Source organism: Gracilimonas sp., assembly GCF_040218225.1.
Taxonomy (GTDB): Bacteria; Bacteroidota; Rhodothermia; order Balneolales; family Balneolaceae; genus Gracilimonas.
On sequence record NZ_JAVJQO010000006.1, the window covers coordinates 1 to 57,671 of the forward strand.

Sequence of the window (57,671 nt, forward strand, 5' to 3'; positions counted from 1 at the left end):
GTTCATGATTTGAGGTCCTTCGTGTTACCTATCCCCGCCCTTCGCTATCTACCACGCACTCAGGATGACAACTTTAGAATTATTTAAAAATTGAAGGTATAAAATCATAGTTGCAAGACTTAGCTAAGGACTGGTATTCATAAAGCCATTCCACCCAGTGTCATCCTGAGTGAAGAGATTTTACAAGAGTATCGTTGGGTATCGCGAAGGATCTCATCGTCAGACAGAGCAGCCAGTTCATGATTTGAGGTCCTTCGTGTTAACTGTCCCCGCCCTTCGCTAATCCCCACACACTCAGGATGACAATTTTCGGGTGTTTTAAAAAAGCCTGTAAGGAATTCACCTGTAATTGCTCTAACAATCATGGGTAAATCATACTATGTATACATATTGAGCAACAATTCCAGAATGCTTTACACCGGAATGACTAATGATCTCCAGCAAAGAGTTTATCAACATAAACAAAAGCAGGTTAGCGGCTTCACCAAGAAATATAACCTTTATAAATTGGTGTATTATGCCGAAACAGACGATGTTGGATATGCTATCCGAAGAGAAAAGGAAATAAAAGGTTGGAGCCGAAAAAAGAAGAAGGAATTGATTGAAAGTATCAACCCTGAATGGAGAGACTTAGCTAAGGACTGGTATTCATAAAGCCATTCCACCCATTGTCTTCCTGTGCGAAGAGATTTCATGCAGGCATCGTTGGTTGTCGCGAAGGATCTCAATGTCTGACAGGGCAGCCGGTTCATGATTTGAGGTCCTTCGTGTTACCTATCCCCGCCCTTCGTTATCTACCACGCACTCAGGATGACAACTTTAGAATTATTTAAAAATTGAAGGTATAAAATCATAGTTGCAAGACTTAGCTAAGGACTGGTATTCATAAAGCCATTCCACCCATTGTCATCCTGAGCGAAGAGATTTTACAAGGGTATCGTTGGGTATCGCGAAGGATCTCATCGTCAGACAGGGCAGTCGGTTCATGATTTGAGGTCCTTCGTGTTACCTATCCCCGCCATTCGCTATCTACCACGCACTCAGGATGACAATATGTGGTAGCTTAAATTGTAGTTCACCTAATTCATCATCAGACATCAATCAAATCTTTAAAAAGACAGCATAACACTTTCTTAACATTACGGAATGAATTTAGCTCTAACTTTCTTTTAGAAAGTTCGTGTAAGTACCTCACTCAAATTCAGACTATTCAAACTTCATGTACCGCAAACTCTTACTGGTTCTCTTCATAACATTCGGGGGCATTTCATGGGTGGCAGCTCAACAATCAGCTTCACTCAATGGATACATCACTGATTCTCAAACCGGGGAAACACTCATCAGTGCCAATATTGGTTTCCAGGAAATCAATAAAGGAACGGCCTCCAACACGCTGGGCTACTATTCTCTGCCAAACCTGCAGCCGGGTACCTACACCCTTTTTTGCAGCTATGTTGGGTACAAACCATTCCGGCGGGAGATCACGCTTGAGCCTGGTCAGAATATGCGACTGGATGTAGAACTGGTACCCGAAAGTGTGGAATTGGAGGAAATTATAGTACGCTCCAGCCGTGAGGAAGAAGAACAGAAGAATATCGGAACCGTACAGGTTGATGCGAAGATGATTCAGGAATTGCCGTCTGTTTTTGAGGCCGATGTATTTCGGTCCATACAGTTACTGCCGGGTGTGAAAGCTGCTTCGGATTTCTCAAGCGGGTTGTATATCCGCGGGGGAAGCCCCGACCAAACCCTGATCCTGCTCGACCGGACTACCGTGTATAATCCCAGTCACTTTTTTGGATTTTTCTCCACCTTTAACCCCGATGCCATCAAAGATGTGAGGCTATATAAAGGTGGTTACCCGGCTGAATATGGCGGACGGCTGGGTTCGGTACTCACCATTTATAACAAAGACGGAAACCGGAATGAGATGGACGGTACGGCTACCATCGGGATGCTGGCTTCCCGGGCTTCTGTCGAAGGTCCGTACAGCAAAGGCTCCTGGATGTTTTCAGCGCGGCGCTCTACCCTTGAACCGCTGCTGGCAGGATTACGCCAAACCACCGATAACGTGCCGAGTCAGTTTTATTTCTACGATTTTAACGGCAAGGTAAACTACGATGCTACCCAGAACGATAAACTGTCCCTCGCTTTCTATGCCGGGCAGGATCGGGTTACTTTTCCTTTTGCTGATGACGCCGAATTTGCCCTGAATTATGGAAACCAAACCCTGAGCGGTAACTGGACACATATTTTTTCTGAAAAACTGTTTTCCAACTTTGTACTCACCGGCTCCCGTTATTTCAACTTTCCGGGCTTTGATTTCGGCGGAACCAAGTTCACCCGTTCCAACAATATTTATGATTTCTCGCTTAAAGCGGATCTCGAATATCTGCCGGGCAATAATCACACCATTGAAACCGGAATCTGGTCGGGAATCTTCACCTTTAAGCTGCAGGATACCTTTGACGGTCAGGACACGTTCGCCAGCCGCATCCAAAATCAATACGCTTCTTTTTATGTGCAGGATGAATGGCGACCCAACGATCAGTGGATTTTCACTCCCGGAGTTCGCATGAACTATTTCTCGGACGGAGATTTTGTACGGATTGAACCGCGTTTTTCTATGGAGTACCGACCCACCGACCGGATTCGCCTTCAGGCTGCCTATGGCCGGTATAACCAATTCCTGACTCTCGTCACCAACGAAGCCTTTTCCGGCTTTGATGTATGGCTGACCTCAGCCGAAGGCGTCTCTCCTGCTTACGGTGATCAGTTTGTGATTGGAGCCAAAACGATTCCTTTCGAAGACTATGGACTCGACATCGAGATTTATTACCGAACCATGGAAGATCTATTCGAACTGGATCCGTTCATTCCGGATGTGGCCGGACTGTTGTATGAGGATTTATTCCGTGTAGGTGATGGCAGTGCCTATGGAGTAGAAGTATTCTTTGAAAAAAGAGCAGGTGATTTTACCGGGTTCATCGGCTATACGCTGGGCTATACCTGGCGACGATTCCCCGGCTACAATGCCGAGATCACCGATCAGGGACAAACAGCCCGTTTTTATCCACCTAAATACGATCGCCGGCATGATATCAACCTGGTGGGAAATTACCAGTTCAACGACCGCTGGAAAATGACGGCCTCTTTTAATTTTGCAACGGGACAGTCGTATACACAGGTGCTGGGCCGTTACATTCAGCTTGACCTGCCCTGGACCAACGACGACCGAAATACCTTTACCGTTGGAAGGGTGAATGCATCCCGCTTGCCAAGTTACCACCGGATGGATCTTTCGTTCGCACGCTCAGGTAAATTCTTTAACCTGGGTGACTCAGAACTTCAGCTTCAGATTATCAACGTGTACTCCCGACGGAATGTCTGGTTCTACAGCTTCGACTTTGACGAAAACCCTGTGGAACGCAATCCGGTTAACCTGTTGCCCATTTTGCCATCAATTTCATATACCGTCAATTTTTAAGAACATGAAGAAACTAACCTTATTCGCTTTATCCATTACCGCATTCATTGCTTCCTGTGATGTATATCCTCAGGATGATTATGAAGAATATTATGTGGTGGAATCGTACCTGGTTGCCAACCGCCAGCTTCCGCAGGTACGCCTTTCAACTACCGTTCCGGCTAATGAGTTTTATGATTTTGAAGACGCCGCTATCAACGATGCCATTGTTGAAGTCCGCTTGCTCCAAACCGGCCCGGAAAGCAGTGTTGAGCAATCCTTTACGTATTCCATTTCAGAACCTGGCATTTACCAGGCTGACCAGAATCATGCCGTTCTGCCGGAGAGAACTTATCAGCTGCATATTTCTTTCCCCGGCTCCGATGATATTTTAACAGCACATACCATCATCCCCGGTAGCTTTGAAATCCTTGATGGGGTTTCAGAATCGGTGGTCTACCAGTCATCTCAGCAGCTTGAGATCACCCTGAGTGAGAGTTCCTACCCCGGCAGGCAGAATATCTTTGTATTCAACGCCATCAGTTTTGATCCAAATGCGGAAGACCTCACTCCTCTTTATGCTGATTTATTAACAGATAGTGACAACCCGGAAGAAGATTTAATGCTGCTTTCTAATAACAGCTCCGGCATTATCAACTCGGCTAACTTTGAAAATAACCCTGATGGATCGGTGACCATTAAGTATCCGTGGATTGGAATCGCCTTTTATGGCACAAATGATATTGTGGCGAATACTTTAGACGATAATGTCTATGACTTTGTACGGTCTCAACAAGTTCAATTGGGAGGCTCTACCCTATCACCCGGTGAAATTCAAAACGTGATTTATCATGTACAGGGTGGAATAGGCATATTCGGGTCTATTGCTTCTGATACGGTAAGAACAAACGTGGAGCGAAATCCTAATTTGTAACGTTTAAAGGATAACCCGATTTACTTCATCCCGAAACTTGCAGGGCAAAGAACAAAACTGTGATTAAGACCTTCAATGTGCTATATTTTATTCACTCTGCCGCGCTGCAATGTCTAATTTGTGATTAAACAGTTTATGCGATCGACTATCATTTACATTTTACTACCCCTTCTGGCCTTTACAGGCAGCCCATTGGTACTAGCACAAACTTCCGGTGAATTTGAAATTGCCCGTGCAAAATATCGTGGGGGCGGTGACTGGTATAATGACCCATCGGCTCTGGAAAACCTGATTTCCTTCACAAAGAGTAATGTACCTATCCAAATTGCAAATTCTTACACCGATGTATCTTTGGGAAGCGCAGATCTCCATTCCTATCCATTTGTATTCTTAACCGGACATGGAAATATTGCACTGACATCCACTGAGGCCCGAAACGTTCGTGAGTATCTGCAAAATGGTGGTTTCTTGTACATTGATGACGACTACGGACTGGATGAATATATCCGTCCGGCCATGAAAGAAGTGTTTCCTGACGAAGAGTTTATCGAGATACCCTTTAATCATCCCATCTACGATCAGGTATATACCTTTGAAAATGGATTACCTAAAATCCATGAACACGATGGCAAACCCCCAAAAGGATTTGGGATTTTTCATGAAGGACGGCTCGTTGTCTTTTTCAGTGTTGAATCAAATCTCGGGGATGGATGGACGGATGCTGAAGTTCACAATACCCCGCAATCGCTCCGACAGAAGGCTTTGCAAATGGGCGCAAATATTTTAGTATATGCATTGACCTCTAACTAATACTTTCAATCATGAAAACGATTGTTCCATATCTATTTTTTCGGGGAAACTGCGAAGAAGCCATGAACTACTACAAAGATTGTCTGGGTGGTGAAATTACCGTACTCCAGCGCTTTGGAGATACCGAGATGCCCGTCGACGACGATCACAAAGAAAAGATCATGCACGGAGAACTAAAAGCAGACGGAATTCATATGATGTTTTCAGACGGAGCTCCGCATAAAGACATTGCTGTGGGCGACAATGTACAGCTGAACATCAATGTGCAAACAGAGGAAGAGCAGGACCGGCTTTTCGAGCTTCTTTCTGAGGGCGGCGAAGTTACCATGCCTCTGGAGAAAACCTTTTGGGGAGCACGCTACGGAATGCTGAAAGACAAATTTGGTATCCGCTGGATGCTCAATTGTGAACTTGAGGGATGATTTATTGAGTTGTCATCTCGCGGTGAATGCCCGAGATCCGGATGTATGAAAGGATAACCGGATTCCTGCCTGCGCAGGAATGACCTGACCTTATCACCTCACCAACCCTCACTTCTCCCCCTTCATCTTATACTGGAATACCTTGTCGTTTACCTGGTTATCCACATTCGAGTCCGGGTCGGGATACAGATCGTCAGGGTCGGTGGTTTCCCGGCGGGTAAGTTTTGATTTGATGTCCTTTTGCCGCTCCATCAGTTCCAGCTTTTCATCGCCTTTAGCTGATGCAATTTTATCAGCGAGCTCATTTTGTTTATGGCGATAAAAGTTAATCTGAGCAGCCCGGATCGAACTTTTTGCAGTTTTATAGGGATTTTTATCTTTCTCGTACTTTAATCCTACTTTTTCTTCATGGCGGTCGCTGGCGGTATGCTGTTCCAATAACACATCTCCCACCAATCGTGGAAATGGATCATCCAGTCCTGAATAAGCGTTCACCGAAATCTCTTTTTCTTCTTTATACCGCTCGATAATATGCTCATAGAACATTTGAAGCTCATCGTCTTCAAAAAGCCTGGAATTCGTAAAAGAACAAATATATTCCACCATGCTTCGGCCATAGATAATCATCAGCCTGATCAATTCTTTTTCGAAATGAGGCTTCTTCCTTGAGGCAGATGCCGCAGCAGTCCGAGTTCCGGGATGAGGCGGTTCTTCATTACCAGAAGACGGCAACTCACCCTCGTTCTGCTGTTGAACACGCTGCCGGGCTTCTTCTCGCCGTTGCGATCTTTTCTCTTCCCAGCGTTTGTCGTTCATTACCCGTTCCAGCTGTTCGTATAAATCGCTTTCCTTCACCTTCTGGAACTTCTGCATCTTCTGGTGCAGATACTGCACATATACCTGTCGCTGAATAGAATCTTTGATGTTGGCAATTGACTCCAGAATCTCTGTAATAACTTTAGGTGTTTCGGTAGGTTTTTCCAGCCGGCCTTCTTCTCCAGCCTTCAGCAGCAGAAAATCTACAAAATCCCCCGCTTCCTCTTTCTTAAGCTCTTCAAACGATTCTTTCCCAAACTGTTTCACAAACGAATCCGGGTCCTGATTCTCGGGAAGCTCAAGCAGTTGCACTTCCATTCCCTCAGCCAGCGCAATATTGATCCCGCGCTTCATCGCTGTTTGTCCAGCCGCGTCGGAGTCATAAATCATAACAATACGCTCGCCATAACGATGCAATATCTTCATTTGTCCGGAAGTGAGCGAGGTTCCGCTGCTGGCCACCACATTTTTAATACCGTGCTCATTAAGAGTAATCACATCCGTATACCCTTCCACCAAAATAACTTCCTTGTGCTTACGGATTTCATTCTTGGCAAAATTCACCCCATATACCACTTCACTTTTGTTATACACTTTGGTTTGAGATGAATTGATGTATTTGGCCGTTTTCTCATTCCCAAGTACCCTTCCTGCAAAAGCAATCACTTTTCCGGTCGGATTAAAAATGGGAAACATCAGCCTTCCCCGAAAAGTATCATAAAAGCCACTCCCGCGATTACTTGGTTTGATGAGATCTGCTTCAACCAAATATTTTTCGTCTATTCCGGCGTTTTGAGCTGCTTTCCATAGTTCTTCTCCTCCTGATGGAGAAAACCCAAGCCCGAACTTTTTATACACCTGGCGATTATATCCCCGGTTCTCCAGGTATTTGACCGCTTTTTCGGCTTCCGGGTTCTCGATCAGGTTTCGATAATAAAATACACCGGCAAACTTAAGCGCATGATAGATCCCTTCCCGAAGTTGCATGTTTTCGCTGGGTTCATCATTGTCTTCTTCAGGAATGAAGACTCCGTACCGTTCTCCAAGCTGACGGACCGCTTCATTAAAGCCCACTCCCTCCTGATCCATCACAAATTTGAATACATCACCAGACTCCCCGCAACCAAAGCATTTAAAAATTTCCAGGCGCGGGGTAACATTAAAGGAAGGAGTCTTTTCATCATGATAAGGACAAAGGCCAACGAAACCACTGCCCGACCGCTTCAGCTTCACATAGTCTGAAACGACCTCCACGATATCTGCGGCAGCACGTACTTCTTCTTTTTTTTCGTCACTTATCATAGCCAATGATGAGCATTTTCACGCTGTAAATAAAGTGAAAATGTGTATTCCTTTGAGAAAGTTTAATCGGTTGGAATTTAACTGTAGTAAAACTTATTTGATACTTAATAATACCGGCCCAATTCCTTTTTCTTTCCATGTAAGTGGATAAAATAAAGCGTTGGCGTAGTCTGTTACTATCACGTACATTTAGAGCGTATTAAGGTTAAATATCATCTACTACAAATTTTTTTATGAAAAGCAGGTTCTCTATAGCTTTTTTTGTCTTAATTGGATTTTTGCTGCTGAATACTACAGTGACTTCTGCCCAAAGTTTATCCGAATTTCTATTTGGACAAACAGTTAAAAATTTTCCCGAAAAAAAACTCGATAAAAGTTCGAAGGAGTATCTAGACTCACTGATTGTTAACACCTCCCTTGAAGAGAAAATCGGACAACTGTTTTTTATTCCGGCAGAAGGTGAGTTCACAAACCGGGACGACCGTAGCTTCAAACAGCTCGAAGAAATGGTTCAGAAGCACCATGTAGGTGGAATCATTTTCATGCATGGTGATATTTACGGGCAGGCTATCATGACCAACAAACTGCAGCGTATGGCTAAGTTCCCCCTCTGGATTTCACAGGATATGGAATATGGTGCGGCTATGCGGGTGTCTGGTACTACACGATTTACACCGGCTATGGGAGTTGCTGCGAGTGGTGACAAACGCAACGCTTTCATGATAGGTAAAATCACGGCTATTGAAGCAAAAGCGTTAGGAGTTCACCAGATTTACGCGCCCGTTTTAGATGTAAACAACAATCCAGACAACCCGGTCATCAATGTGCGATCTTTTTCCGGCGACCCTCAGATTGTATCTGATTTTGGCACGGCCTTTATGCAGGGTGTACAAAGCGAAGGAATGGTGGCTACTGCCAAGCACTTTCCCGGACATGGGGATACCGATGTAGATTCTCACAGTGACCTCCCCGTGGTAGATTATGACTACAACCGCCTGGATTCTCTCGAGCTCATTCCATTTCGCGCAGCTATAGACGGAGGCATTCAGAGTGTGATGAGTGCCCATATTGCCTTTCCGAATCTGAATACCAACGAGTTCCTGCCCGGCACTCTCGATTCCGTTATACTGGGAAGCATCCTTACTGATTCCCTGAAATTTGACGGTATGGTTGTTACCGATGGGCTTGAAATGAAAGGCATCACCTCCAAATACTCTCCGGGCCGGGCTGCTGTACGGGCTCTGAATGCGGGTGCAGACATCATGCTCATTAGTCCGGATGTTTTCACAGCTATCAATGAAGTACAGAAAGCGGTTGAGAAAGGCGAAATCACCGAAGAACGCATTAATAAATCCTTTGCCAAACTCATGCTTTGGAAACAACAGTATGGGCTTTTTGATGGTGAAAACCAGGTGGAAATCGATGAACTTGACACAAAAATAAATACGGCTTTTCATGAAGCTGAAGCACGCCGTATTGCCCGGGAATCAGTAACACTGCTCAAAAATGAAAAGAACCTCCTGCCTCTGCTGCCCTCAAAATACCCGGAAATTATGGTGGTTTCTGTAGCTGACGACCGCTCAGGCCGCACCGGTTCAGACTTTGTGAGAGAACTAAGAGATTATCATCCTGATGTTTCTTTTCATATCTATGATGAAAGAACAAGCGAGGTCGATAAAAGAAGGATACTGAATAAAGCAGATGACGTTGACCTGATTATCATCGGTTCTTTTTTGCATCTGAAAAATGGCCAGACCGTTCACTTGAATTCAGAGCAACAATACTTTTTAGATAACCTGATCAAAAGCAGAAAACCAACGCTGCTGGTCTCATTCGGAAATCCTTATGTGCTTTCAGATTTAAGTAATACGGACGCTCACGTACTGGGCTGGCATAATTCTTCTCATCAGGTGCACGGAGTAGTCCCCGCCCTTTTCGGCGCCAGCAAGATTAGCGCAAAACTCCCTATCGAAATTCCCGGACTTTACTCATTGGGAACAGGTTTGGAAATGGATCATTCTACGCTTCGATTTGGGGAACCGGAAGAGGTGAATTTAGACCATGAAAAGCTATTTGAAGTCGACAGGATTATTAATAATGCCATCAAAGACTCCGTATTTCCGGGAGCAGTAGTTGGGATCGTTAAAGATGGCGTTCTGGCTTATAACCGCGGATATGGGTATCAGGACTATGCTAAAACGGAGGCGGTAAGAGATACAGATGTATACGACCTGGCATCCATCACAAAAGTAATGGCAACCACTACAGCTGCCATGAAATTAGTGGACCGCGGAGAACTGAAACTGGATGACCCGGTAGCTAAATACATCAAAGAATTTAAAACCCCTGAAAAGAAAGAAATAACCATTCGGGATCTGCTGCTTCACCAAAGCGGGCTCCCAGCCTTCCGCGTTTATGTTGATTCGCTCAAATCAAGAGGTCAGATTGTAGAGGCCATAAAGAACGAACCCCTGATTTATGAAACCGGAACTCAATATATCTACAGTGATCTTGGAATGATTCTTTTAGGTGAAATTATTCATGAAATAAGTGGCCTCCGGCTTGACCGCTTTATGAGAAATGAATTCTATTTCCCGCTGAATATGTACAGTACTTTTTTCAATCCTCATAGAAACAGCAGCTGGCTGGTTTCCAGGATTGCTCCAACCGAAATCGATACCGTCTTTGACCGTGGTGTTGTAAAAGCCCGGGCTCATGACGAACGTGCCTACTTTATGGACGGGGTAGCAGGACACGCAGGCTTATTCTCCTCTGCAATCGATATGGCTAAATTTAGTACCATGCTGCTAAACGGGGGCGTCTACTCAGGCAAGCAGTACTTAAAACCCGAAACAATTCAACTTTTCACCAGTAAGCAATCCGAATTAAATGAACGAGGGCTTGGCTTCGACAGGAAAAGTCCCTCCGGTTTCTCTACTGCAGGGCAATTAGCCAGTGAAAATGCCTTTGGACATACCGGGTTTACAGGTACCAGTATTTGGATTGACCCTGACAAGAATATGGCCGTTATTCTATTAACCAACCGTACTTATCCATATCGATCGTATGGAAAAAGAATCAGTGAAATAAGGGCCAAAGTTGCAGATGCAGCTTATTCCGCAATAACTAATTGATATGAGCTGGAAGCTACTTTACGAATATGTATACGTGCCGTATTCACAGAATAAAAGTGCGTGCGTTGTAGAAAGCAAAACAGGCAGATTTTATGCCGGAGTCAGAATTGAGAATATTTCCTACCCTCTTACTATTCCGGCCGTTCAGGCAGCTTGTGCAATCTGTTTGAGTGAAGGTGAAGTTCCCGCTAAAATTTATGTAGATGATTCAGATTCAGAGCAACTGGATTATTGGGCTAAAGAATTTGAGCTGGAAATCATAGAAACGGAGAATCCCCCGCTCGATAAGCTGGAAGATCTGTTTCATAACTCTGATATAGAATCAGATCCATTGCCAAAATTGAAAGCATTGCTGGATAAGGCAGTCATCCCCAACTCTGATTTCCCGGTATCCGCGCTACTATTTACAAAAGATGGATATTTTGAGGGCGTGAACGTGGAGGTTAGCGAATGGACACACGGCATCTGTGCCGAGCGCGTTGCCCTTGCCAAAGCCTTTGCAGCTGGTAAAACCGAATTCACCCGTATGGAAATACATACCAAAAAAGGTGAGATAAGCAGTCCGTGTGGCGCATGCAGGCAAGTTATATCTGAGTTGTTGCCATATCATGAACTAAAACTCCACCATGCTGATGGAACCCTTTCAGAGCATCTTTCCATAGATTTGCTGCCCTTTAGTTTTAAATCTTCTGCTCTGAAAAAATAAGCGGTGATTTTAAATGGAATTCATGTGAAATTGGTTCGTCATCAATAACCAGAAAGACTAATTTTAAGTCCACTAAAAATCTATACCACTTATGCCGATTAACTTTATTGCGGTACTTGATCACCAACATTTGGAAAACTCCATTTTTCTCACCGCTTTTGCAAAGTCATTAGCCCGGCTTGGTGATCGCAAAGGACTCGTAATTCATGGTGACAGCCCCTACACCGACCGGCTCATACAAACAGGCATGATGAGAGAGGACGCTCGCCTCAGGGCTATTAAAGACCTGAATAAACGACTTGTAGGATTATTTGCCGATCAGGGTATACCCACCATCGGTATTCATGGGTTCCAAAAAGGATTAATCAAAATGGAGGGTGACACATTCAGCCTGGAAAAAGAAGCGTTAGACGCGCATCATGCTTCCCCCAACCTATTGATTTCGAACCTTGTGGAGCATAATGGTGACCCAAAACACATTCCCTTGCCCGAATTTACCCGTTCTATCTCCCTTGAACTGGAGCACGCTGAGATTCTTTTATTCTCTAAAAATGAAAAAGATGAAATCCTGATTTCAGAAACCGAAAAAAAGCTATCCTGGGATAATTTACCTACTGAATTCGCTGAGAGCACACTTCCTGAAGAATTTCAAAATTTTAATCACCCGGTGAAATTGGCTACGGCTACCGATTTTGCCAACTGGCCTTCACTTAAAAAAGTGACAAAAATTGAGTGATTTCGAAAAAAAGTTTAAAATTTATACTAAAAAAGCACTTTTTAATTTGACTCAATATAACCGAATGAATAGCTTCAACGCACTTTCTGAAAACAGAAAATTTTTAACTAAATAATAATTTAACGGAGCTACATAATGAGTAGAGTTGAAGAAATCAAAAACCTCGTAGAAGAAACCACTGTAGAAATGGAAAAATTCTACGACAAGGGCAACAAAGCAGCGGGTACACGTGCACGTAAAGGCCTTCAAGAATTAAAAAAATTAGCTCAGGAGATCCGTCTTGAGATTCAGGACATCAAAAACAAAGACTGATTTTTACAGCTCTAAGTTTTTAAAAAAGCCGCTTAAATAAGCGGCTTTTTTTATATCTATACATTAAGTATCTAGCAAATCACTTTTAAACGAACACAATACCATGAGATTTCTACCTGCAATTCTTCTTTTTGCTTTCCTGCTTTCCTGCTCCTCTCCTCATAATCCCGAAACCCTGAATGAACTGGAAACGCTTATCAATTCCAGGTTATCTGAGCTGGAGGGAACCTTTGGTGTTTCGTTTAAGAGTCTGCAAAACCCTGAACTTTCCATCGCTATTAATGAGGATGAGCGATTTCATGCGGCCAGCACCATGAAAACCCCGGTAATTATCGAGCTTTATAATCAGGCTGAACAAGGAGAGTTTTCCGTGCAAGACTCCATAGTAGTTCAGAACGAATTTGTGAGTATTGTAGACAGTTCTACCTTTACCATGGAAGTATCAGAAGATAGTGAGCAGGACCTGTATGCGCTATTAGGTAAGAAAACTACGCTTTACCATCTTGCTTATGAGATGATTACAAGAAGCAGCAACCTTGCCACAAACATTCTGATTGATTTCCTGGATGCAAAAAAAGTAACTGCTACCATGCGTGAAATGGGTGCTGACAGTATTGAAGTGCTTCGGGGAGTGGAAGACATTAAAGCTTATGAAGCCGGACTCAGTAACACAACCACTCCTGAAGATCTCAGAATTATCTTTGAACAGCTTGCCGGGGGTGATCTGCTATCTTCAGAATCAAAAGATGAGATTTTAAAAATTCTGAAAGACCAGAAATACAACGATATGATTCCGGTTAACCTTCCGGAAGGTACTGTGGTAGCCCATAAAACAGGCTGGATTACCGGCGTCCATCACGACTCTGGTATTGTCTACATGCCCGATGGAAGTTCTTTTGTCCTTGTCTTTCTTTCAAAAAACGCCCCTGACCGTGAATCAGTGCTGGCAGCTTCAGCTGATATCGCTGAATACTGCTATAACTTTATGAACGCGCAATAGCCCGAAACCTTCTCTTCGAAACATTCACAGGGTTAGGCTTGTTATAAAAGTGAACATAAATAAAAGACGTACTTATGTATCGCGATTTAGCCGACGCTGTAGAATCACTGAAAGAAAAAGGCTTTGATCACACCTACGAACTGGGAGATGACTGCATTACCTGTAAAGAAATGGAAGTGGAATACTCTACGGAAGATCTTTCCATCATTGAGACGCACAAATTTGACCAGGGAACAGACCCCGGAAGTGAGTCCACCGTTTACGCCATCGAATCTGATAACGGAGTAAAGGGCACGCTTATCATATCATATGGCAAATATGTGGACCCTCAGAAAGCCGAACTTATAGACCGGCTCTTAGAGTCTCATGAAGCCTGAATTACATTCCGCTATATTTATCAGGGATGGGATTGAACTCTGATTCATGTGCCCAGTATATGGTAACCACCCACCAGCGATCTCCATCATCAAAAAGCTGAATGCTGTTTATTCCTTTGTTGAAAGGCTCGGCATCCGATTCACTCCGCTTTGAGCCATATGTGCTGAACAGATGTACTACTCGCCCATAGTGGTGCTCCTCGCGGTGGATTTCATATTCATAAAATCCATTTTCCACAAAATATGAATCCGTATTCTCGATGAACTCTTCTGGTGTCATCACCTGGTAGACGTTCTTACCTTCCTGATTTCTTCCCGTTGGAATGAGTCTGGCTTCCGGAATTACAAGATTTCGAAAACGCTCCCAATCTCTGGGTTCTCCTTTCTCGCCGGAAATAGAAGCATATAATGCTTCTATCAGGTTGTCAATGCTTTCTACATCTTTAGCACGCTGTTCTTCACTCACTTGCGCATTTATGGTAGCGCCAGCAAATACGATAAGAATAAATAATATGATCGTTCTCTTCATTTGTATCTCTTTTTAAGATTCAACACAATTGGACTGACGATTTGTATCGACTATGAAAAATATTTTCCAGTCTCCGTCTTTCTTCACAAGCTGAAATGAATTCACCCCACAGTGCGAAAAGGTATCTCCCCTGTAAAATTCAAAAGGAGTCCATACCGTAGCGAGATTACCATCAATATTAATGTCATAGCTTCCAATGCGTTCGTCCCAGACTTCATTTTTGGGAGAACCGATAGCATTTAAAAATGCAGCAAGATTACCGGTATTAACCATTACTTCGCCATTCTGGTTGGTTGCCACCCTCTTCATAATTGCATCTTTAGTGAAAGCATCGGCCACCATGGCGCTATCGCTTGCTCTCATTCCATCAAAGAGCTGTTCTATGGTAGCTTGTACATCTTTGGCATCCTGAGTTTGAGCATTCACTGATTCAGGAACGGTAAACAAAAGGACTGCAACTGTTAAAAGTAAAAAGTGCTTCATCGTAAATCGGTTTGGTTAAGGGTTGAACCGAATTACGGAATAATTTTTGACAAGTTTGTATAAAAATGTAATCCCGGCAATATCTTATCTATTATTTTAAATGCAATATTAACATAAATATGCTATATGTATCTTAACTTTAGCTTTTTATCCTAAAACCACACCCTCAATAATTGATCAATCGTTTTATGAGTCCATTCCAAAAAAATTTGCTGAAATTTGTCTTCCTTTTTTCTTTTCTGCTAATCTCTTCACAACTATTCGCGCAAACAGATCCTTCCCCAAAGCACTCACTCAAGAAAAGTTCGAAAGCACTTCAATTTCAGATCAATAACAATTTTAGTTTGTCCTCTTTTTCCGGTTCAATGCTCTCCTACAAAAAGCAAGTTACAAATAGCCGGGCACATAGATTAGGACTTAGCCTGGGTTCGAGGTTTAGAAGTTCAGACATCGAAGATGACCCTAATGAAAGGAATAATACTAACTCCAATAACAATCTTTCTTTTAGTTACACATGGATGAATTATGTGAATCCCGATGCTCAAATTAAATTCTATTATGGCTTTGGTCCTGGGGTTGATGCTGGTTTTCAGAAATCAGAAATGGATGAGATCAACAGTAAACGAACCACCAAAGAGTATACAATTGGGTTATCTGCATTGGGCTATACAGGAGTTGAATGGTTTTTTCATCCATCAATAAGCCTCCACGTTGAATATCAAATTTCCGCAACCGCAAGCTACACACAGAATCAAAGTATCAATAAAAATAAACCAGCTGATAATACGGTTAAACAGATAATAAATGAGAGAGAGTTCGCCTTTGGCGGAAATGGAGTCCGCTTCGGATTATCAGTTTACTTCTAAAAAAATAGCCCTGACCAAATGATCAGGGCTATTGAATGAATTGGTTACTGGCTTAAATTTAAAGCAGCATGGAAAGCGGATTTTCCAACAGGTTCTTAACCGTGTTCAGGAATTCTGCTGCCTTGGCTCCGTCCACAATTCGGTGATCGCTTGAGAGCGTCACTTTCATTCGTTTGCCGGGAACTACTTCTCCGTTCTCAACAACAGGGACGTCACGAATGGCACCTACCGCTAAAATACAGGCGTTTGGTGGATTAATAATAGCTGTGAATTCTTCAATGCCAAACATTCCCAGATTACTGATGGTGAACGTACTTCCTTCCATCTGTTCCGGCTGAAGTTTACGGTCGCGGGCCAGTCCGGCAAGCTCCCTTGTTTCAGATGAAATCTGGGCAAGTCCCTTCTGATCGGCGTGGTTGATCACCGGAGTCATCAATCCTTCCTCAATGGCCACAGCTACAGCCACATGAACATCCGCGTGCTGCTTGATGGTATCTCCCAGCCAGGAACTGTTAACGTATGGGTGGCGAGTGAGAGCAATTGCACAAGCCTTCACCACAATATCATTAAAACTGATTTTCACATCATTGGCTTCGTTCATGGAAGCTCTGGCCTGAACCGCAGCTTTCATGTCAATGTCAATAGTCTCATAGAAATGCGGATTGCTGAACTTACTCTCCGACAAGCGCCGGGCAATGGTCTTCCGCATCTGGGAAACTTTAATCTCTTTGCTTTCCAGGCTCTTAAACGACTGGGAAGGAGCTGATGCCGCAGCGGGTTGTGCTGCTTCTTTGTAATTCTCGATATCAGCCTTGATAATTCTTCCGCCAGGACCGGAACCATCTACCCGCGATAGATCAATACCTCTGTCATCAGCCATGCTTCGTGCCAATGGAGAAGCTTTAATTCTTCCGTTATCTGAAGGTGATGATGTTGAGGGTTCTGACTTTGGAGATGTCAATCCAGAAGAGCTTTTAGATTTTGCTTCTTCTTTATTTTCAGATTTAGATTCTTTGGCTCCTTCTTTCTGAGCGGAAGCATCACTTCCGGCTCCATCTAAAATATCAGAGATATCTTCGCCTTCCTCACCAAGAACAGCCATTAAACCACCCAGTGGAACAGCATCTCCTTCCCCAACCAAAATCTTGAGAACGGTACCTTCATCAAAGGCTTCCACTTCCATGGTGGCTTTATCAGTTTCTACTTCAGCAATAATATCGCCGGCTTCTACCTTATCTCCTTCGCTTACATTCCACGACGCGATTACCCCTTCTTCCATGGTATCGCTGAGCTTCGGCATTTCAATCTTAATCGCCATAATAATCTATTCTGTTGAGTGAGTTATTAATTTCTGAACTTCTGCTAATTTAACGTGTGTTTGAGTGAAAAGGCAAAACTGAAAGGTGAAAAGTGGTTTATGAGCACTTTTCACCTTTGCCTTTTCCCTAGTTCCTGTATGTAACCTGATTAACTGCGTCAATTACATTTTTGGCACTTGGCAACCATGCATCAAACAGTGGTTTGGAAAATGGTGCATTTACATCAGGTAATGTAACACGCTGAACCGGTGCATCTAAGTAATCAAAAGCTTCGCGTTGAATCAAGAAGCCAATCTCAGCTGCAAATCCTGCAAATGGATGCGCTTCATCTACAACTACACATCGGTTGGTTTTCTTAATTGATTCTATGATCAAAGGCAGGTCAAGTGGCTTTACCGTACGCGGATCAATAATCTCTACTTCCACTCCGTCTTTTTCAAGCTGTGCAGCAGCTTGTTTGGCCACATGATACATTTTCCCGTGTGCAACAACAGTCACATCACTTCCTTCACGCTTGATCTTTCCTTTCCCAATCGGGATAATGTAATCTTCTTCGTCAGATACTTCCCCTTTCATTCCATACATCTGCTCCGATTCCATGAACAACACGGGGTTGTCATCACGGATCGCAGATTTCAATAATCCCTTGGCATCATCCGGCTCTGATGTGTAAATCACTTTCAGTCCCGGGAAGTGAGCATACATCGAATCGTAAGCTACCGAGTGTGTTGCTCCTAACTGACCTGCAGATGCATTTGGTCCACGGAATACAATAGGCATGCTGATTTGTCCGCCGGTCATATATCCTGCTTTGGAAGCATGATTTATGATCTGGTCGGCTGCCAGCACGGCAAAGTTAAACGTCATGAATTCTACAATAGGACGAAGACCGTTCATTGCGGCTCCAACTCCGATCCCGGCAAAGCCAAGTTCAGAAATAGGAGTATCGATTACTCTTTTATAACCGTATTTGTCTAAAAGTCCTTCGGTGGCTTTATAAGCTCCGTTGTATTCGGCAACTTCCTCACCCATAATGAAGACTTTCTCTTCACGGGCCATTTCCTCGTCAATTGCCTCTTTTATCGCTTCTCTAAATTGTAATTCAGCCATTACTTTATGTAGTCAGTTTTTTAAAATTATTTATGGAAATAAGGATCGTCTTCAGCAAACATATCATCATAGAGAGCTGATTCTTCTGGGAAATCCGCATTGTCAGCAAAGTCAACTGCTTCAAGTACTTCATCCTCAACTTTGTCCTCTATTTCCTGAATTTCGCTGTCTTTCAGAATTTTTTCATCTTTCAGATACGTTTTCAATCGCTCGATAGGATCTACTTTTTGATATTCTTCCAGCTCCTCTTTAGTACGGTATTTCTGAGGATCTGACATCGAATGACCGCGGTAACGATACGTGCGGATTTCAAGGAAATACGGTTCTGAGTTCTTGCGCACATCTTCAGCTACTTCTTTCATAGCTTCATACACAGAAAAAACATCCATTCCGTTTACCACTTTTCCTTTCATGCCATAAGCTTTGGCACGGTCCACAATTTCAGTAACCGTATGGCGACGGGCAGCGGTTCCCATCGAGTAACCGTTGTTCTCTACCGCAAAAATAGCCGGCAGTTTCCAGAGGTTAGCGATGTTAAAAGTCTCGTGAAGTGCTCCCTGATCTACAGCACCATCCCCAAAAAACGTGGCCGAAATTCTGCCGTTCTGATTGTATTTGTTAGCAAAAGCAAGTCCGCCCCCAATGGGGATATGGCCACCTACAATTCCGTAACCGCCCCAGAAGTGATTTTCTGTCTTGGCAAAGTGCATGGAACCACCTTTACCTTTGGAGCATCCCGGTGCTTTACCAAATAATTCAGCCATCCCTTCTTTCGGGGTAATTCCTCGGCAAAGTCCCCAGCCGTGATCACGATAAGCTGTAATGATATCGTCGTCATCATTCAGAGCATATACGGTTCCGGTTGAAATGGCTTCCTGACCAATATAAAGGTGAAGAAATCCACCAAATTTACCCTTCTGATACTGCTGCATGGCACGCTCTTCAAAACGTCGCTGAAGATACATCTGCTCATACATTGCCTTGAGATCATCTTCACTCAAGCCAAGGGATTTGTGTTTCTTTTTGGTTGGGGATGGAAGATCCACGCCTTTTTGAACGGCGCCGTCTTTTTCGTCTCCAATACCCCGCGGGGCAAAATTTACTTCGTCTGTTTTCTTCTTAGCCATAATTATGTTTTCAAGTCATTCTTGCATCAAATTCAAAAGGGACGCAAATATATCCAATTTTTATGAAGATTTTGTGATTTGATCTATTGAATTGATTCGGTGATTATTTCATTCACTTTATCGAGGGCTTCACCCAGTTTTTCAGGCTGGCGTCCTCCGGCTGTAGCCAGGTTAGGCTGACCGCCTCCACCTCCGCCAACAAGCCTTCCAAGCTGACCGACAATCGCACCGGCTTTTAATCCCTTTTCCTTAATCAGGTCTTCTGAAAGGGCCACCATCAGGTACACCTTTTTTTCTTCCTCATCTTTGGATCCAAGAACTATCGCCGTGTTTTCCTTTGTTTTTTGAAGGCCATCGTAGCCAAGCTGCTTAAGAACATCCATATCAGCGCCGGCAATTTCACCTTTAACGAGTCTGATACCCGAGGTCAAAGAACTTGCGCTTTGTATCAGCTCATCCAGCTTGGCTCCGGTGTTTTGAAGCTGCATTTGTTCGAGTTCTTTTTCCAGCGATTTTTTCTCCTCTATAAGTTTCATTACATCAGCAACAAGATCCTGGGTTTGCCCGATGGCTCCTTTTACTTGCTGAAGCAATCGTTTTTCATCCCGGAGAAGTTTATCAGCCCTGGTTCCACAAACAGCTTCGATTCTTCGAATACCAGCCGCTACAGAGGTTTCCTGAGTAAATCGAAAGTATCCGATTTCGCCGGTTGCCCCTACATGAGTTCCCCCACAAAGTTCGACAGAATAATCTTCATCGAAAGTAATCACCCGAACGCTCTCACCATATTTCTCACCAAAGAGCATCATCGCACCGCGGTCTTTGGCTTCATCAATAGGTACGTTTCGTTCTTCTTGCAGTGGGATGTTTTCCTGAATTTTCTCATTCACCAACTGCTCAACCTCATCCAGCTGCTCATCGGTCATGGCTTCAAAGTGAGAGAAATCAAACCTCAGATGGTTTTCATCCACCAGCGATCCTTTCTGCGCTACATGATCTCCCAGAATTCCACGAAGTGCAGCATGAACCAAATGGGTTGCAGAATGATGCTTCTGAATTTCAATTCTTCTATCCAAATCGATACTTGCTGTCCAGGTTCCGCTCAGATCTTCCGGAAGCTTATCCACATAATGAATAAACTGCCCGTTCGACTTCTTCACATCCAATACTTTGATGTATTCATCACCATTGGTAATAAGCCCGGTATCAGCAACCTGTCCACCACTTTCGGCATAAAACGGGGTTTTGTTCAACTGCAGGGCAAATCGATCTCCTTCTTTGCGATAAGCGATGATGTTAACTTCTGCTTTAGCATCGTCATACCCTACAAACTCAAACTCATCTGTATCTTCAATTACATTCCAGGATTTTGAATCAGACTGATCAACCGAAAACTTACCGGCAGCACGAGCACGTTCTTTCTGCTCTTTCATGTTTTTGTTGAAGCCTTCCACATCTACTTCAACTCCTTGTTCCCGAGCCATTAGCTCGGTCAGGTCAATCGGAAAACCGTAGGTATCGTGCAGTTTAAAAGCATCCTCACCTGAGAGCTTATCCTTGCCTTCCACCATTTCATTGAACAGTTCAATACCCTGCCCCAATGTCTTTAGGAAGCTCTTTTCTTCGGACCGAATAACGTTTACGATATATTCTTTCTGAGCTGCAATCTCCGGGAATACCTCTTCAAACTGATCCGCAAGTACGTCTACTAACTTGAAGAAAAATGGCTCTTTGAAATCCAGCACATCCCAACCATATCGAATAGCACGGCGCAGAATTCGTCGGATTACATATCCACGACCATCATTTCCGGGAGAAGCCCCATCGGCTATCGAAAAGGTAACCGCACGGATATGATCTGCAATCACCCGCATGGCGATGTCTTTTTCTTCATTCTTGCCGTAAGTCTCACCGGCCATCTCCGCAATCTTGTTAATTACTGGAGTGAATACATCCGTGTCATAATTGGATGTTTTATTCTGAAGGACCGCACAAATACGCTCAAAGCCCATTCCGGTATCAACGTGCTGTGCAGGCAGTTTTTCAAGACTTCCGTCTGGTTTCCGGTTGAACTGAATAAATACCAGGTTCCAGATTTCCATCACCCGCGGGTCATCCATGTTCACCAATTCAGCGCCGGGTTTTTTCTTACGATCTTCATCCGAACGTAAATCAATATGCACTTCAGAGCACGGACCACATGGACCGGTTTCCCCCATCTCCCAAAAATTATCCTTCTTCCCGCATTTCAGGATATGGCCATGATCAATACCTGTCTCGCTCTTCCAAAGTTCAATGGCTTCATCATCAACAGGGAGGCCGTCTTCTTCATCTCCTCCAAAAACGGTAGCATAAAGCCGATCGGGTTCGAGTCCCCATTCATCCACCAACAATTCCCAGGCCCACCCAATAGCCTCTTTTTTGAAGTAGTCGCCAAACGACCAGTTCCCCAGCATCTCGAACAGCGTATGATGATAGGTATCGTGGCCTACTTCTTCCAAATCGTTGTGCTTACCGCTTACGCGAATACATTTCTGAGTATCAGCGGCCCGATTCCAGTTTTTTCCTTCGTGCTTAAGCGTGTCTTCCTCTCCAAGAAAAATGGCTTTAAACTGGTTCATTCCCGCATTGGTAAATAAAAGTGTAGGATCATTTTTAGGAACGACAGGGGCACTATCTACAATAGCATGATCTTTTTCAGCAAAGAAATCAAAGAATTCCTGACGAATCTGAGCAGAAGTCTTGTGAGACATTAATTTTGATGTGTGAGTGTTGGATTTTACAGAGCCTTGAAGATAGGAAAAATCTGGTTTGAACTCATGTGCGGTTTGAGATTCGTTAATCGTCAAACTCAGGTAGGTTTATTACTTTTTAATAGGGGCAGATGATTAGTTGAGATCGAAGTTATTACCAAAGAAGAGACGTGAGTTTTCAAAAAATACTCAAAAGGTATCGTCCTATTTCAAGCCAAAGTCCAGAATTTGAGATATAATATCGTCCTAATACTGAGAGTGTTAAAACAACGGCGCCAAGCAAATAAAGGAAGTGTACTCTTTTCTTGAACATAACATCCAATGCAGCACCGGCTAATAATGGAATAAGCCATATGATAAAAGTAGGAATTTGCGCCAATCCTATACGAGCAATTCCCGGGAATATCAGCATTAGAGAAGCAATCAAAATCAGTCTCTTGTGAATTTCGCTCTTTTTTCTGTAATACAGAGCCGGAATAAAAAATGCGATGAAGACAATTAGGTCGCCCAGCGGATGAATCAGAAAAGAAGCTCCTCGGTCTAAAGTCCATTCTCCACTTTCAATTCTTTCCAATGGCAACATAAAAGCAGCTGCCAAGCCAAAAATGATCATCAGAGTTACATAGAACCCTCCGGCAACTCCCAGTTTTCGGTGAACTTTTGTATTCCCTGAAGCAACGAGTGAAGTTTGAACGAATAAGAGAAGCAACCATCCTATAAAAATAAGGGCATGTGCGTGCATGCTCCAGTGCCTGACAGGAAGTTCGCTAAAGACATGACTAAAATAGGTTGGCCAAAAACCGACAATCACTAAAACCGACATGTAAGCCACAGATGAGATGTAGAAGTAATGAGTGATCTTTCTGTTCCTGAGCTTCAGGTTACGGGAAAGCACTCTTTCCGTCGATTTTTGCACCCCCAATTCTTCCATAGCATTGTTTTGAATCTATGTTTAGATCAGCAAATAGTACTTTTTTCCGCACATAAATAAAAATCGGTTAATTAATCCGGACACACATTTTTGAAGATTTACCGTTAGATTCAGGTAAAGCTAAATCATCTGCCGATTATGAAAACGATTCTGAATTACTTTTTTCGTGGAATGCTGGTCATTTTACCCGTCAGCGCTACCGTCTATTTAGTTTATGTGACCCTGGTCTGGATCAACAACCTCTTTAACAATCTATTCTATAGCTGGTTTGACCTTGAGGTTCCGGGATTAGGGATTGTTACCGGCTTTATTGCCATAACCCTAATTGGGTTTGTCCTAACCCAGACTTTTGTGAAGCCCATCCTACACCTCTTTGAAAAACTACTCACAAAAACTCCTTTCGTAAATATTGTATATAACTCTCTGAAAGATCTTACAGAAGCTTTTGTGGGAGATAAAAAGAAATTCACCCAGCCGGTGAGTGTAGAGTTCAGTGAACCTGTTGGCATGAAACGATTTGGGTTCATTACCGAAGAATCACTGTCTCACTTTGGCCTGGAAGATGAGGTTGCCGTGTACTGCCCTCATTCCTATAACTTTTCCGGCAACTTATATATCGTTCCCAAAGATAAAGTTACACCTATCAAAACCGACCCGACAAATTTTATGCGTTTTATCGTATCAGGCGGGGTGACCAAAATTCATTCTTAAACTTGCGGCTCATGTCAGATTCTGAATCAATTTCAGAATGACTACGAATGAAAGCACAGAAGTATTAATAAACCTCTTCAAAGGTGCGGTCACTCGGCTTTACATTACGCTTCATATCTTCCCAGTCCCAATCGGCTGGGTCCATTTCGGCGTAGTCATCTTTAATCACCAGGTATTCGTTAAGGCCTTTCTTGGCGAGCGTTTTATAAATTCCTGCTTCCATACCTTTGATACCACAGATATAAATCAGTGTATTTTCCTGGCTTAGAATTGGATCCAGAATTTCTGACTCATCTTCGATGGCAGTTTGAACGTAATACTTCGAGCCATCTGGCCGGCGATCTTCCCGGGATATCTTGGCGATATAATGAAAATTATCATTGTTCTTTTCTGCTTCCATGAGGTAATCGGGATAAATCAAATCGGTTCGGTACGCTGCACCAAAAACCAGTGCAATTTGACTCTCCATTCCTGCTTCCAGCATTTCCATAATCATTCCCCTGAAAGGAGCGATTCCAGTACCGGTGGCAAAAAAGACATAATTAAACTTTTCGGGATTCTCGGGTAACAAGAACCTTTTTCCAGAAGGACCGGTTGCCTTTACTTTATCACCGGGTTTTAAGTCAGCCAGGTAATTAGAACAAATACCAGTGTATAATTTACCATCCAACTCTTCAATCGTTCGTTTCACAGTAGTTGATATCAGGTTGGACTTACCACCTTCTCCTTTAGTAGGTGATGAGACTGAATATAATCTAAGCTTATAGGGTCGCCCTTTTTCATTTTCGCCGGGAGGCAAGATCCCTATTGACTGACCGATACGAACACGTCCTTCCAATTTGGTTCCGGATACATCAAAAGTAACATGCCTTACAAAGTTAGGGCTACTTTCCTTTGTACATACATAATTTTCAACTACGGTAATTTCAGTTGGATCTTTGGGTGAGTAAATATTTAATTCAACTTCAGGTAGTACAATTTCCGGCATATTTCTGAATTTGAGTGAGAGTGAGTGATGTTTATTGAGTGATTAAAACAAAAAAAATCCCGCACTGGTTAAGCACGGGATTCTTAAAATAGGATAGTTTTTGTTAGAAATAAAATGTGAGTCCGGCTGAAATTACATTGCCGCTAAATTCCTTATCTGACAGATCATCACTTCCATCTAAAAATAAATAGCGATAGTCTATATTTAAGGCAGCAGATTCCGAAAGGGCCACATCAGCACCAAAACCTAAGTGATAACCAATATTCACCTCAGCATCATCTCCTGGATTTGTAAAGCCACCATCATAGTCATAAAAGGTATAATAGGCACCCAATCCAGCTAAACCATAAGGGGCAAGGTTTTCAGCCAACGGAGCAAAAACCAATAAAGACCCTGTAACAGGAACTTGTCGAACGGTTAGCTCACTTCCACCCGTTGTTGTATAGCTTTGCTCTCCTCTGTATTCCAGCGAAAATTCAGCTCCAACATATTTACCTTTTGTCCGGGATTGGAGACCAATAAACATGGTTCCATCTTCGGCGTCAGGGGCTTTATAGAAACCAATTTTTGGACCTATTCCGGAAGAATTCTCAATCAGGTATTCCTGCGCTGTTGCCTGCGTCAGTAGTGTTGAAATTATTATTAAAGAAAAAAGTGATAGTAATCTTTTCATTGCAAATTGTTTAGTTATTTCTATTCACTATTTGTAAAGATATTTAAGAAGAAAATGTTCCGAAGAAACTCTCTTAGCTATTGATTACTAATACGATAGCGGATCAGATCGTCTACCGAGGGACGTGCTCCACGTTCTTCCGTGAGGTTTTCAGCCAGGGTATGAGTTACCCCGATATTTCTCATTCTGATTAGGTTATCTTTGGTCAGTTCTTCCATTGTATAACCTAAATCCATCATATTGCTGGTGAAGAATGCCGTTACATCGGCCCGACGCAGGTCGATTAAATCCTGTATGGTCAGGTCGTATCCGAGTTCACTCATCATTCGGGTAAAAGTCGAACTCACATCCGAGTTTTGAAGTTCAACGAGCTGTTCCAAAGTTACATCAGGATAGCCTGCATCCCGTATTTGTGACGTATATGTAGCCGTTACACCTTCTGCTCTCAAAGCGATAAGCTCTTCATGAGTAAGGACTCCATAGCCCATTTCTTCCATCCATTCCCCCATGCTATTTAATAAGTCTTCATTGGGCTGATTAAATTCCTGTACAATATTATCCAGCGGGTTTAGGTCAATACCAGAAGAATTAAATTGTGAGCCGGCATAAAAGGTAAGCGTGGCAATGAAAGCGAAAAGCAGTATATAATTGGCAATTTTTGAACTTGACTTACTTCCTGAAACTGAAGAACCCTCATCAATATCAAATTGCCCGTCTTGTTCCAGATCCTCTAAATCGTTGCGTAGATTTTTGAATTTTGTACTCATAGTATTTGCCCATAATTATTTCGGACTAACCTACGATAAAATCACTGAAAAGATGCACAAAAAGTTATCAGGGAACCAACTCTAATGAGCGGGTCAATTCTCCAATCGTGAAAGGCTTTGAGATTAAATCCACACATTCTGTGGCTTTGGCTCGTTCGTAATTTACCTTATCAGAATTTCCGGTGAGATAAATTACTTCTGTCTTGATGTGTTCTTTAATCTGAGTCACAGCTTCGATCCCATCCATCTCTCCCTTAAGCCGGATATCCATTAACACAATATCTGGCTGATGCTCTTTAGCTAACTCAATAGCTTCATCTCCTGAGGCGGCTTTACCCACTAACGTATGGCCAAGCTTCTTGATCATATTTTCAACGACAAGTGATATAATCATGTCGTCTTCTACAATAAGTATTTTCTTATTTGCCGATTCTGTCAATGTTACGTCCTTTATGCTTTATGTAAAATCATCGCTCACAAAACAAGAGTAATGATCCTAACGTATGTTACTAATCTTAATATTCTGGTGTTGTAAAGAAATTTAATATTCTTTTTCACCTGTTTCCTGAGCTAACGAGCTCTCATATCTACCAGGAAACCTTCCTCTATATCCACATAAGCCATCCAGCCTTCAAAGCCTGAACTTTGGTTATATGAAATTGGGATGGCCCAGCAAGTACGAATCTCCAACTTTTGTTCGCTCTCATTTTCTATTGGCAAGTATACCCTCTCCGGCTTCCCGCCAATATCTTCATTTTGTATCGTATAAATCGTTTCCTCTCCGGTATAAGGTCGCATATCGATCTCCCAACCTATCATACCAGATTGTACTTCTTCGTAACCGAAGTTTACAAAATCGGGGACTTCAAAATCCTGGTACCAATTCCCCCATATTCTGCTCACTCCCTCCGCATCTATAACAACGGTGATATCGGTTCCAACTACTTTATTCGAATCTTTCTCTTGCTCTGCAAAAGTAATTTTCAACTCTATCGGTACATTGTTAAGACCCGGTCCTTCACAGATTGTACATCCTCTTATCGGCAGTATTTCTGTAATAATAAGTTTTGATGAATCATTTACCCCGGTATAGATACTATTCTTAACCAAAGCTGATTTAGTCGCAGTTATGAGTGTATCTGTTTCCTCAATTTCTGTTCTCACAACCTCACGATCAGCACATGGGCTTTCTCCATTCACAAAAAAGATTTCGCTGTATCCGGTAAAGCCATATTTATTGAGAGTAGAACAAATATGTCCGTTATTTGCTGCCTGATATTCCTGGTTCATCTTATCAAGTTCTGAAAACTCAATAGCCGGGAAAGTGGAAGGATAATCAGAGGCTTCTCCATCTACGGTGAGCAAATTGCAGGACATTATGCTCAAAAAAAGAACAATAGTTAAAATAAATGGTATTATTTTTTGCACGTAAAAAGCCTGTCTGTTGATAAGTAAAATTACCAAAATTAGTCACTTGAAACAACACGCATAGACCTTTGAACATTAATTTATTCCAACTTTTAAGCCTGTTTTTTTGATATGAAGAGAGACAAAAATGTTTGCATCATCGGTTGTGGTATAAGCGGATTAAGTGTTGCGCATCTTTTGCAACAGCATAATTGGGATGTCACCATCTTTACAGAAAAAGATCCAAGAACAGCAAAACCTGATCCAACTTTTAGCAGCCTCTTCCCGGCAGCATCTGTAATTCCACGTTCTGTATACTCAGAAAATGTGTACTCTATTTTTACAAAGAGTCAGGCCTATTTTGAAACACTCTACAAGAACAAATTCCCCGGATTAAAGCTTCACGAGCATTTCGAACTTTTTACTATGGCTCAGAGCTTACCTGACTATACCCACCTGATGAAAGGTTTTACTCCCCTGACAAACTTCAAAAACTCTTTTCATCCAAAACATCCTGAACATGAAGTGAAAGATGGATGGAAGTTTTCCTGCTATTTTGCTGATTGGTCGCTCTATTATCCCTCTTTAATGGAGACTGTACTAAAAAATGGAGTAGCACTCGAAATCAAATCGATTCAAAAAGAAGAATTGAAAAATCTGCCTTATGACATAATCATCAATTGCTCGGAGCTGGGATCCATTCGGCTTTTTGATGACCCTAATGATCTTATTTATAGAGGACATATTCTGCAGATTAATGATATTCCCCGCTTATTGAATTCTGAAGGGAATGTTGTTTCGTATAATTTTTCTCCCGGAGCCGATGTTTATAAAACCGAATCCGGAAACTCACAAGACATCTATTGCTACCCCAGAAAGGATGGATTGATTCTGGGGGGAAGTCGACAAATTGGCAAACTGGATGACCAGGAAAATTGGATTGGAGAAGAAACTGTCCAGCCAATCATGAACATAAATGGAATAGAGATTCCAGCTCAAATTTATAATCTGCACAAAAGTATTATTCAGGAAACATTTGGCGTTGACATCAGCGAGTTTAAAAACCGGAAAGTAAAAATTGGATACCGATACGTTCGGAAGAAGGAGAATGGGTTAAGGCTGGAGACTGAAGAACTACACGACAAACTCTTCATTCATAATTATGGACACGGTGGTGCCGGCGTAACTTTAAGCTGGGGATGTGCACTTGAGGTTTTGCAGCTACTGGAAGAAAATATTAGCTAATATTTTTTGATCTATAATTAAGCCAGTGTCCCCTGATTAATAAGCCACTTCCAATCAACGTCACCCCCGCTTCGCCATACTCTCCAAGCTGATGATTAAAAAACCAGGCCACAAAAATAATGGCAAGCCCAACGAATAAATAGCCTGAGATAGATTTGAGATTCTTTCTTTTTTTGATGGATAAAACAACCGCAGGAGCAATGGCTAGAATGAATACCAGGTGTGTGTATTCGTGAAAATCATCCAGTGCCGGCCATAGCGGTATCAGAGAAACAAAAACAGGTACCAACAGGCAATGTATTGCACATAAACCGGAAAGCCCGATTCCCAGCCGATCCCAAAATCCTTTGGATGATTCAGTATTTCTATTTTGCATATTTATTTCTGTCCAGCTTTAGGTACTAGGCACAATCGGCACAAATACCGGATATCATCCCGTTGAAGTTCTTTGCGATATAGTTTTCGGGTAATTTGATGTCAATTTCCCTTGTCAAACACTCGACCTTTCCGCACTTATTGCACCGAAAGTGAAAATGATCATGATTATGATCGTGCTTTTCACAGTCTTCACAGAGAGCGAAATATTGTTTCCCATTTTCTCCAACCACCCGGTGTACCAACCCATCTTCACTAAACCGGTTCAATACCCGATATATGGTAGCCCGGTCAACTTCAATATCAAGGGCATCTTCTATCATTTGGTGGCTCATAGCTGATTCTGCAGCTTTAAGCACAGATAGAATTTCGGTGGTCGATTGTGTTTTTCGTCTTGGCATAATTATTTATTGCGACTGTGTTGCAATAATAAAAATAATTTCTTCCTGCCGCAATCTTTTTCTTCAGATACATTCGCTATCCGGACAAATATTGAGCAGAAAAAACCTGCCTTTACCATGGTCTTTACTCTCTTTTTTTGCTGATGCAGTCCTGATTAGCTTAAAACTACATAACATCATATACCCCCAATGTTAGTACTGATTAGGGCTCACAAACCTTTTGACCTCTTCTTTCCTTTTCTTACGATGTTTGGTATCTCTGCCTGAAACCCTCTTTCTCCACATTTTAAAGCTGGAACGTTTCATTTCGGAGCGCATCAGTTCGATGGTTTCATCTTCTGTCAGACCAAATTGAAATTCAATGGCATCAAAAGGAGTCCGGTCTTCCCAGGCCATTTCGATGATTCTGCTTTTGTCGGATTTAGATAAGCTGCTAAAATTGCTCATAGTCTGTCTTTTCTTTGCAATACAATTAATACAGCGGTTTCAATCCTGATGAAAATAACGTAGTTCATCCATAAAGTTTGATATGGGGTTATCATTATCAGTTCCGATTTTATACTTTTGCGTTGGAAGTTTCGAAATCATAAACGGAAATATTTTTTAATCATATCGGATGATAAGACCATACATTTTAGCTGAAAACAATTGGAAAGACCTTAAGAATGCTGACTTTGAACTGGCTGTTCTACCCTGGGGTGCTACTGAAGCTCATAATTATCATTTACCCTATTCTACCGATGTCATTGAAGCTGACCATATAGCAGCGGAATCGGCGAGGCTGGCCTGGGACGAAGGTGCCAAAGTCATTGTTCTTCCAACGATCCCTTTTGGTGTAAATACCGGGCAACCTGATATCTATCTTGATATAAACCTGAACCCGAGTACTCAGTACGCAATTCTCAAAGATGTGATAACTGTTTTAAACCGGCAGGGCATCCATAAGCTTGTGATTTTCAATAGCCATGGTGGTAATAATTTCAAACCTCTCGTCAGAGAATTAGGGCTTGAATTCCCCGACATGTTTCTTTGTGTAACCGATTGGTTCAAGTCGCTCGACAAGAAATTATTCTTTGATGAAGATGGAGACCATGCAGACGAACTTGAAACCAGTCTGATACTTCACCTCAAACCGGAGCTGGTGTTACCGCTGGATGAAGCAGGCCCAGGAGATGAAAGAAAGAGTAAAATAAAAGCACTTACGGAAGATTGGGCATGGGCAGAACGCCCATGGTCTCAGGTAACTGACGACACAGGAATTGGGAATCCGAAAAAAGCATCTGCAGAAAAAGGGCAAAAGTACTTCAAGGCTGTAACCAAAAAATTTGCCCGGTTTTTTATTGAATTATCTCAGGCTAACAAAGATAATTTGTATGAATGACGTTACCTGCGATTTCCAAAAATCCGAAGCAAGAAGATAAACATGTTGATGAAGTCGAGGTAAAGAGCAAGTGCACCCATAATAGCCCCTTTACTCCCCTCTTCTGAATCAACATCTACTTCCAGGCTCATTTTTTTCATCTTCTGCGTATCGTACGCTGTCAATCCGACAAACACTATTACACCAATGTAGGTGATGCCCCAATACAGCATTTCACTATGGACAAAAATATTCACAATGGTAGCTATGATAATACCAATCAGCCCCATAAATGCAATATTTCCAATGCTGGAAAGATCTTTTTTAGTGAAATATCCATAGGCACTGGTCACTCCAAAGGTACCTGCTGTAATAAAAAAGGTGGAAGCAATAGAAGCTGATGTATAAACCAGAAACAAAATGGAGAAGGTTAAACCATTTAAAGCGGAGTAGAGCAGAAACAGCCCAATGGCCATACTGGCGTTCATGCTGTTGATTCGGCCCGACAGCCAAACTACTAAACCCAACTCAGCCAGAATCACTCCAAAAAATAAAATCTGGTTTTGGGCAATAGTTTCCACAAAACCGGAATCAACCACCCGCAATGCTACAAATCCGGTTATGGCAAGTGCCAGAGCCATCCAGCCGTATACTTTATTAATAAAACTGGCCTGAATTGATTTTACCTGTTCTGCTGTAAGATGCTGTGTATTCATTTCTGTTTTTAATAAATATTTAGTTCAGTTACTATTCACCTGTAGTTACAAGTTCACAAAACCTTCAAAATTAAGTTTTATTGTGAGAGTGAAAATACTAAAACTTCTAGCCGTTTGTGTACTCTGTATACTAATTATTACAGCTTTGGTATTTCTAATTGAATGGATTATCTAACTAAATAAATGAGGTTATTATGAAAAAAAATATGGGTTCTGCTGATAAAATTATACGGTTTATTTTAGCTATCATTTTTGTAGCTCTTTATTTTACAGGAACCGTAACTGGAACACTTGGCATTGTTTTGTTGGTACTTGCAGGTGTTTTTGTACTAACCAGCCTTGTTAGCTTCTGTCCCCTTTATGCTCCTTTTGGACTGACCTGCAAGACATCGGTGGAATAAAAAAGCCCCACACTTGTGCTGTGGAGCATTGTTGTAGTTGCGATAGTAAGGGCGTGTTAGCGCCCTTACTATTGATGAACGTTATATCAGGTTATATCAAGTGCCGAACCAATAGCTTAGTTTAACAAGGAATACATTGGTTGGTTTAGAACTGAACAGGCCATCCAGATCTCTTCCCAGGTCAAAGTTACCCATACCTACAAAATCATCCCGCTGCTGCTGCCACACAAGAAACAGGGTTGACCCCGGCGTGTATTCCCATCGAAATACAGCATTACCTTGCACCGATCTGAAATTAAAGTCAGGGTCTTGAAAACTAAAGGCAGGTGAACTACCGTTGCCATCCGGATCAATGGAGTAATCGTCATCAACTTTGGTTATGGTTCCTTTGTCTTCACCATATCTGTCAAAATTATATGTGCGAGGCTCCGCAAATTCCTTAAAGTGTGAATACTCTCCGCTGGATATAAACGGGCGGACATAAGTTTGAAGGCTTATCGTTGGTGAGAATGTCCAGTTAAGACGAATACTGGTTACAAAAGTACGCTGTTTGATATCAGCAAAAACATAGCGGCTTCCATAAGTTTCTGTTGCATTCACATCTTCGACCCGTGTTACGTATTGGTCTGTATCTCTTTGGTAAATAAATTCTGGTGAAATGGATACCTGAATAAATGTTGTAGGCAGAAAAGTGACTCCCATCCAAATATCATTATCAAATTCACCTGAAACATCCTGCCGCTGGTAAGTACCAAAGTTGAATGAGATGTCTTTGTTCTGATTGGTATTAATATTCATGTTAAAATTCCAATCCTTGGGACGTTCCATCAAGGGTCCTCCCCGGGTTGTTCGATCCATAAATTGATTACCTGCTAAATTAGCATTGTAATTGAAGGTCCAAAGGTTATCAAACCGAACGAATCCACCTGTTCCATACCAATTATTGATCAGGTCTCCGTCATAATTCCACGCATTTCCTTTGAATAACCAGGTTTCAAGATACTGTACCAGTTTAGGATCCGTTTCCCGATAGATAACACCTCCATTTAGAGAACGATAGTCAGCACGGTTCTGAAAACCGATATCATTCGTCTCATATCCCGGAGTTACATCAGAATAAGTAAGTGAAGTGAGCCAGTTGTCGTCTCCCCCTCTTTTTTGAATGCTTATCTCCGTTGCAAAGCCGGATAGACTTGTTTTATTTGGATCTACTGAGAGTTCGTCCGAATCTACCCGGTCATAATGCCTGACTGGTGAAGTCTGGGCTCGTCGAATGGCTTCTTTTGAACCGTTTATAACGCTGTAAGAGAAAGCACCACTGGTGATCCAGTTTCGATTGCCAAAGTTGTGTTCAAAATCAACACCGCCCAGGTAAGCAGATGAACGGAGAAAATCTTCAAAGTAAGTGCCATCAATGCTCCGGTTTACCGCACTTGCAAATCCGCCAAAATAAGTATTGCCTGAATTTAGATCTTTTTTGGTTCTGCCAACCATATAGTTCGTAGCTGGTTCAACAGCAAAAGAGCTTTCATTTCCTGAAGGATTTGTGAATTGAGCTGATTCCTCTAACGTATAAGCATCCAGGAAACCTATAGACCATCCATTCTGGGTTTTACCACTTACCTTGGCCGCAGCTGCAATTGTTGTGAAATCTGGCCTGTCTACATATTCGGCGTTTACGCCAGCCCTGTTGGCATTACCCTGTGGTGCCCGGCCAATCCTTCTGGAATAAAACGTCACAGGGTTTCCAAACCGACTAAATGTTTTAGTATTCCCAAATTGAAATATATCATTTCCTTCCAGGAAGAACGGACGTCGCTCGGAAAAGAAATTCTCATTCGCCGTAAGATTTATGACGGCCGGATCAGCTTCAACCTGTCCAAAATCCGGGTTAATTGTAGCAGTTAATGTTAAGTCAGTTGTGAGCCCATATTTGATATCTCCTCCGACTCCACCGCCTAATTCATTTCTGCTGAAATATGGATTATTAGTATTTGAAGATGGAACCCGTGTTAAATCAGCAGACAGGTAAGGAATAATCTCCAGTCTACGCGGTTCTTTCAGGTTTTGAATTCCATTAAGCCGGCCAAACTTGGAGACGATACCTGTTTCATTCTGAGATGTGGGCGACCAGAAAGATATCTCTCCGTTTCGTGCTATCCTTCGCTGAAAATTAACCCCCCACGATTGCTCTTCATTATTAGAGCTGAAGCGCAACTGTGAAAGGGGAATTTTCATCTCTGCTGACCAGCCATTATTTAAAATCTTTGTTTCTGCCTGCCACACAGCATCCCAAAGCTGATCTTCATCGGTATCATCATAAAGCAGGATATCTTTTTGTACACCCCGAGGATTTATACCGAAAGTAAAAGCCGTACGCTTGTCGTTGTAGCTATCAAAAAGTACATATACCCAGTCGCTGGCTTCATCACCATCGCGCCGGAAAAGCGGTGCTTTTATAGAATCCGGTGCTGAATCGTAGGCCATAATTCCTACATACAAATAGTCATCGGTATATATTAATTGAATCTCTGTTTTCTCTGAGGCAGCGCTGCCATCATCAGGTGCCCGCTGCGTAAACTGAGTAGCAATGGGAACATTTCTCCAAATGGATTCGCTCAAAAGTCCGTCTAAAACAATTTCATTTTCACCATCAATTCTGACAGCGTGCATGGCTGGGTTTTCAGCCGTTCCTCTTCTTACATCATCTGTTTTTATGGCTACAGTATCACCTTTCTTTTGATAGGAAGTCTGTGCAAATACGTTCGCACAAAGACATACCAATACCACAGTAGTATATATGCTTTTCATAGGTTATAGATTTTAAAGAAAGGAGTCCTATCCCTGCAAGCCTCTTAGCTTAAATGACTTACAGCTCCTGGTTTTGATTTGTACTTTAGACGAGTTGAATCTAAAAAGGTTGCTGAAAAAAATTACTTTTTACGAATTGAAATATCTCCGTGCAAGGTTTTGAAAAGAAATTCAGGCCCTCCACCATTCACTTTTCCAAAAATCCATTTATTTACGGCTACACGATATTCTCCGTCTTTGGTATTCACTTCAGGTTTAGAAGCAGAGCGGTCTATCTCCATATCGAAGTTAGTGTATACATCACCCCACTCTGTTTTCATTTTTGCAGTGAATTTGGCGCTTGCCGGAAAAGAAACTTCGATATCTCCATTCACTCCGGTGAAAGACATCGGTGAATTTGCTGTTATCTCTTTGAAATCGATCTCCATATCTCCATTCACGCTATTGACAAGAACAGTTCCTGAAATATCTGATAATTCGATATCCCCATTTACCGCACTTATTTCCAATTCGCCTCGTAAACCAACAACTTTCACATCTCCTTGTACCGTATTCAGCTTAAGCGAAAAATTACGGGGCACATAAATAATCATTTCAAAATCATCATTCGGCATTGGACCAGTATTGACGCGCACTTCATTATTATCTTCTGTCACTTCAATACCTATTCCTCCACCTGAAATTCGGCGCATTCCGTTTCTCATAGCATCACGATCATCGTCACTATCTTCGCCGTCATAATTCACAATAACGTTATTCTTATCATGACCTCTGATTTCAACTTCATCAGAAAAGTTAGCAGCCACAATCAATCTGCCAGGTTCGCCAGGGTTTGAAAGTGGAATTTCAAGATTATTCTGAGCCAGGGCCGGGATGGAAATAAGGCCAGCTACTACTACAAAAAGCGCATGTTTTATTGATCTACACATAATTATTTTTCTTTATGATTTTCTTTGTTTGATATAAGCGTTTCCATTCAAAAGCTGGAACCGCAGTTCGGGGCCGCCTTCGCCAATTTGAATTGGAGCAGCTTGCTCAATACTGTATCGGGTTGTCCCATCCTGGCTTTTATTTACCCGCTTAGGCAAATATTCAATATTGTTGAAGTCGGTATATAGTTCACCGTGTAAACTTTTAAAGGTTACAACAGCAGATAAATTTTTAGGGGCATAAACTTCAATGGTCCCATTTACCGTATGAAATTCCGAATCTCTTTCAGGCGTTTTCGCAAATTCTACCCGGATATTTCCATTCACTGTATGTGCATCCACTTTTCCGGATACTTCATTCACAAATACGCTGCCATTTACATTATTAGCTTCCACACCGTTACTCATTCCTTCAACTACAACTTCTCCGCCATTGATAGTTGAAATCTCTGACATCAGATAGTGGGGAATTTTGAGCTGAAGGTTGAATTCAAAATTCAGACGATCATCATCTCCATATTTATTCTTATGTCGTCTTTTGTAATTGTAATAAAGGTCATCTCCATTAATTTTTACTTCTACACCAGGCTGCCGAACAAATATGAAAATACTATTATCTCCATTCAGCCGATCCAGATAAATTTCGTCCGGGTTAAAATCTCCGATCAATCTTGGCTTGGTCGTTATAACTTTAGTTCCTGTGATGATGATTTCATCTCCTTCATATCCTTCCGCATTCAGATCGCCATTTATATTTTTTATGTGAAAAAACGTCTCGGCATTGAACTCAGAAGCGGGAATTCTTATCTCAATACTTTCCTGTGTTCGCTGGGATGTGACAGAAGTTTGGGCAGCGGATTGTAGTGCTAACAAACAGTTGAGAAGTGCTCCTAAAATCAAAAATATCGATAATAGAGATTGCTTCGTCGTAAATATTCCTTGGCTAATACTATACAGTGATTCTCTTCGCAATGACTTTTTCATATCTCTCACATTAATGCAGCAATGCTGCTTTCCAGTTTTTGTTGAACCGTGAAGTCAAGCTCGCGCTCTTCAATTAAACGCCTGAATTCTGGTGCAGAATTTCGCAGCTCTAACTCAAGCATCGCATCTGCAAGCTCCACAATTACAATCGGTGACTCCTGTTTTGCAATGGCTTTAACCAGCCCCTCTCTCACACGCTCGTTATTGCCCCATCGCTTAAGAGCTTCAATGGATTGTACGCGAACATTTATACTTGGATCGTTATTGAGTGTAAACAATAATGCATGGATAGCCTCTGAATCAACAGATGTCATTTCGCTGCTGATGGTCACCGCTTTAAGCCGATCCGCAGCCGATGCCCCTTCCAACATATTTACCATCATCACTTCCCGCATGTCTTGTACCTGCTGGCTAAGTTGTTCGATTTCGGAGTCATTGTTATTTATTTGTGAACCAATGAATCCGCCCACAATCAATAAAATCAGCCCATATGCTAAACGTGGCATAGTTAGTTCAGCAATCATCTGCTGAACCTGATCCTTTAATAACTGAAACCAGGGGTTTTTAACCGATTGCTTTTCTTCTTCCAGCATAGCATAGAAATTCGAGCTCATTTCTTTGCTGGGGGAAGGTGCGGGGATCGACCCCAGGTCTTCATGCAATTTTTCCAACTCCCGAAATTCCATAAAATCAATTTCGCCACTGGCAATTAGCTCTTCCACTTTTGTCTTGCCGGTATCATCAAGATTTCCGGCCAGGTAGTCAGCTATTAATTGTTGATGTTGTTCATTCATGGCTGCATTCCTCATTTAAGGTATTAACCAAATCTTTTAACTCTTTCATGGCCCTAAACATTTTTACTTTAATCGCTCCCTCTGTGGTTTCCAGTATGTCGGCGATTTCTTTGTATTTCAAACCTTCGTAACGGCTCAAAATAATAATCTCTCTTTTGTCCTCGTCAAGTCGGTCGAGTGCAACTTCCAACAGTTCTTTCTTCTCCTGTTTGTTGACAACCACCTTGGTTTCTTCATCATCGAGCTCCAAACGCTCTTCGTCAATCTCTACCGGAATTCCTTCCCGCTGCTGTTTTCGATAATGATCGATATGAGCGTTCCGGGCAATACTAAACATCCAGGTAGTGAACTTACCATCACCGGTATAGGTATCACGGTATTTTAATATGCGTTCAAAAACTGACTGTACCAGGTCTTCACAAAGCTCTGCTTCTTTACACATCCGGTAGAAAAAACTAAAAAGCGGGCGATTATACCGTTCAAACAGCAGACCTAATTTATCAAGGTCTCCGTTCTTCACTTTCATCATCAATGCCTTATCCGAAGTTGAATCCACCGTGTAAATTTCCCGAGCTTTATGTTTCCACCCTTATACACTGATGATAAAGAAAAAGGTTACAGGTTTTTTGGGTTCCGTTAATAGTTATTCGTTGAATCGGTATTGAGATGCGGAAATAATCATCAATAAATCAGTAATTATCCGCAACATCAGGCTCATCCGTGTTCCATAATTCAAAATTTCCTCATTTAAAATTCATAATTCTAAAGGCGAGTTCTTATTTTCAGCTTCCTAATTTTGAAAACGAATATCATCAATGAGCGACACTTCTATTTTTAGTTTTTTAGCAAAGCAACTGAACTTTTCACCCAAGCAAGTCAGCACGGTAGCTAACTTTTTGGATGATGGTGCTACGGTCCCATTCCTGGCCCGTTACCGTAAAGAAGCCACAGACGGACTGGATGAGGAGCAAATCCGTGCCATCCGGGATGGCATTGAAACCCAGCGAACGCTCGAGGCCCGTAAAGAAACCGTTCTTAAATCTATCAAAGAGCAGGATAAACTCACACCGGAGCTGGAAGAGCAAATTAAGGCTTGCACGGATCTCACTACCCTGGAAGATATTTACCTTCCCTACAAACAAAAGCGTAAAACACGGGGCGACAAAGCCAAGGAAAAAGGACTGGAACCATTGGCTCAGCTTATCTGGGATCAGGAAATTGAAAAAGGCGACCCTGCTGAATACGCCAAAGAATACATCAACAAAGAAAAAGAAGTTGAGACGGTTGAAGATGCTTTTGACGGCGCCACAGATATTGTAGCTGAATGGATCAATGAAAGCCTGGAAGTGCGGGAGATGCTTCGAAAGGTATTTGCAGAGCATGCTAATATCGTGACCAAGAAAAACCCGGCCGTTAAAGACCGCACGAACTATGAAGATTATTACGAATTCTCCTATCGCGCCAGCAAAATGAAGCCTTACCAAATTTTGGCTATAAACCGGGGTGAAAAGGAGAATGTACTGTTTGTAAATGTGGAACTTTGGGAAGAACGCACGCTGGAAAACATTGATGATCTGGTCATCAATAACGAGCTGAGTATTTTCACCGAGTACCTGCAGGATGCAGTGGAAGATGCTTACAAACGCCTGCTCTTCCCTTCCCTTGAACGAGAACTAAGAAGTGAGCTTACCGATAAAGCCGACGAACACGCTATTGAAACCTTTGCCACCAACCTTGGCAACCTGCTGATGCAACCCCCGCTCGACAAAAAAGTGGTTATGGGAATCGATCCTGCATTCAGAAGTGGGTGTAAAGTGGCTGTTGTAGATGAACATGGAAAGTACATGGAAGGAACCACCACTTACCCTACTCCTCCACAGAATAAAGTAGCGGAAGCAGAAGCTGTTTTCGAAAAGCTGATTGACAAATACGGAGTAAGCCTGATCGCCATTGGTAATGGTACGGCCAGCCGGGAAACAGAGCAGATTGTGGCCGATTTCCTTCAAAAACGAAAAGAAAAACACCCGGATGAAGAACTGCACTATCTTATTGTGAATGAAGCGGGTGCTTCGGTGTACTCAGCTTCCAAAGTTGCTCGTGAAGAGTTTCCGGAACTGGATGCTGCCCAACGTGGAAATATATCCATCGCCCGAAGAGTGCAAGATCCACTGGCTGAGTTGGTTAAAATCGATCCAAAGTCGATTGGCGTTGGCTTATATCAACATGATGTGAACCAGAATCAGTTAGCTGGCAAGCTGGATGATGTAGTGGAAAGTTGTGTAAACGAAGTTGGGGTGAACCTGAATACAGCTTCAGCACCTTTGCTTTCGCATATCTCTGGTTTGAGTAAGCGGGTTGCCACCAACATCGTGAAACACCGGGAAGAAAAAGGAATTTTTATGGATCGTGAGCAAATTCGGAGTATCGATGGGGTTGGAGATTTCCGCTTCCAACAGGCCGCCGGATTCATGCGTATTCCCGAATCCAAAAATCCACTCGACAACACCGCCATTCACCCCGAAAGTTACGAAGCCGCAGAAAAGCTCTGTAACCTGTTTAATATTGATCTTGAAAATCTTTCAGCTGAAAAAGACAAGATTGCATCTAAATTTAAGAATGTGAATCTCAAAGAAACAGCTGAGCAAATCGGAGTAGGTGTTCCTACCCTTGAACTCATCATCGAAAACCTGCAGAAGCCAGGTCGCGATCCCCGCGAAAGCCTGCAGAAGCCATTACTCAGAACCGACGTGATGAAAATGGAAGACCTGAAAGTGGGAAAAAAACTGGAAGGTACCGTTCGAAACGTTGTAGACTTCGGTGCTTTTGTTGATATCGGAGTAAAACAAGATGGCTTGCTCCATATTTCCAACATGGCTGAGAACAAGAAGATTGAAGAACCACACGATGTGGTTAGCGTGGGCGATATTATCAGTCTTGAAATTATTACCTTGGACCTGGAAAGAGGCCGAATTGGACTTAAGTTGGTTAATGGGTAATCGTTATTTGTGAATTGTACCACAGCGAATGCTCTTGTGCTCGTTCCGAACGTCTCGTTCGGAATGCCTTCGGGAACCTCTGGTTCCCCAAGAGTTAGCAAATGCTACCCAGCGTAAATAGTAACTGGAATTAGCCCTTCCTGCCCCAGATAATTCCTTGCCGATGAATACCGCCAATACTCGGGACGATCCACAAATCCACGTGCTACCGGATTGTTATGTATATACTCCAGTTTCTGAGCTACTATCTCATCACATGTAAGTTGCTTAGGATGAAATCCTTCCTCCCAAACCTGATGTTCAGATCTTAACTTATGTATCAATTTTCTAAATGCGATCTGGCTTAACAGTTTACTGTTACCATTCTCTTTCATAAGATCAATCATCTTTCTTGCCATGAAAGACTTTGTGAGTCTTAATTTCTTAGACAAGTCCCCTCCTTTTACTACAGCATGAAAATGATTTTCCATGATTACATAACCATAAAGCTGTACATTTCGGCTGTTTTGAAGAAATACTAAACTTTCTAATACAACTTGAGCTATTTCAGGTTTTGCGAAAAGTGGCAATCCATCTTTTATTGTACTTGTAATGAAGTATGGGTAGTGTTCTTCAAATATTCTGTATCGACTTCGTCCCATTGTCATCTCTTTTGTTATCATAGTTAGAGGGGCTTCGTTACGATTCCTTACAGAAATAATTTCATAAGCCTATTTCAACATCTCGAACCAGAGGTTCGGGCAGGCGTTTCCAACCAGAGGTTGGGAACGAGGTATCATTGTATCACAACTAATAACGAAACTACAAAATGAACAAAGCGCAGCAGCTCGAAAAGCAATATCACTTTCAGGTGTACAATCGCCTGCCCGTCACCTTATCTCATGGCAAAGGAGCCTTGGTTTGGGATACAAAAGGCAATGAATATCTGGATGCTTTTGGTGGACTCGCCGTAAATAACCTCGGACACTGTCATCCAAAAATTGTTGCAGCTATCAAAGAACAGGCAGAAAAGCTGCTGCACGCCTCCAATTTCTTTTATAACGAACCACAGAGTTTACTGGCTGAAAGACTTGCAAAACTTTCCGGTTTAGACCGGGTTTTCTTTTGTAACAGCGGCGTGGAAGCTATGGAAGCCTGCGTAAAACTAGCCAGAAAATGGGGTAAGAAGAATGGAAAAAGCGGGGATGTAATCACGCTAAGTGAAGGGTTCCACGGCCGTTCGGTAACCACCATCGCAATGGGAATGCCAAGTTATCAGGAAGGGTTTGACCCCATGCCAACCGGGTTTGACCAGGTTCCTTTTAATGATTTCGAAGCCCTGAAAGCCAAAGTCAATGAAGATACCATCGCGATTGGTTTTGAAACTATACAGGGCTCCGGTGGAGTGAATGTAATAGATGGTGAATTCCTTAAAAAAACCCGCCAGCTTTGTGATGATCTAAATATCCTGATGATTATTGACGAAGTGCAGTGTGGCGTAGGCCGGTCCGGTAAATTCTACGCGTATCAACATTTTGATGTAAAACCAGATATCGTTGCTACCGCTAAAGCATTGGCTGGAGGCATACCCATCGGATCTATTATGGCGAAAGAAGAAGTTGCTTCTGCCCTTGGATTCGGTGATCACGGCACCACTTTTGGCGGCAATCCATTTGCCTGTCACGTTGCCAATGCTGCTTTGGATGCTATTGAAGAAGAAGGACTCGTCGATGGAGCTGCAGAAAAAGGGGCTTTCATGATGGAATTACTTAAAGAAAAAGTAGCCGGCCTTACTTCGGTAAAAGACATTCGTGGACTTGGACTGATGTTAGGTGTGGAACTTAACCGGCCAGCCCGACCTGTAGTTGATAAAATGTTTGAACATAATATTCTGGGTAATGCAGCTCATGGAACCGTTGTAAGATTTCTTCCACCTCTGGTCATCACAAAAGAACAAATTGAACGTGTTGTTGATGAGCTGGTTTGGGCTTTGAACCAAACTGACTGATAGAAAGCGGATTACGCCGATATAATGGATTCTTTAATTCAGTTCGTCGTTACTTCTTAACCTGCTGTGCTGTCAGGTAAAACCCGATATTGTATTTTACAAACTGATCCATTTTCAGCAATGGAGCCTGACTGGTTGTTCTGAACCAGGTATTGGGTTTTCTCATCGTACGATCTGCCCTGAAACTGATATCCTGTATCTCACTGTTATTAAGAGAAACGGCCTCAATCCACTCCACCGTCAAAAGTACATTTTCTTCAGTGACAATGTCATAACCTCTTAAATTTACTAAAACAGTGCCGGGTTCTTTTGGTGCTCTGAATAATTCATTTTCCGTAATAAGATTTCGAACAGGTTTATCACCATTCATCTCATACAAATTCACCCGGAAAAGCAGGCTGTCATCACCGGTGTGATTGAAAATAAAATGAGCCGAGTATATCAATGTTTGACGGTCTATTTCTATCAGTCCGCCGATTTCCGTTCCAAGCAGAGTACTTCCAAAACTAATGCTTTGTCTCTTTTTATTGAGATTGTATCCTAATTCTTTAATCCGACCCAATGCTTTTTCTTTTACGGTAATTTCATCGAGATTATAGGTAGCCGGATTAAGAAGAATAACCTCATCCGCTAATATGTCTTTAATAGAAAAGGTATCTGTTTCGTACCCAATAGCTGAGAATGTTACACTATCAATTTCAGCAGTGTAACCTAAACTAAATTTACCTTCAGCATTGCTGACTGTTCCTTTCATCAGGCTTATGATACCTATATTGACATAAGGAACCGCTTTTCCTGTTTCAGCATCCTGAACAATTCCTGTTACTTTTTCTTGTGAGAATGATAGCGTTGAAAGTAAAAGTGGTATGATGAAGGCAAGGAATATTCTCATACATGTTTTCTTTATGGTTTAGTTCTCACTTCTAGACAACTTCTGTTTTGAGGTAGTCAGTCAGGCAGACTTATTTTCCCAAAGTGAATTTTCTCTTTTGTTACTCCGGGAATTTTGAAACCCTCTCCGGCTACCAATTCATTGGCAAAAAAGGCCATCATTGCCGCTTCTTTTGCATCTGCTGAAATTCCCAATTCTTCAAAATCTTTGAATTCTGCATGAGGGTTTCTGTCTTTCAGATCTTGCATTAACGTTAGGTTATGAACACCTCCCCCGCTCACATAACACTCAAACGCTTCTTCACCAATTATTTCATCAAAAGCGCGACTTATGCTCTGTGATGTAACGGCTGTCAATGTGGCCACCAAATCTTCGGGCGACAATTCGATCTGATGTCCTTCCATCAGATTTTCGATAAACTCCAACTGGAAGTCTTCCTGACCGGTGGTCTTCGGAAATGCTTTTCTGAAATACGGTTCAAGCAGTATATATCTCACCAATTCGGAATGAACCGTACCTGATGCCGCAATCTTTCCATCTTCATCAAAAGGCTGACTGAAATGCTTTTGCATGGCCTCGTTAATCAATGTGTTTGCAGGACCGGTATCGCTGGTCAGTACTTCTTTTTTACTCTTATGAGAAGGAAGCCAGGTGAAGTTTGCTATACCCCCCAAGTTTAGAAGAAGTCGGTTTTGTTTCTGATCCCGAAATAAAACTTCATCAAATATACCGGCCAGCGGGGCTCCTTCTCCTCCAACCGCTGTATGCTTCTGACGAAAGTCAGATACCGTAATAATTCCTGTTTTTTGGGCTATGTGATCACCATCAACGATCTGCAAGGTTGCATTGTTCTGATCCTGACTTTGGGCCGGGGCATGATATATGGTTTGACCATGGCTGGCTATTAGATCGACTTCCCCGGACGTAATATTTAAGCTCTTTAGCGCTTCTAAAATAGCTGAGCTATAATGATCGGCAAGTTCAGAATGCAACACTGTTAATTCACGGGCATTAACCTGCTCTTTGGATTGTACAGCAAGAATACGATTTCGTAAACCTTCAGAATATTCTTGTGTTAGGAACCGTAGAACATCAATAGACGTGCCCGTTCCGTCACCGGATACTTTGCATACACAAATATCCAATCCATCAAGGGATGTCCCTGACATCAGGCCGATTATAAGACGTTCTGATTTTTGGGAAATTTCCCACAGTTTTGCCAAATATTTATTCATAGATTTAAGCTGAATTTATAAGCTAGAACCTAAGGAAAATGAGCGAACCTACCGAAGACGAAATTAAAGCTTTTATTGAAGATGTTGAATTTCTGATTCAAACCCTTAAGGACAGTTTTGAGTCTGCCGATGCGCAGTTTTTCATTGATGAGCATAATGATATTCTATACGTGAAATTAGAGGGATTGAATGATTATGACGAACACGAAATTGAAGAAATTGCGGCTCCGGTGTTAAGCGAACTGGATTTGGATTTTGAAGAAATTATTTTGCTCCCATTATAATCAGAGCGCCTAAAAAAGCGCTTTTTTCTTTATTTTTTGATAACTTCGGTTTCGTATTATCTGCGATAATCCCAATAAAACTAACCCATGAAGTCAAGCAATTCCGGATATACCATGAGCTGCATTATGTGTGGCCAGGAAAATGACGAAAGAGAGACAAGTACGTACTGCACTTATTGTGGAGGTGTTCTGGAAATTGAATACAATCAGCCTGAAAAGAATATTCAGTATCCTCTTAAAGAGATTCTTCCCGATCCTTTGAAGAACCATTTTACCTCGCTCAAAAGACTGAACCGGCTTTCAGAAAAATATGGTGCTGAACTATATGCAAAGCTCGAATTTGAACACCCCACCGGGTGTTTTAAAGACCGGGGAAGTTATGTTGAAGTACAAAAAGCACTTGAATTAGGTGCAGATGCAATCTGTCTGGCCTCCACGGGAAATATGGCTGCTTCAGTAGCAGCATATGCTTGCTATTTTAAAATTCCTTGTTTCGTTTTTGTACCCGAAAAGACGCCGGAAGTAAAGCTGGCTCAAGCGACCATTTACGATGCGACTATCATCAAGATTAAGGGAGATTTCATGGCTTGTGAAAAACTGTGCCGTGAGTTTGCCAAATCCGGGAATTATTATCTGGCTGGTGATTATGTATTCCGGCAGGAAGGCCAGAAATCATTCTCTTATGAGCTATACGAGCAAGGTGATACAGATTTCGATTACATTTTTGTACCCATTGGCGCCGGTACTAATTTTGCTGCTATCTATAAAGGATACAAGGAAATGAAAGCTTCAGGGATGATTGACAAAATCCCAAGCTTTGTAGCCGTTCAACCCGAACAAAGTTCGCCGGTTGTTGAAGGTATTTTCAAAAAAGACAAGATCGTCAAAGATCAGGTGAATACCATGGCTGATGCCGTTGCTGTAGCCGATCCACTGGATTTCTACAAGGTATTTCGCGGGATTGAGGAAACTGACGGACTAGCTTTTACCGCTACGGAGAATGAACTGCTCGATTCTATGAAAGAAATGACGGTTGAAGAGGGGTATTTCACCGAACCAGCCTGTGCTATTCCTCTTGCTACCTTCAAAAATAACCTGGAGCAATTCAACGGCAAAAAATGTCTGTTTGTTCTAACCGGAACCGGACTTAAAAGCTCACATATTGTTGCCAAATACTCTCTGTCTTCCCCTGTTCTTCCTCCAAACCTGGAAAGGGTCCAACAGTATATAGAGTCCGGATTTATTGATATGCAAAAGAACAGCTGGGGACAATCCCGTAATACCGGGTTTGAGAATGTCAATATGGACGAAGGACATACCAAGCTATATGATGAGTATGTAAATAACATCAACCGTAAAGGGAAAACGCTTAAGGAAGAAGAAATCAAAGTGCTTCGTTCGCTTGTCTACAACGAAGATGCCGACCTTGTTTACCCGGTCGAAGTGGTAGACTACAAACTTACCATGCGCAAACACGGATTGGTAAGTGCAGCCGTAAAGCTGAAGATTGAAGATCGGGATGAAATCATTTCTTTAGATCAAGGCGTGGGCCCTATTGATGCGATTTTGACAGCTATTAAGGCCGAAACGGATGCATTTCTGCCGCTGGAAGTGATTAATCACGAAGTGGAAATCTTAAGTCCAGATACTGATTCACTCGTCGTCGTAACCTTAACGCTTGGAAAAGAAGGGCATCGATTCACATCCAAAGGTGCCTCCCCTGATACGCTTGAGGCTGTTATTCAAGCATTTGTGAAAGGACTGGCTGTGGCTAATAAAGCACTGGCTGTTGGGTAAAACATGAGTGCTGTATTTTCGGGGCAATTCATGACTTTCGGGTGTTGCAGCGATTAAGCTACAGCAGGTGAAAAATAGTTCTGTCTCAACTTTTATAAATAAAACTCGCTGCTAATTCTTGTATTAGTATATTTGATGCCATCAGAAATAAAGAAGCTGATAATTATCAAATTGAATTCTATGAGCAAGCTTCTATCCATATCTAAAAAAATTATGACTGCATTTATTGGCCTCGGATTGGCGTTGGCTGTGGCTACTTTTCTCTACATGAAGCAGGAAAAGTTTGGCCAGGCACCTTCTGGCGTCCATCTGGATAAAATCACTTATTCCCCAAACTTTGTTGATGGAGAATTCCGGAATCTCAACTTCACTCCAGATTTAACGGAGGGTTATTCAATGATGGGGATCATTTATGAACAGTTTTTCAAAACACATCCACGAACGGAACCAGAACAGCCTATTCCATCACAGAAGACAAGCTTGCTGAATTTAGCTCAAGATGAAAATGTGCTCATCTGGTTTGGGCATTCTTCTTATTTCATTCAACTGGATGGAAAAAAGATTTTGGTTGATCCTGTTTTCAGCGGTAATGCCTCTCCCATTCCCGGTACCGTAAAGGCTTTTAAAGGAACCGATGCTTATTCTGTTGATGATATTCCGGAAATCGATTATCTATTTATCAGTCATGACCATTACGATCACCTGGACTACACCACAATAAAAGCACTCAAAGAGAAGGTGAAGATGGTTATTTGCGGGCTTGGTGTTGGTGCCCATTTTGAACGGTGGGGCTATTCATCACAACAAATTTTAGAACAAGATTGGTATGATAAGCTTGAGCCAGACTCTGGTTTCGTAATACGAACGTTGCCAGCCCGACATTTTTCCGGGCGGGGATTCACCCGAAAAAATACACTTTGGGCTTCTTATCTATTTCAGTCTCCTTCCCAGAAAATCTACTTTGGTGGTGACAGCGGCTACGATCCTTTCTTTGCTGAAATTGGAGAAAAGTATGGACCCATCGACTTAGCGATCCTTGATAATGGCCAATATAATGTGGCATGGCGAGAGCTCCATTTATTCCCGGAGGAAGTCATGCAGGCTACAAAAGACTTAAAAGCCAAACGACTATTTCCGGTGCACTCGTCAAAATTTGTACTTGCAATGCACCCATGGGATGAGCCACTTAATGAGCTGGACAGGCTAAATGAGAATCAGGCTATTCCACTGGTTACACCTGTCATTGGAGAAAAGGTATTGCTGGGAGATTCAACCCAAGCTTTCAGCAAATGGTGGAAGAATTTAGACTAAAACTTTGTTAATCATGTATTCGTTGAACCGGTTTTAATACGATCCAACGAATAATGATTTTCTGAATTCTTATCTGAGTGCTTCTTCAAGCTCTAGTGATGCGTTACTTCCTGAATCACGGTATTTCACGATAATCGGGCACGCCATACTGAGTCCGTTTTCTTTCGCCCAGTCGTTGTTTACAGGACGGGTTCCGGGAATCACAACGGCATTTTCAGGGATGGCTGAGCCACGTTCCAGAACTTTCTCATTCACGGTATCATAAACAGGAACTGCTTTGGAAAGGGTTACGCCCGGAGCAATTACCGCTCCCTTCTTAACCAAAATCCCTTCTACAATAACAGAACCTGCTCCGATAAAGCAATCGTCTTCTATGATCACCGGATTCATTCCTACCGGTTCTAAAACTCCCCCGATTTGAACTCCCGCTGAAAGGTGAACATTTTTACCAATCTGTGCACAAGAACCCACCAGTGCATGACTGTCTACCATGGAGCCTTCGTCAACATAAGCCCCAACGTTAACGTAGGCCGGAGGCATGATAATCACACCGGAAGAAACATAAGCTCCGCGCCGGACTGATGAACCACCGGGTACCAATCGTACTCCATCTTCAGGACCAAAGAACCGGGGAGGCAGGTTGTGTTTGTCTACAAATCCTTCATAGATACCTTCGTATGAGGTGTTTTCGCCATCTTTGAAAGAAGCCAATATAGCCTCTTTAACTTCTACATTAGCCTCCCAACCATTCTCGGTTTTATTGGCTGCGCGTACGGTTCCTTCTTCTAATTGATCTAAAATTTCTTCGTAACTCATTCTGTGTTTTTGTTTTTGAATTCATTAATTGTGTCACCCTGATCCTGATTTGTAGAGTAAAGAATCTAAATTAGTCAAACACTTGAAGATTCTTCGCTTCCGCTCTGAATGACTTGAACTATCTATTACTTTGTTCAGCAAGCCACGCTGCAATTTCTTCGTCTGCTTTCATCAGGTTTTCTTCCACTTCCTCTGATATATCCCCAAGAGATAGTGGTAACCTAACGGTATCATTATCAATCCAGTTCTTTTTGCTAAGCAGAACTTTAACGGGAACCGGATTGGGTGCTTTAAACAATCGATCGGTGGCAGTTTTCCATAAAGGAAATAAATCATCTGTTTGCCCTTTTATGCAAAGCTCCACATATTTGTGGGTCGCTTTTGGCCATACATTGGCTGCAACGGAAACCAGTCCAACTCCACCTTCTTTGCTGAAAGCCGGAGTCATTCCATCATCACCACTGTAGAACTTAACATCAGGGGCTTCACGACGAAAAGCTTTAAACTCTTCTACGCTTCCACTGGCTTCTTTCACTCCCATCAGGTTATCAAATTCTCTACTGAGCCGAGCCGGAACACTTGGGTGCATTTTTACCCCCGTTCGGGATGGCACATTATACAACATGCAGGGTATATCGGTTTCAGCCATCAGCTCACTGAACCATTCAAACTGTCCTTCTGCACCGGGCTTTGCGTAAAGAGGGGTTACCAATAGTAAAGCGTCCGGCTTCACTTCGTTGCAGAAATGAATAAAGTCAACCTGGGCTGGCAAGTTAAAGCCACCTACTCCAACCATCAAAGGAACGTCCAGATTCAAATCTTTGGCAAACTCAGCGACTTCCCTTTTTTCTTCTTCATTCAGATTCAGTCCTTCGCCGGTACTTCCCAAAACCAACACTCCATTTCCGGCCTCTTCCTGCTTTCTGAGAATGTTTTCAAAACTGCTGTAGTCTACGCTCCCATCTGTATTCATTGGGGTTACAATGGCTGTCCAAAGGGGAAATTTTTCCATTATTGTTGTTCCTCAATTACTTGATCAAATAACTGCCCAAAGGTACGAATTCCAGCTTCCATCTTCGAATTGTTTACCAGTTGCCTGGCGGCCCAAATCGCTCCCTCTGCAAATAAAGCACGATCCAGAGCTTTGTGTCTTAAAGTAATTTCTTCGGTATCGGTCTTTAGTGTCAGCTCATGAATTCCCTTTACATCACCTTCTCGGGCTGAGGTCACTTCCGCCTCTTTACCCAACCATTCTTTCCATGAAAGGGCCGTTCCGCTTGGGGCGTCTTTTTTGTGAATGTGATGAACTTCATGAATATGAAATTCCGGGTCTTTCAAAATGTTAGAACCAGCTGAGATAGCCTCGATGCTTTTCCGGATGATATTCATACCCAGGCTAAAGTTGGAAGCCATAATCCATTTGGTATTTTTTGATTTCACACGATCTTCCAAATCATCCGGCCAGGCATATCCGGTACTACCCCAGGCAGCCGGAATCCCTGACTCAATAACCGCATCAATTACATCCGGTACGGCATCACCAGGTACAAAAATAATGACGGCGTCAGCTTGTTTAAGTTTTTCTACGGTAGGCGGATTATGTGCATCAAATGCTTCCGAGAGTTCTTCTCCGAGTAGCTCAACTACTTTTCCACCTGTCTTTCCAGTTCCTATAACCGCGATCTTCATAAATCTGATTCTTATTCAGTGATAAATTTATTGTGCAACATGCGAACAATGTCTTCAGCTTGTTTTTGATCAACCAGAAAACACAAGTTATTCGGGCTTGCGCCATGACAAATCAAGCGAACATTGTAATCCTCAAGTGCTGTAAATAAAGGGCCTCCAATACCTGACGTTTTCTGAAGGTCATTACCAATAAGCGCAATTAAAGCGAGACCTTTTTCAACGATTACTTCAGCAAACCGCCCGAGCTCTTCCAAAATATTATCATCCAACTCTACTTTATTAGCTGCATTTACGGCTGTATCCAGAGTGAGTGCTACACTAACCTCACTGGTACTTACCAGGTCAACAGAAATTTTATGCTCAGCCAATACTTTAAACAAATGCGCCAGAAAACCATGCTGGTGAAGCATTTCAAGACTATTCAAGGTCAGCAATGTTTGATCTCTTCTCAGGGAAATTGCCCGAATTGGGGGCTTTTTATCCGCATCTTTTACGATATACGTTCCCGGGTTTTCAGGATCAGAACTCGAAGCTACCCGAACATTCACACCACCCCTGATCGCTGGCTTAAGCGTTGCCGGATGGAGCACCTTGCCGCCAAAAACTGAAAGCTCGGCTGCTTCATCAAAAGTAATTTCGTTAATCGGAAAGGCTCCCGGTACAATTCTTGGATCGGTTGTAAACACCCCAGCTACATCTGTCCAGATTTCCAGGGTATCTGCTCCGACTGTTTCAGCAAATAATGATGCAGAAAAATCACTACCACCCCGGCCCAGCGTCGTTGTATTTCCAAATACATCCGAACCGATAAAACCCTGAGTCAGATAGGTCTTCCCTTTCTGAATATGCTTTGCAGCTTTCTTCTTTATGGATGCTAAAATGGGTTCTGCATTTCCAAACGTGGAATCCGTTTTCATCACATTCCGGGCATCCAGCCACTCGGCATCCACACCGTTTTGCCTCAGGACTTCTACAAATACCCTGGTAGACATCAGCTCTCCAAAGGCATACAACGCATCTTTCCAGCGCTTATCACGGCCTACAAAATCAAGATGTTCCCGTAGTTTTGAAAACTCAGTATAAAAGGCATCACGAAGCTTTTCTTGCTCTTTACAATGTTCAATAATTTCAAGATGGCGCTTTTCGATGTTGCCAAGCAGTTCTTCCCGTTGGGTAGAATCCAGCTGATTAGCTGAAAGAGCTACCAGATCGTTGGTAGTACCTGAAGTAGCACTGATTACAATAAGCTGACGGTCAGGATCGGCCGCCACAATACGGGCACTGCGCTGCATGGCTTCAAACGTGCCCACGCTGGTGCCTCCGAATTTGGATACAATCATTAATTAAAAAAGTTTGTTTGATGAATGAGCGAATTCTGAAAATAAAGACTCTTACACTCAATCCCTTATAGAAAAGCGCTGTTTACCTATTTTTTACGGTTTTTAAGAGATGAATGAGTACATGCCTCATTCCCAAGAATTTTGTATCCTCACTCGACATTAAATTCAGAACAAATTTTACTTCATGGATTCAGCACTAATCACCAGCGACGCGGTTACATTTGGACTTTTGATGGCTATACTTGCCGGAATTTTTGTCACCTCCCACAGTGAAAATCCTAAATGGCAGAAATTCTACAAGTTTGTTCCTTCGTTGCTCTTGTGCTATTTCATCCCCTCGCTGCTTACTACTTTTGGAGTGGTTTCTGAAGCCGACTCCAATCTCTATTATGTAGCTTCCCGGTATCTGCTGCCGGCAAGTTTGGTATTGCTTACCCTGAGCATTGATCTCAAGGGAATTATGAACCTGGGACCTAAAGCTATTATTATGTTTTTGGCAGGAACCGGGAGTATAATGATTGGTGGTCCTCTCGCCTTATTGATTGTAGGAACCATCAGTCCGGAGATTGTTGGCGGAACCGGACCGGAAGCCGTTTGGCGTGGACTCGCGACTGTAGCCGGAAGCTGGATCGGTGGTGGTGCTAACCAAACGGCCATGCTGGAAGTATTTGAACCCAGCACCGATTTATTCGGTGCTATGGTTACCGTGGATATTATCGTGGCCAACATCTGGATGGCTTTTCTGCTATACGGTGCCGGTATTTCCGAACAGGTGGACAAATGGTTCAAAGCAGATGCCTCTGCTATTGATGAGCTCAAACACAATATTGCCGAATATCAGGCAAACATCGCTCGGGTTCCTACTTTAGTCGATTTCACCAAAATAATAGCTGTCGCATTTGTGATCGTGGCCCTTGGTCACCTTGCCGGTGATTCCATTGGTCCATGGATTGATGAAAATGCACCCGCTCTTGCAGATTTAAGTCTGAACTCGTCCTTTTTCTGGATTGTAGTCGTAGCTACTACTGGCGGACTGATTTTGTCGTTCACTAAAGTTCGTGATTTGGAAGGAGCAGGAGCTTCGAAACTGGGAAGTCTTTTTCTGTACATCCTGGTGATGACCATTGGAATGAAGATGAATATTGCCTCTATGCTCGATGCACCCGGTTTTTTCGTAATTGGTGCGGTCTGGATTCTGATCCATGTGGCCGTATTGTTAACTGTGGGTAAGCTCATCAAAGCCCCTTTCTTCTTTGTAGCGGTAGGCAGTCAGGCCAACGTAGGAGGTGCTGCATCTGCTCCCATCGTGGCCTCAGCTTTCCACTCAGCCCTTGCTCCGGTGGGCGTATTACTTGCCGTACTGGGATATGCCTTAGGTACTTATGGAGCTTATTTATGTGCTATTATGATGCAGGCGATTTCAGGAATGTAGATCCAAAGATTAATACCATTCTTTTAACCCCATAAAGGCCACAAAGACACAAGGGCGCAGATTCACTAAGTTTTTGTGCACATTAACTTTGTGGCACTTAGTGTCTTACAGCCTTGGTGGCAATCTGTATTCAAAGTTTTACCGTCGAATACCCCGATTCTCAGAAATCCTTAATTCCTTTCAAAATTTGAGATATGCTCTGCTCTTCTTCGTATCTTTGAAGCCTAATTTTAACCCTGATTAAATATCCTGTTTCTTGAAGAGAGCACTTAAGTTCCTGTTCACCTTTCTGGCCGCGGCAGCCTTTGTTTTTGCTATGGTCATTGGGCTCAATTATTCCGGCTTTGAAACCCTTTTTGAAAATGAAGCCGGCATGGCTGAAGGTAGCCAGTATATCGAAAACACTTATTCTTTAGCCGGACTGGCTGAATTTATCGGCGAACACCCCGAATGGGTTTCTATCACTTCCTATAATGTAAACCAACCAGATTCCGGCATCTTTTATCAGGAAAACGTGCCCCGTGCATTGGGAGCAACAGCCAATTTATTCCTGCTCATAGAATATGAAAGACAGATTGCCGAAGGACTCCTTAATCCAACAGAATCGATTAGTCTGACTGAGATTAAAAAATTTGCATTACCTGAAATCAGTGAAAACAATCATAATAAACTGATTGAAGAGTTTGAAGATGGTTCTGCTCCTCTCGATGATGTGGTTCTGGCTATGCTTCAGAACAGTGATTTGGTTTCGGCTGATTACCTGTGGTTTCGGCTGGGAGAAGAAAATATACGTGCATTAATTGATACGCTGGGAATGTCCGAAACATCACTACCTCTTCCCTTCAGTGGAATGTACACGCGTATCAATCCTTCTTTGAACGATACATCTGTTTTAAATAAACTAAGCTACTCTGATTTTGCGGAGCAATCCATTGCTGAAGCAAGAAAATTGAAGGACGATGCCGATTACAATCAAAAAGTAAAAGATCAGTTTTATGATGACCGGTTGTCTATTACATTCATGCAGGAAAGAGATGCTCTGGCTTATTTCCCTCAGGCTACCACTAACCAACTCACTCAATTAATGACGCTGCTTTTGGATAACGAAATCATAAATTCTGAGGTTTCCGAGGCCGTAAAAAATAAACTTCGCTGGCCAATGGGCTCTGAACCCATTACCCGGAGCTTTAAAGACTATGGAGCTATTTATGATAACCGGATGGGACTTTTAGGAGGTATCGATTTCGGAACTTCCATCTATGATGGACATACTTCTGTTCAGGCTGTTTTCTTTGATCAGCTTCCGGTTGGATTCTGGGTGCATATGAGCGCCAATCATATGCAGGAAGACTATCAGCAGCGACTCATTTGGGATCCTGCCCTGTACGAAACCACACAAAATGAAATTGCCGGCGACAATGAATAACTACCGACTTTTATATCTCTATTGGGTTATACCTGCCTACCTTTTGTTTCTGGTTGTTCAGCAGGGCCTGGTTCATCAAAGTGCAATTGATACCTATGAGAATGGAACTACCTATCTTGCTGAAGTGACGGATTTTGATATCAAACAAATTGCGGCTCAAAGCAATGGTTATATTGATATCCGCTTTGAAGTTGAAGGAGAAGTTATTGAGCGCCGGTTATCCTTATCCGTTCAAATGGCACAGGAGCTGATGGAAAGTTCTAATATTCCTATACGCTATCAGAAAGGAGCTTTCCAGGAAATTGTACTTTATCCCACTTTTAATATTCAGAAAAGCACATCCCTTTTTAACATGAGTGTGGCCTTTGTAGGTTTGGTCGTGACTGTAATTTCCGGTTTTTTTGTACATCGTTATGTACGAAGAAAAGTCACAAATGAAAACGACGAGAAATTTGAAATTGAACGGGTAGATTAATGGAAACCGGTACACTTTATCTTATCCCAACAACACTAGGCAAAACTCCGGATAACAATACCATTCCAGAGTATACTCTCAATGTTTTAAGAAAACTAGATGTATTGATGGTGGAAAACCTGAAGAGCGCTACGTCTTTTTTGCAGTGGGTTGGTGATACCGTTCCTGAGTACGAGATCGATTTTTATCCGTTGAATAAAAACACGCCCGAGCAGGAAATTCATTCCTTCCTGAAACCCATGCTAAATGGTCGTAATGCCGGAATTCTCTCCGAGGCTGGCGCTCCAGGTGTAGCCGATCCGGGAGCCCGATTAGTAAAGTTAGCTCATCAATACCAAATTAGAGTCGTTCCTCTTGTAGGACCTTCCTCTATTTTGCTCGCGCTGATGGCTTCGGGTTTTAACGGGCAGGAATTCTCTTTTCATGGTTATCTGCCAATGGATCAGAACAAGAGAAAGTCTATGATTACCCAATTGGAGGGAGAATCCAGACGCCACGACCGGACTCAGATTTTCATGGAGGCTCCTTACCGGAATAATGAACTATTTGGAGATATCATTTCAACCTGTTCCCCGGCCACCCGGCTGTGTACTGCAACCGATATCACCCTTCCTTCCGAAGAAATAATTTCGAAACATATTTCTGAATGGGAATCTATGAAAAAGCCTGATCTGCATAAACGACCTACCATCTTTATTCTCTATGCAAAATAAAAAAGCCCCGTCAATTGATGAGGCTTTTCACTTACTAAAGTAGATAGCTTTAATTTAATGTGCACCAGCAGCATTCAATAATTCTACCACACCATCGTGGTGATGCGTTATTGCCTGATCTTTTGCAGACCAACCACGATCGTCATGCACGTCTACGTCGCCGCTGTTTTCTATCAATAATTGTACAATATCATAATGCCCGTTCGTCGAAGCCCAATACAACGCTGAGGTTCCCCTGTTGTCACGGTGATCTATAGCTGCACCCTTTTTAATCAAAAGCTCAACTATTTTTTTATGCCCATGTTTGGCAGCCTTCAATAGAGCTGTTCTTTCATGGCTATCTTTCGTGTTTACATCTATACCATCTTGAAGCAGACTATTGATGGTTTCAAAATCGCCGCTTTCTGCGGCATCCAGAAATGATATTTCGTCATTCATAACGTATCCTCCTCTAATGAGAGATTTAGATTGGCTCCTGAATTGTAATTTTCAGGTGGTCAAATGTCAAATTAGAAATACAACGCTAATTTAAAGATTGGATGAATTGCGATAGTTAGAAAAGAAAAACCCGATATCAGTTTTTGAGAGCTACTATGTTTAAAAAGCTACTAATAAAAATCGGCTCTGTACAGATATCGGGCTAAAGCTACATTACTTAAGACGAGTATAAATCTGAATAGTTTCTACATTGATGTTAAATAATTGTAAATGAAGTTTAGAATAATCTAAGCTGTGTACCTGTGCTTTTCACAAAATGGTCTGTAGTCAGATATCGTTTCTTCTCATTGAGCCCCAAACGTTTAGCCTGAACTTTAAAAAGATCTGAAATCTGTTTTGAGAAATTTCCTTTTCCCTTCATGCGCTCATTCCACTCATAGCTGTTTAACTTCCCGTCACGGATATCTAAAATTTTGCGCAGTACTTTCTTTTTTCTTTCCGGATAATGCTGCTCCAACCATTCTTTGAACATATCTTTAACTTTATAGGGCAACCTCACAATGGTATATCCTGCAAATGATGCCCCGGCCGCTGAAGCTTTTTCTAAGATCCTGGCACATTCATGATCCGTTAATCCGGGGATGATGGGTGCTACATTTACTCCAACAGGTATGCCGGCATCAGCCAGCTGGCGGATAGCATCTAACCGGCGATTAGGACGGGATGTCCGAGGTTCCATCACTCCGGTCAGGTCTTTATCCAGGGTTGTAACCGATATTGTTACGCTAACACAGTTATAATCATTCAACTCACAGAGGAGATCAATATCCCGCGTTATCAGGTGATTCTTTGTTATCAACCCAACTGGATTTCTGAATTCAGCCAACACTTCCAGGCAACCTCTCGTTAACTCCAGCTTTCTCTCAAGCGGTTGATATACATCCGTAACACCACTCATAGCAATTACCTGTGGTTTCCATTTTGGAGAACTCAGCTCCTTCTTAAGCAGTTCAGGCGCATTGTATTTGACGACAATCTTGGATTCAAAATCCAAACCTGAAGAATACCCCAAATATTCATGATATGGCCGGGCATAACAATAAATACAGCCATGCTCGCATCCCCGATAGGGATTTATACTTGCG

The 57,671-nt window shown here is 42.4% G+C and carries 57 protein-coding genes (1 of these 57 running past the window's edge); 25 read left to right on the plus strand and 32 right to left on the minus strand.

All coding sequences use genetic code 11. From position 1 onward, the window contains the following. Positions 1-137: 137 nt before the first annotated feature. On the minus strand, positions 138-365 hold the full coding sequence (locus RIB15_RS07190; RefSeq protein ID WP_350201474.1) for a hypothetical protein: 228 nt from the start codon (positions 363-365) through the stop codon (positions 138-140). Here RIB15_RS07190 and RIB15_RS07195 point away from each other — a divergent pair. From RIB15_RS07195 to RIB15_RS07215, 5 genes are all read left to right on the plus strand, one after another. Further along, positions 364-654, plus strand: a complete 291-nt coding sequence (locus RIB15_RS07195; RefSeq protein WP_350201475.1) for a GIY-YIG nuclease family protein — start codon at positions 364-366, stop codon at positions 652-654. The genes RIB15_RS07190 and RIB15_RS07195 overlap by 2 nt on opposite strands. 565 nt (positions 655-1,219) lie before the next feature. Beyond that, entirely contained in the window at positions 1,220-3,487 is a 2,268-nt protein-coding gene (locus RIB15_RS07200; RefSeq protein ID WP_350201476.1) for a TonB-dependent receptor, read from the plus strand. Between the two features lie 4 nt (positions 3,488-3,491). Then, entirely contained in the window at positions 3,492-4,400 is a 909-nt protein-coding gene (locus tag RIB15_RS07205; RefSeq protein ID WP_350201477.1) for a DUF4249 family protein, read from the plus strand. Positions 4,401-4,535: 135 nt separating this feature from the next. Then, positions 4,536-5,210 carry a DUF4159 domain-containing protein gene (locus tag RIB15_RS07210; protein ID WP_350201478.1) on the plus strand — a complete coding sequence of 225 codons (675 nt, stop codon included), beginning with the start codon at positions 4,536-4,538 and terminating at the stop codon, positions 5,208-5,210. Positions 5,211-5,221: 11 nt separating this feature from the next. Next, positions 5,222-5,632, plus strand: coding sequence for a VOC family protein (locus tag RIB15_RS07215; protein ID WP_350201479.1), 411 nt, complete (start codon positions 5,222-5,224; stop codon positions 5,630-5,632). 108 nt (positions 5,633-5,740) lie between these two features. Here RIB15_RS07215 and dnaG read toward each other — a convergent pair whose 3' ends face one another. Next, positions 5,741-7,750, minus strand: coding sequence for a DNA primase (dnaG, locus tag RIB15_RS07220; protein ID WP_350201480.1), 2,010 nt, complete (start codon positions 7,748-7,750; stop codon positions 5,741-5,743). A 233-nt stretch (positions 7,751-7,983) separates the two neighbouring features. Here dnaG and RIB15_RS07225 point away from each other — a divergent pair, with 233 nt between their 5' ends. The 6 genes from RIB15_RS07225 to RIB15_RS07250 all read left to right on the plus strand — a co-directional run bounded on the left by RIB15_RS07225 (position 7,984) and on the right by RIB15_RS07250 (position 14,015). Next, on the plus strand, positions 7,984-10,884 hold the full coding sequence (locus RIB15_RS07225) for a serine hydrolase domain-containing protein (protein WP_350201481.1): 2,901 nt from the start codon (positions 7,984-7,986) through the stop codon (positions 10,882-10,884). A gap of 1 nt (position 10,885) precedes the next feature. Continuing rightward, a complete protein-coding gene (locus tag RIB15_RS07230; RefSeq protein WP_350201482.1) occupies positions 10,886-11,590 on the plus strand; it encodes a cytidine deaminase in 705 nt (234 codons plus the stop codon). A 91-nt stretch (positions 11,591-11,681) separates the two neighbouring features. After that, positions 11,682-12,326: a hypothetical protein gene (locus RIB15_RS07235; RefSeq protein ID WP_350201483.1), complete on the plus strand. Its 645-nt coding sequence runs from the start codon at positions 11,682-11,684 to the stop codon at positions 12,324-12,326. 135 nt (positions 12,327-12,461) lie between these two features. Further along, on the plus strand, positions 12,462-12,638 hold the full coding sequence (locus tag RIB15_RS07240; RefSeq protein ID WP_255134905.1) for a BF3379 family histone-like protein: 177 nt from the start codon (positions 12,462-12,464) through the stop codon (positions 12,636-12,638). A gap of 103 nt (positions 12,639-12,741) precedes the next feature. Then, complete coding sequence (locus RIB15_RS07245) at positions 12,742-13,638, plus strand: serine hydrolase (protein WP_350201484.1); 897 nt, start codon at positions 12,742-12,744, stop codon at positions 13,636-13,638. Positions 13,639-13,712: 74 nt separating this feature from the next. Next, positions 13,713-14,015 (plus strand): hypothetical protein, encoded by a 303-nt coding sequence (locus RIB15_RS07250; RefSeq protein WP_350201485.1) that lies wholly within the window; start codon positions 13,713-13,715, stop codon positions 14,013-14,015. A 1-nt stretch (position 14,016) separates the two neighbouring features. Here the strand turns inward: RIB15_RS07250 and RIB15_RS07255 are convergent, their stop codons facing one another. Then, a complete protein-coding gene (locus RIB15_RS07255; RefSeq protein WP_350201486.1) occupies positions 14,017-14,544 on the minus strand; it encodes a hypothetical protein in 528 nt (175 codons plus the stop codon). A gap of 12 nt (positions 14,545-14,556) precedes the next feature. Then, positions 14,557-15,027: a nuclear transport factor 2 family protein gene (locus tag RIB15_RS07260; RefSeq protein WP_350201487.1), complete on the minus strand. Its 471-nt coding sequence runs from the start codon at positions 15,025-15,027 to the stop codon at positions 14,557-14,559. A gap of 365 nt (positions 15,028-15,392) precedes the next feature. Here RIB15_RS07260 and RIB15_RS07265 point away from each other — a divergent pair, with 365 nt between their 5' ends. Then, a complete protein-coding gene (locus RIB15_RS07265) occupies positions 15,393-15,893 on the plus strand; it encodes a lipocalin/fatty acid-binding family protein (RefSeq protein ID WP_350201488.1) in 501 nt (166 codons plus the stop codon). A 58-nt stretch (positions 15,894-15,951) separates the two neighbouring features. On the opposite strand, the gene RIB15_RS07270 is transcribed toward RIB15_RS07265, so the two are convergent. The 5 genes from RIB15_RS07270 to RIB15_RS07290 form a co-directional block, all read right to left on the minus strand. Continuing rightward, on the minus strand, positions 15,952-17,211 hold the full coding sequence (locus RIB15_RS07270) for a pyruvate dehydrogenase complex dihydrolipoamide acetyltransferase (RefSeq protein ID WP_350201489.1): 1,260 nt from the start codon (positions 17,209-17,211) through the stop codon (positions 15,952-15,954). 127 nt (positions 17,212-17,338) lie between these two features. Further along, positions 17,339-18,322 (minus strand): pyruvate dehydrogenase complex E1 component subunit beta, encoded by a 984-nt coding sequence (locus RIB15_RS07275; RefSeq protein WP_350201490.1) that lies wholly within the window; start codon positions 18,320-18,322, stop codon positions 17,339-17,341. A gap of 26 nt (positions 18,323-18,348) precedes the next feature. Further along, the gene (gene pdhA, locus RIB15_RS07280; protein ID WP_350201491.1) at positions 18,349-19,449 is read right to left on the minus strand and encodes a pyruvate dehydrogenase (acetyl-transferring) E1 component subunit alpha; all 1,101 of its coding nucleotides are present in this window, start codon (positions 19,447-19,449) and stop codon (positions 18,349-18,351) included. Positions 19,450-19,532: 83 nt separating this feature from the next. After that, complete coding sequence (gene alaS, locus RIB15_RS07285; protein ID WP_350201492.1) at positions 19,533-22,202, minus strand: alanine--tRNA ligase; 2,670 nt, start codon at positions 22,200-22,202, stop codon at positions 19,533-19,535. A gap of 178 nt (positions 22,203-22,380) precedes the next feature. After that, the gene (locus RIB15_RS07290; protein ID WP_350201493.1) at positions 22,381-23,133 is read right to left on the minus strand and encodes a hypothetical protein; all 753 of its coding nucleotides are present in this window, start codon (positions 23,131-23,133) and stop codon (positions 22,381-22,383) included. Between the two features lie 138 nt (positions 23,134-23,271). On the opposite strand from RIB15_RS07290, the gene RIB15_RS07295 reads away from it, so the two are divergent. Then, positions 23,272-23,844, plus strand: a complete 573-nt coding sequence (locus tag RIB15_RS07295; RefSeq protein ID WP_350201494.1) for a DUF502 domain-containing protein — start codon at positions 23,272-23,274, stop codon at positions 23,842-23,844. A 64-nt stretch (positions 23,845-23,908) separates the two neighbouring features. Here RIB15_RS07295 and RIB15_RS07300 read toward each other — a convergent pair whose 3' ends face one another. From RIB15_RS07300 to RIB15_RS07320, 5 genes are all read right to left on the minus strand, one after another. Continuing rightward, a complete protein-coding gene (locus tag RIB15_RS07300; protein WP_350201495.1) occupies positions 23,909-24,832 on the minus strand; it encodes a ferredoxin reductase domain-containing protein in 924 nt (307 codons plus the stop codon). A 103-nt stretch (positions 24,833-24,935) separates the two neighbouring features. Continuing rightward, on the minus strand, positions 24,936-25,505 hold the full coding sequence (locus tag RIB15_RS07305) for an outer membrane protein (RefSeq protein ID WP_350201496.1): 570 nt from the start codon (positions 25,503-25,505) through the stop codon (positions 24,936-24,938). A 77-nt stretch (positions 25,506-25,582) separates the two neighbouring features. Further along, a complete protein-coding gene (locus RIB15_RS07310; RefSeq protein ID WP_350201497.1) occupies positions 25,583-26,272 on the minus strand; it encodes a hypothetical protein in 690 nt (229 codons plus the stop codon). 67 nt (positions 26,273-26,339) lie between these two features. After that, complete coding sequence (locus RIB15_RS07315) at positions 26,340-26,711, minus strand: response regulator (protein WP_350201498.1); 372 nt, start codon at positions 26,709-26,711, stop codon at positions 26,340-26,342. Between the two features lie 131 nt (positions 26,712-26,842). Then, complete coding sequence (locus RIB15_RS07320; protein WP_350201499.1) at positions 26,843-27,649, minus strand: hypothetical protein; 807 nt, start codon at positions 27,647-27,649, stop codon at positions 26,843-26,845. Positions 27,650-27,811: 162 nt separating this feature from the next. On the opposite strand from RIB15_RS07320, the gene RIB15_RS07325 reads away from it, so the two are divergent. Further along, entirely contained in the window at positions 27,812-28,924 is a 1,113-nt protein-coding gene (locus RIB15_RS07325) for an FAD-dependent oxidoreductase (RefSeq protein ID WP_350201500.1), read from the plus strand. Here the strand turns inward: RIB15_RS07325 and RIB15_RS07330 are convergent. The 3 genes from RIB15_RS07330 to RIB15_RS07340 all read right to left on the minus strand — a co-directional run bounded on the left by RIB15_RS07330 (position 28,917) and on the right by RIB15_RS07340 (position 30,147). Continuing rightward, positions 28,917-29,300 (minus strand): MerC domain-containing protein, encoded by a 384-nt coding sequence (locus RIB15_RS07330; RefSeq protein WP_350201501.1) that lies wholly within the window; start codon positions 29,298-29,300, stop codon positions 28,917-28,919. The two genes, RIB15_RS07325 and RIB15_RS07330, sit on opposite strands and share 8 nt — an antisense overlap. A gap of 25 nt (positions 29,301-29,325) precedes the next feature. Next, a complete protein-coding gene (locus tag RIB15_RS07335) occupies positions 29,326-29,700 on the minus strand; it encodes a Fur family transcriptional regulator (protein ID WP_350201502.1) in 375 nt (124 codons plus the stop codon). Between the two features lie 192 nt (positions 29,701-29,892). Beyond that, positions 29,893-30,147 carry a TIGR03643 family protein gene (locus tag RIB15_RS07340; protein ID WP_350201503.1) on the minus strand — a complete coding sequence of 85 codons (255 nt, stop codon included), beginning with the start codon at positions 30,145-30,147 and terminating at the stop codon, positions 29,893-29,895. A gap of 172 nt (positions 30,148-30,319) precedes the next feature. Between RIB15_RS07340 and RIB15_RS07345 the strand changes: the two genes are divergently transcribed. Further along, entirely contained in the window at positions 30,320-31,081 is a 762-nt protein-coding gene (locus RIB15_RS07345; protein WP_350202048.1) for a creatininase family protein, read from the plus strand. 2 nt (positions 31,082-31,083) lie between these two features. Here the strand turns inward: RIB15_RS07345 and RIB15_RS07350 are convergent, their stop codons facing one another. Continuing rightward, a complete protein-coding gene (locus RIB15_RS07350) occupies positions 31,084-31,776 on the minus strand; it encodes a Bax inhibitor-1/YccA family protein (protein ID WP_350201504.1) in 693 nt (230 codons plus the stop codon). Positions 31,777-31,970: 194 nt separating this feature from the next. On the opposite strand from RIB15_RS07350, the gene RIB15_RS07355 reads away from it, so the two are divergent. After that, positions 31,971-32,177: a YgaP family membrane protein gene (locus tag RIB15_RS07355; RefSeq protein WP_350201505.1), complete on the plus strand. Its 207-nt coding sequence runs from the start codon at positions 31,971-31,973 to the stop codon at positions 32,175-32,177. Between the two features lie 96 nt (positions 32,178-32,273). Here RIB15_RS07355 and RIB15_RS07360 read toward each other — a convergent pair whose 3' ends face one another. The 5 genes from RIB15_RS07360 to RIB15_RS07380 form a co-directional block, all read right to left on the minus strand. Next, positions 32,274-34,988: a DUF5916 domain-containing protein gene (locus RIB15_RS07360; RefSeq protein WP_350201506.1), complete on the minus strand. Its 2,715-nt coding sequence runs from the start codon at positions 34,986-34,988 to the stop codon at positions 32,274-32,276. 122 nt (positions 34,989-35,110) lie between these two features. After that, positions 35,111-35,917, minus strand: a complete 807-nt coding sequence (locus RIB15_RS07365; protein WP_350201507.1) for a DUF4097 family beta strand repeat-containing protein — start codon at positions 35,915-35,917, stop codon at positions 35,111-35,113. A 12-nt stretch (positions 35,918-35,929) separates the two neighbouring features. Further along, entirely contained in the window at positions 35,930-36,790 is an 861-nt protein-coding gene (locus RIB15_RS07370; RefSeq protein WP_350201508.1) for a DUF4097 family beta strand repeat-containing protein, read from the minus strand. Positions 36,791-36,906: 116 nt separating this feature from the next. Then, positions 36,907-37,695 (minus strand): hypothetical protein, encoded by a 789-nt coding sequence (locus tag RIB15_RS07375; RefSeq protein WP_350201509.1) that lies wholly within the window; start codon positions 37,693-37,695, stop codon positions 36,907-36,909. After that, on the minus strand, positions 37,688-38,251 hold the full coding sequence (locus RIB15_RS07380) for an RNA polymerase sigma factor (protein WP_350201510.1): 564 nt from the start codon (positions 38,249-38,251) through the stop codon (positions 37,688-37,690). Before RIB15_RS07380 ends, RIB15_RS07375 begins: the two co-directional genes overlap by 8 nt. A 259-nt stretch (positions 38,252-38,510) precedes the next feature. Here RIB15_RS07380 and RIB15_RS07385 point away from each other — a divergent pair, with 259 nt between their 5' ends. After that, entirely contained in the window at positions 38,511-40,691 is a 2,181-nt protein-coding gene (locus RIB15_RS07385; RefSeq protein ID WP_350201511.1) for a Tex family protein, read from the plus strand. A gap of 104 nt (positions 40,692-40,795) precedes the next feature. Here the strand turns inward: RIB15_RS07385 and RIB15_RS07390 are convergent, their stop codons facing one another. Next, on the minus strand, positions 40,796-41,332 hold the full coding sequence (locus RIB15_RS07390; protein ID WP_350201512.1) for an REP-associated tyrosine transposase: 537 nt from the start codon (positions 41,330-41,332) through the stop codon (positions 40,796-40,798). Between the two features lie 167 nt (positions 41,333-41,499). Here RIB15_RS07390 and RIB15_RS07395 point away from each other — a divergent pair, with 167 nt between their 5' ends. Continuing rightward, complete coding sequence (locus tag RIB15_RS07395) at positions 41,500-42,678, plus strand: aspartate aminotransferase family protein (protein WP_350201513.1); 1,179 nt, start codon at positions 41,500-41,502, stop codon at positions 42,676-42,678. Positions 42,679-42,727: 49 nt separating this feature from the next. Here the strand turns inward: RIB15_RS07395 and RIB15_RS07400 are convergent, their stop codons facing one another. Further along, a complete protein-coding gene (locus tag RIB15_RS07400) occupies positions 42,728-43,570 on the minus strand; it encodes a carboxypeptidase-like regulatory domain-containing protein (RefSeq protein WP_350201514.1) in 843 nt (280 codons plus the stop codon). 56 nt (positions 43,571-43,626) lie between these two features. Continuing rightward, positions 43,627-44,805: an anhydro-N-acetylmuramic acid kinase gene (locus RIB15_RS07405; RefSeq protein ID WP_350201515.1), complete on the minus strand. Its 1,179-nt coding sequence runs from the start codon at positions 44,803-44,805 to the stop codon at positions 43,627-43,629. Between the two features lie 38 nt (positions 44,806-44,843). On the opposite strand from RIB15_RS07405, the gene RIB15_RS07410 reads away from it, so the two are divergent. The 3 genes from RIB15_RS07410 (at position 44,844) to RIB15_RS07420 (ending at position 48,197) form a co-directional block, all read left to right on the plus strand. Next, on the plus strand, positions 44,844-45,089 hold the full coding sequence (locus tag RIB15_RS07410) for a hypothetical protein (RefSeq protein WP_350201516.1): 246 nt from the start codon (positions 44,844-44,846) through the stop codon (positions 45,087-45,089). Between the two features lie 114 nt (positions 45,090-45,203). Further along, complete coding sequence (thrC, locus tag RIB15_RS07415; protein WP_350201517.1) at positions 45,204-46,886, plus strand: threonine synthase; 1,683 nt, start codon at positions 45,204-45,206, stop codon at positions 46,884-46,886. A gap of 180 nt (positions 46,887-47,066) precedes the next feature. Next, positions 47,067-48,197, plus strand: a complete 1,131-nt coding sequence (locus RIB15_RS07420; RefSeq protein ID WP_350201518.1) for an MBL fold metallo-hydrolase — start codon at positions 47,067-47,069, stop codon at positions 48,195-48,197. Positions 48,198-48,266: 69 nt separating this feature from the next. On the opposite strand, the gene RIB15_RS07425 is transcribed toward RIB15_RS07420, so the two are convergent. The 4 genes from RIB15_RS07425 to lysC form a co-directional block, all read right to left on the minus strand. After that, the gene (locus RIB15_RS07425) at positions 48,267-49,013 is read right to left on the minus strand and encodes a 2,3,4,5-tetrahydropyridine-2,6-dicarboxylate N-succinyltransferase (protein ID WP_350201519.1); all 747 of its coding nucleotides are present in this window, start codon (positions 49,011-49,013) and stop codon (positions 48,267-48,269) included. Positions 49,014-49,131: 118 nt separating this feature from the next. Beyond that, positions 49,132-50,025, minus strand: a complete 894-nt coding sequence (dapA, locus tag RIB15_RS07430) for a 4-hydroxy-tetrahydrodipicolinate synthase (RefSeq protein WP_350201520.1) — start codon at positions 50,023-50,025, stop codon at positions 49,132-49,134. Further along, positions 50,025-50,702, minus strand: a complete 678-nt coding sequence (locus RIB15_RS07435) for a dihydrodipicolinate reductase C-terminal domain-containing protein (RefSeq protein WP_350201521.1) — start codon at positions 50,700-50,702, stop codon at positions 50,025-50,027. The genes dapA and RIB15_RS07435 overlap by 1 nt, the downstream gene beginning before the upstream one ends. Before the next feature lie 11 nt (positions 50,703-50,713). Continuing rightward, positions 50,714-52,042 (minus strand): lysine-sensitive aspartokinase 3, encoded by a 1,329-nt coding sequence (lysC, locus tag RIB15_RS07440; protein WP_350201522.1) that lies wholly within the window; start codon positions 52,040-52,042, stop codon positions 50,714-50,716. Positions 52,043-52,226: 184 nt separating this feature from the next. Here lysC and RIB15_RS07445 point away from each other — a divergent pair, with 184 nt between their 5' ends. The 4 genes from RIB15_RS07445 to RIB15_RS07460 all read left to right on the plus strand — a co-directional run bounded on the left by RIB15_RS07445 (position 52,227) and on the right by RIB15_RS07460 (position 56,088). Further along, a complete protein-coding gene (locus tag RIB15_RS07445) occupies positions 52,227-53,474 on the plus strand; it encodes a DUF819 family protein (RefSeq protein WP_350201523.1) in 1,248 nt (415 codons plus the stop codon). Positions 53,475-53,730: 256 nt separating this feature from the next. After that, positions 53,731-54,900 carry a serine hydrolase gene (locus RIB15_RS07450; protein WP_350201524.1) on the plus strand — a complete coding sequence of 390 codons (1,170 nt, stop codon included), beginning with the start codon at positions 53,731-53,733 and terminating at the stop codon, positions 54,898-54,900. Beyond that, positions 54,893-55,375: a hypothetical protein gene (locus RIB15_RS07455; RefSeq protein ID WP_350201525.1), complete on the plus strand. Its 483-nt coding sequence runs from the start codon at positions 54,893-54,895 to the stop codon at positions 55,373-55,375. Before RIB15_RS07450 ends, RIB15_RS07455 begins: the two co-directional genes overlap by 8 nt. Beyond that, a complete protein-coding gene (locus tag RIB15_RS07460; protein WP_350201526.1) occupies positions 55,375-56,088 on the plus strand; it encodes an SAM-dependent methyltransferase in 714 nt (237 codons plus the stop codon). The genes RIB15_RS07455 and RIB15_RS07460 overlap by 1 nt, the downstream gene beginning before the upstream one ends. A gap of 54 nt (positions 56,089-56,142) precedes the next feature. Here the strand turns inward: RIB15_RS07460 and RIB15_RS07465 are convergent, their stop codons facing one another. Both RIB15_RS07465 and RIB15_RS07470 read right to left on the minus strand, forming a co-directional pair. Continuing rightward, a complete protein-coding gene (locus tag RIB15_RS07465; protein ID WP_350201527.1) occupies positions 56,143-56,526 on the minus strand; it encodes an ankyrin repeat domain-containing protein in 384 nt (127 codons plus the stop codon). A 277-nt stretch (positions 56,527-56,803) separates the two neighbouring features. After that, positions 56,804-57,671, minus strand: partial view of a PA0069 family radical SAM protein gene (locus RIB15_RS07470; RefSeq protein WP_350201528.1) — the 3' portion only. The gene runs 191 nt beyond the window's last position; 868 of the gene's 1,059 nt are visible here — the last part of the coding sequence; the start codon falls outside the window, past its right edge; the stop codon is at positions 56,804-56,806.

Excerpts from the sequence above, each read along its gene's own strand:
- RIB15_RS07350 (WP_350201504.1), bottom strand. The coding sequence starts at position 31,776 with ATGAATACACAGCATCTTACAGCAGAACAGGTAAAATCAATTCAGGCC.
- pdhA (WP_350201491.1), bottom strand. The coding sequence starts at position 19,449 with ATGGCTAAGAAGAAAACAGACGAAGTAAATTTTGCCCCGCGGGGTATT.
- RIB15_RS07355 (WP_350201505.1), top strand. The coding sequence starts at position 31,971 with ATGAAAAAAAATATGGGTTCTGCTGATAAAATTATACGGTTTATTTTA.
- RIB15_RS07465 (WP_350201527.1), bottom strand. The coding sequence starts at position 56,526 with ATGAATGACGAAATATCATTTCTGGATGCCGCAGAAAGCGGCGATTTT.
- RIB15_RS07260 (WP_350201487.1), bottom strand. The coding sequence starts at position 15,027 with ATGAAGCACTTTTTACTTTTAACAGTTGCAGTCCTTTTGTTTACCGTT.
- RIB15_RS07435 (WP_350201521.1), bottom strand. The coding sequence starts at position 50,702 with ATGAAGATCGCGGTTATAGGAACTGGAAAGACAGGTGGAAAAGTAGTT.
- RIB15_RS07210 (WP_350201478.1), top strand. The coding sequence starts at position 4,536 with ATGCGATCGACTATCATTTACATTTTACTACCCCTTCTGGCCTTTACA.
- RIB15_RS07270 (WP_350201489.1), bottom strand. The coding sequence starts at position 17,211 with ATGGCGATTAAGATTGAAATGCCGAAGCTCAGCGATACCATGGAAGAA.
- RIB15_RS07240 (WP_255134905.1), top strand. The coding sequence starts at position 12,462 with ATGAGTAGAGTTGAAGAAATCAAAAACCTCGTAGAAGAAACCACTGTA.
- dapA (WP_350201520.1), bottom strand. The coding sequence starts at position 50,025 with ATGGAAAAATTTCCCCTTTGGACAGCCATTGTAACCCCAATGAATACA.
- RIB15_RS07250 (WP_350201485.1), top strand. The coding sequence starts at position 13,713 with ATGTATCGCGATTTAGCCGACGCTGTAGAATCACTGAAAGAAAAAGGC.
- RIB15_RS07400 (WP_350201514.1), bottom strand. The coding sequence starts at position 43,570 with ATGAGAATATTCCTTGCCTTCATCATACCACTTTTACTTTCAACGCTA.
- RIB15_RS07255 (WP_350201486.1), bottom strand. The coding sequence starts at position 14,544 with ATGAAGAGAACGATCATATTATTTATTCTTATCGTATTTGCTGGCGCT.
- RIB15_RS07320 (WP_350201499.1), bottom strand. The coding sequence starts at position 27,649 with ATGTCCTGCAATTTGCTCACCGTAGATGGAGAAGCCTCTGATTATCCT.
- RIB15_RS07200 (WP_350201476.1), top strand. The coding sequence starts at position 1,220 with ATGTACCGCAAACTCTTACTGGTTCTCTTCATAACATTCGGGGGCATT.
- RIB15_RS07335 (WP_350201502.1), bottom strand. The coding sequence starts at position 29,700 with ATGCCAAGACGAAAAACACAATCGACCACCGAAATTCTATCTGTGCTT.
- RIB15_RS07230 (WP_350201482.1), top strand. The coding sequence starts at position 10,886 with ATGAGCTGGAAGCTACTTTACGAATATGTATACGTGCCGTATTCACAG.
- RIB15_RS07360 (WP_350201506.1), bottom strand. The coding sequence starts at position 34,988 with ATGAAAAGCATATATACTACTGTGGTATTGGTATGTCTTTGTGCGAAC.
- RIB15_RS07330 (WP_350201501.1), bottom strand. The coding sequence starts at position 29,300 with ATGCAAAATAGAAATACTGAATCATCCAAAGGATTTTGGGATCGGCTG.
- RIB15_RS07225 (WP_350201481.1), top strand. The coding sequence starts at position 7,984 with ATGAAAAGCAGGTTCTCTATAGCTTTTTTTGTCTTAATTGGATTTTTG.
- RIB15_RS07420 (WP_350201518.1), top strand. The coding sequence starts at position 47,067 with ATGAGCAAGCTTCTATCCATATCTAAAAAAATTATGACTGCATTTATT.
- RIB15_RS07455 (WP_350201525.1), top strand. The coding sequence starts at position 54,893 with ATGAATAACTACCGACTTTTATATCTCTATTGGGTTATACCTGCCTAC.
- RIB15_RS07405 (WP_350201515.1), bottom strand. The coding sequence starts at position 44,805 with ATGAATAAATATTTGGCAAAACTGTGGGAAATTTCCCAAAAATCAGAA.
- RIB15_RS07275 (WP_350201490.1), bottom strand. The coding sequence starts at position 18,322 with ATGGCTGAATTACAATTTAGAGAAGCGATAAAAGAGGCAATTGACGAG.
- RIB15_RS07235 (WP_350201483.1), top strand. The coding sequence starts at position 11,682 with ATGCCGATTAACTTTATTGCGGTACTTGATCACCAACATTTGGAAAAC.
- thrC (WP_350201517.1), top strand. The coding sequence starts at position 45,204 with ATGAGCTGCATTATGTGTGGCCAGGAAAATGACGAAAGAGAGACAAGT.
- RIB15_RS07205 (WP_350201477.1), top strand. The coding sequence starts at position 3,492 with ATGAAGAAACTAACCTTATTCGCTTTATCCATTACCGCATTCATTGCT.
- RIB15_RS07390 (WP_350201512.1), bottom strand. The coding sequence starts at position 41,332 with ATGGGACGAAGTCGATACAGAATATTTGAAGAACACTACCCATACTTC.
- lysC (WP_350201522.1), bottom strand. The coding sequence starts at position 52,042 with ATGATTGTATCCAAATTCGGAGGCACCAGCGTGGGCACGTTTGAAGCC.
- RIB15_RS07290 (WP_350201493.1), bottom strand. The coding sequence starts at position 23,133 with ATGGAAGAATTGGGGGTGCAAAAATCGACGGAAAGAGTGCTTTCCCGT.
- RIB15_RS07445 (WP_350201523.1), top strand. The coding sequence starts at position 52,227 with ATGGATTCAGCACTAATCACCAGCGACGCGGTTACATTTGGACTTTTG.
- RIB15_RS07245 (WP_350201484.1), top strand. The coding sequence starts at position 12,742 with ATGAGATTTCTACCTGCAATTCTTCTTTTTGCTTTCCTGCTTTCCTGC.
- RIB15_RS07460 (WP_350201526.1), top strand. The coding sequence starts at position 55,375 with ATGGAAACCGGTACACTTTATCTTATCCCAACAACACTAGGCAAAACT.
- dnaG (WP_350201480.1), bottom strand. The coding sequence starts at position 7,750 with ATGATAAGTGACGAAAAAAAAGAAGAAGTACGTGCTGCCGCAGATATC.
- RIB15_RS07395 (WP_350201513.1), top strand. The coding sequence starts at position 41,500 with ATGAACAAAGCGCAGCAGCTCGAAAAGCAATATCACTTTCAGGTGTAC.
- RIB15_RS07195 (WP_350201475.1), top strand. The coding sequence starts at position 364 with ATGGGTAAATCATACTATGTATACATATTGAGCAACAATTCCAGAATG.
- alaS (WP_350201492.1), bottom strand. The coding sequence starts at position 22,202 with ATGTCTCACAAGACTTCTGCTCAGATTCGTCAGGAATTCTTTGATTTC.
- RIB15_RS07410 (WP_350201516.1), top strand. The coding sequence starts at position 44,844 with ATGAGCGAACCTACCGAAGACGAAATTAAAGCTTTTATTGAAGATGTT.
- RIB15_RS07265 (WP_350201488.1), top strand. The coding sequence starts at position 15,393 with ATGCTCTCCTACAAAAAGCAAGTTACAAATAGCCGGGCACATAGATTA.
- RIB15_RS07300 (WP_350201495.1), bottom strand. The coding sequence starts at position 24,832 with ATGCCGGAAATTGTACTACCTGAAGTTGAATTAAATATTTACTCACCC.
- RIB15_RS07365 (WP_350201507.1), bottom strand. The coding sequence starts at position 35,917 with ATGTGTAGATCAATAAAACATGCGCTTTTTGTAGTAGTAGCTGGCCTT.
- RIB15_RS07385 (WP_350201511.1), top strand. The coding sequence starts at position 38,511 with ATGAGCGACACTTCTATTTTTAGTTTTTTAGCAAAGCAACTGAACTTT.
- RIB15_RS07305 (WP_350201496.1), bottom strand. The coding sequence starts at position 25,505 with ATGAAAAGATTACTATCACTTTTTTCTTTAATAATAATTTCAACACTA.
- RIB15_RS07190 (WP_350201474.1), bottom strand. The coding sequence starts at position 365 with ATGATTGTTAGAGCAATTACAGGTGAATTCCTTACAGGCTTTTTTAAA.
- RIB15_RS07425 (WP_350201519.1), bottom strand. The coding sequence starts at position 49,013 with ATGAGTTACGAAGAAATTTTAGATCAATTAGAAGAAGGAACCGTACGC.
- RIB15_RS07325 (WP_350201500.1), top strand. The coding sequence starts at position 27,812 with ATGAAGAGAGACAAAAATGTTTGCATCATCGGTTGTGGTATAAGCGGA.
- RIB15_RS07375 (WP_350201509.1), bottom strand. The coding sequence starts at position 37,695 with ATGAATGAACAACATCAACAATTAATAGCTGACTACCTGGCCGGAAAT.
- RIB15_RS07215 (WP_350201479.1), top strand. The coding sequence starts at position 5,222 with ATGAAAACGATTGTTCCATATCTATTTTTTCGGGGAAACTGCGAAGAA.
- RIB15_RS07340 (WP_350201503.1), bottom strand. The coding sequence starts at position 30,147 with ATGAGCAATTTTAGCAGCTTATCTAAATCCGACAAAAGCAGAATCATC.
- RIB15_RS07295 (WP_350201494.1), top strand. The coding sequence starts at position 23,272 with ATGAAAACGATTCTGAATTACTTTTTTCGTGGAATGCTGGTCATTTTA.
- RIB15_RS07310 (WP_350201497.1), bottom strand. The coding sequence starts at position 26,272 with ATGAGTACAAAATTCAAAAATCTACGCAACGATTTAGAGGATCTGGAA.